This is a genomic window from Pseudoduganella sp. jia 12 (genome assembly GCF_055502675.1).
The window spans coordinates 343,562-401,232 of sequence record NZ_JBUXKP010000002.1 but is presented as its reverse complement, the minus strand read 5'-3'; the positions used below and the strand labels follow the sequence as shown (position 1 = coordinate 401,232).

The following is a 57,671-nucleotide window of genomic DNA, read 5'->3' as shown; positions in this document are numbered from 1 at the left end:
GGAAGACCGGCGCAAGAAGATGAACGCGCTGCGCCGCGTGCTGCGCGATGCCTTCAGGCGGCACGGGCAGGAAGCAGCGGCCGCGCCGGTACAGCGGGGGCAGGGCGGCCCGCTGTGGGACAAGCCCACGCGCGTCACGCTGGCGCGCTATGCGTATCCGGGCCTGATCGGCGTGGCGATCAGGTTCAACCGCCGCATGCTGTGGCTCGTGCTCTTCCTCCTGTGTTCGTTATCGCTCACCTGCGCGCTGTCGTGGCATGTGGCGGCGGGCAACGTGATCCTCGAGCACCTCGACGCGGTGCGCACGCGCACGACCGAGCTGCGTGCCGAGATTTCCACCGCCGAGCTGAAATACGCGGCCGACGAGCGCGCGCGGCTGATGGCGGCCGAGGCCAAGGGCAGGCTGGCACGCGATCCGGAACCGGTGCGCTTCTGCGCGCTGGCGGGGCCGGACGGCAAGCCGCGCTACCGCACTACCGAGGAATACCAGTTCTGCGACCGGGCCGAAGCCCTGCGCGAGGAGCGCCGCGCCGTGCGGCTGAACCTGCGCGAATGGCTCGCGCCGTGGCGAAAATTCTACGGGGTGTTCTATCTCCCCGAGCCGGCGCAGGTTACCGATCCGGAAGAGTTGAACGTGCGCCGGCGCGGCACCGAGGAGATGGCGCGCATCGTCACGCTCGTGGTGGGCACGTCGTTCCTGCCGCTGGCCTATGGCATGCTGGGCGCGGGCGCCGCGGTGGTGCGGCGCCTGTGGGAACGCATGCGCGAAAGCCTGCTGTCGCCGCGCGATTCCACGCTGGCGCTGCTGCAGCTGGCGCTGGGCGGCACGATCGGGGCGTGCATCGGGCTGTTCATCAACCCTTCCGGCGCGGCGCCCGGCGAATCGAAGGGGCTGCTCGATGCGTGGGCGCTGTCCGGTTCCGCACTGTCCTTCATCGCCGGCTTCGGTGTCGAGGGCGTATTCCAGGCGCTGGAAAATTTCGTCCAGCGCCTGTTCCGTACCGACGAGCCGAAGCGGCGGCGCGACTGAGACGCTAGATCGCCGCCAGCGCGTCGGCCAGGTCGCGGCGCAGATCGTCCACGTGCTCGATGCCCACCGACAGGCGCACCAGGCCGTCGCCGATGCCCAGTTGTGCGCGCTGGGCGGCCGGGATCGTGGCATGCGTCATCAGCGCCGGGTGTTCGATCAGGCTTTCCACACCGCCCAGGCTTTCCGCCAGCGCAAACACTTCGCAGCGTTCCAGGAAGCGGCGCGCGCCCGCCAGGTCGGTGGCCAGGTCGACCGAAATGATGCCGCCGAAGCCCTGCATCTGGCGCCGCGCCAGCGCATGCTGCGGGTGCGCCGGCAGGCCCGGATAGAACACCTTGCGCACCTTCGGCTGCTGTTCCAGCCACTGCGCCAGCGCCAGCGCGCTGGCGCAGTGGCGCTCCAGGCGGATCGCCAGCGTTTTCACGCCGCGCAGCGCAAGGAAGCTGTCGAACGGCCCGAGAATCGCGCCCACCGAATTCTGCAGGAAGCCCAGCTGCTCGCGCCACGCGGCCTGGCGCGCCTCGCCGGCGACGACGGCGATGCCGCCGATGATGTCGGAATGGCCATTCAGGTATTTGGTGGCCGAGTGCACCACGATGTCGAAGCCGTGCTCCAGCGGGCGCTGCACGATCGGGCTGGCGAACGTGTTGTCGGCCACCGCGATGATGTTGCGCTCGCGGCAGATCCTGGCGATGGCGGCCAGGTCGGCCAGTTTCAGCATCGGGTTCGTCGGCGTTTCCACCCACACCATCCTGGTGTCCGGGCGCAGCACCGCCAGCAGGTTCTCCGGGTTCGTCAGGTCGGCATACGTGAACGCATGGCCGGCGCTGCGCCGGCGCACCCGTTCGAACAGGCGGAAGCTGCCGCCATACATATCGTCGCCGGCCACGATGTGCGAACCGGCGTCGAGCAGTTCGAGCACCGTGGCGATGGCCGCCAGGCCCGATGCGAACGCGTAGCCTTGCGCGCCGCCTTCCAGGTCGGCCACGCAGCGTTCGAAGGCCCAGCGCGTGGGGTTGTGCGAACGGCCGTAATCCAGGCCCTTGTGCACGCCGGGGCTCTGCTGCACGAACGTGGACGTGGCATAGATCGGCGGCATGATCGCGCCGGTGGAAGGGTCGGGTGCCTGGCCCGCGTGGATCACCCGGGTGGCCAGCCGCTGGCGGTGCTCGTCTTGAACGTCATGGGCGTTGTCGGATGGGCTCATAGCTTCCTGCGAAGGTGGTTGAGGAGGTCGTAGCGGGTGATCAGGCCGTAGAACTGGCGGTTGTCCGCCACCACGGCCGTCAGGCCGCGATCGAGTGTGCTGCGCAGCGCCTGCAGGCTGTCGCCTGGCTGCAGCGTTTCCAGCCGGGCCGTCATCGTATCGCCCACCAGGCCGGCGAAGGCCGGCGCCTGGTTGCCCACGTGGAGCAGCAGGTCCGATTCGTCGATGATGCCCGCCAGCTTGCCGTTCTCGAGCACCGGCAGCTGCGCCAGGTCGGCCGCGCGCATGCGGTTGAAGGCCACCAGCAGCGTGTCCGACGGCGCCACGCTGACCACCTCGCCCGCATCGTGGCGGCGGCCGATGAGGTCGCGCAGGTCGCCCGTGGGCGGGCGTTCGATCAGGCCCTGGTCGAACATCCAGCCATCGTTGTACATCTTCGACAGGTAGCGCGTGCCCGTGTCGCAGACAAACGTGGCCACGCGTTTCGGCGCCGTCTGTTCGCGGCAGAACTTCAGCGCCGCGGCCAGCAGCGTGCCCGTCGACGAGCCGCCGATGATGCCTTCGGCGCGCACCAGCGCGCGGGCGCTGTCGAAGCTTTCCCTGTCGGTGATCGTGTAGGCATGCTTCACGCGTGAAAAATCGGCGATCGACGGCACGAAGTCCTCGCCGATGCCTTCCACCGCCCACGAGCCGCTGGTTGCCGGCACGCGGGCCGTGCGCAGGTATTCGGTGAGGATCGAACCTTTCGGATCGGCCAGCACGAATTCGAGGTCGGGATTGGCCCTGGCGAAATAGCGCGACAGGCCGGTGAGCGTGCCGGACGACCCCACGCCGACGACGATCGCATCGAGCTGCTGGCCGGCCTGCTGCCACAGTTCGGGGCCCGTGGTGGTTTCATGCGCCAGCGGATTGGCGGGGTTGTTGAACTGGTCCGCGTAGAAGGCGCCGGGAATGTCGGCGGCGATGCGTGCGGCGCGGTCCTGGTAGTAGTCGGCATGGCCCTTGCCCACGTCCGAGCGGGTGATGTGGATCTCCGCGCCCAGCGCCTTCAGGTGCAGCACCTTTTCGGTGGCCATCTTGTCCGGTACCACGAGCACCACGCGGTAGCCCTTGATGCGGCCGACGAGGGCCAGGCCGAGGCCCGTGTTGCCGGCGGTGGCCTCGATGATCGTGCCCCCCGGCTGCAGGCGCCCATCGCGCTCGGCCGCTTCGATCATCGACAGGGCGATACGGTCCTTGATCGAGCCGCCGGGGTTCTGGTTTTCGAGTTTCAGGAACAGCTGGCACGGGCCGGTGTCGATGCGGGTCACTTCGACCAGCGGCGTGTTCCCGATCAAGCCATACAGCGCCGGCAGCGCGGCAGGGGTGGGATGATGGGAAGAACGATCGGAAGAGTGATCGGAAGAATGATTGGAAAAAGCAGTGCTCGCCATGGTCTTTCCTCGTGGGATCGAAAAATCGCGAAAAGGCCCGTTTCGCGCGTGGTGAGGCGAAACGGACAGTGTCGTGGCAGTATGCGCCGAATCCCCGGCAGGTGCCAGTAAAGGCGGGCCGGTGCCGCCCGATGGCGCCCAGTGCCACGCGAGGCTGTCTTATAATCGCGCATTCCATTTTTTTACAGCAGGTCAGCAGTGGCAAAACTCTACTTCCGTTGCTCTGCGATTGTTCACCCGACACCTGCATATATGTTGCATGTAATACAACAATTTGGCTTACTCAGCTGAAAAATGGTGACAAAAAAGGAGAATTTCAACGTCAAGTACACGGGTGCGTGAACTAGTGCTATTTAATAGACACCCCAATACCTGCAACCACTTCATATACTTTGATTTGTTATATTAATAGTAATTTATATTGAAAGAAAGCGATGGCAAGTCTGCATTTCAGGTTCTCGGCTATGAACGCCGGAAAGAGCACATACCTCTTGCAGGTTGCTCATAACTACCGGGAAAACGGCATGGACGTTCTTCTCCTGACGTCTTCGCTTGATGGCCGCGACGGATTTGGCGTAATCGCCTCGAGAATCGGGCTCCGGTGCGAGGCTGTTACGTACAGCCCGGATACCGACTTTGCCGTGATGCTAAAGGATGTGAATGTCGCGTGCGTACTCGTCGACGAGGCGCAATTCCTTACTATCGAACAGGTTCACCAACTCCACCGCTGGGTACATGCCGCTAACACTCCCGTGATGTGCTTTGGACTTCGTTCGGATTTCAGAGGCAATCCGTTCCCTGGCTCCGCCACGCTGCTCGCTCTGGCGGAATCGCTCGAAGAGATAAAGACGGTCTGTAAATGTGGCAAGAAGGCCACAATGAACATCCGCACGGATACAAACGGCGAGCGGGTACGTGAAGGAGACCAGGTTCTCATTGGCGGGAACAGCCTGTATCGACAGGTTTGTGCCAAGTGCTTCTACACTTGAATCAAACGACCCAGCTTGCGCTGGGTTTTTTTTGGGGGATTTGCATTGGTCCAGCCCGGGACGTGGATGGGAATAAACCCCCTGACATTGTTGGGAGAGCCTCGACTCAACTTCAAGACTCCATTGAGGATATGTTGCGGATATTGGGCTGGCGTTTGACCTTGCCACGTAGCGCAAACGACACTTCAAGCTAATTGACGGGCTGAATCCAGCGCGCCGCTTACGGAAAAACGCGTCATCAAGCTTATAGATGCAGGTGCATGGCCTTATCGCGCATTGAATACGCCATACATGGTAAGTCCAAAACCAGGACCCCGAGAGCCAACGCAATGCTCGTCAATCTTTCGAGAATAATTACGTTCTGGTCGGGTTGTTACGGTGAGAGCTGCGAGTCCGTCTGGCGCGATCTCTCGAAGTAGTAGTCATGATGAGCCTTCATCAAGCTTTATCTAGCGGTTTGCAACCGGCTCTCATCAATCCCCGGTTTCAGGCAGGGCGAGTTCGCAGGTAAATTGCCATCGATCGGGCGTATCCATCGAGGCCTGGGAAAAGCGTGGCCGAGTTTATATTCATGCGGTCGAGATCTTTCGCCGCGTCGCCGTGAATCCGGTGAGGGAGGATTATTTTAAGTACAGAATAGTTGTGGAGATTGGCTGCACATGCGTCCCAGCTCAACACATCTTTGCTTTTCAGTATCGTTTCAGGGGAGTCGAACGATGCCTCCAGATTCGCGACGAGAGTCGACATCAGGTCGAGAGGGCAAAGAAAAAATCCTTGCTGCCTGATCAGCCATTCATGCAGAATCTCCGGCTCAAATGGTACTGCCACCTTGACCGGCGATGCTGGCGGACTACTCAGGCCGATAAACGGATTGGCAAAATCTGAATGGGCAATGTTGCGTTCTTCATCGTCGGAGGCTTCGGCAACATTTTGGAGATGAGCGATTCTTCCAGACAGTGCGCTCAATGATATCGCCCACACTGCAGCATCACCGGTGGCACGTTCGACCGCGAAGAAAGCAGCAACGTAAAAGGGGTGGGAGAAGTCCAGCAGGCGCGTTGCACCACCGTAATGCTGCATCACCGCAAGCCAATCGAGCTTGCTACTTGGTGTCGGTATGGTGCTTGCGTACGCCGAAAACCTTCTCTGAAATTCGCGCAGCATCCAATACTCTCGGTTATTCACTCTACACTGCTGTCACTGGCTGTCTCCAACCCCATGTTACATCGTTGCGCCGTCAAACTTGCCAGAGCGGCCTGGATCGGATCCAGGCTGTAGTGTGAGAGAAACATGTTTCCATTCAACATGCTGTCGTTGAACGAAGGTCACGGTATGCAGTTGCATGAAGTGCTGCCTTGTGCACAGTCTTTCCAAACATTTAAGCGCAAAGGTCGTTGAACGAAAGTTTGGGGATAAACTTATCGTCGCTGACCTCTTTTATTTTTAACTGAAGTGTTGACTGAAGAAAATTCATGTATCTCTCAATTAAGTGATTCCGGCCATGCGCATTCCATTCCTGGTCCGTTCGGCTGCGATCGCGCCGCTTGGCGAAGTACGCCCGCATCACATATCGCAGCATGGCCATTCGCGCGTGGACGAATACGCCTGGCTACGCGCAAGGAATTGGAAACAGGTGCTGCGCGACCCGGCGGCGCTGTGCAGTGAAATCAGCGACCACTTGCAACGGGAGAACGCCTACTGTCGCGCGGGCCTGGCTCACCTGGAGCCGTTGCAGCGGGCTCTCATCCGTGAACTGCGTAGCCGCCTGCTCGTCAACAACATGTCCGTGTGGACGCGAGATGGTCCGTTCGAGTATGGCAGGCAGCAGGCACGAGACGCCGACCATCCGCAGCTCGTGCGCCGGCCATTCGGCGGCGGTGTGCACCACGTCATACTCGATCCGGCAATCGAAGCAAAGGGGCTCCCATATTTTCGCCTGGGGTCCAGCGTGCATTCGCCGACGCATCGGGTACTCGCCTGGTTCCTGGACGATGTGGGATCGGAACGCTTTACGCTTCTGTTCCGGGATTTGGAAAGTGACAGCGACCTTGCCGAACGCATCCGCGGTGTCGCCGCTGGCGGTGCCTTCAGCAACGATGGCCGGTTCTTCCTGTACATCGGTCTGGACGACAGCAACCGAAAGAGCCGTCTGTACGCACATCGCGTTGGAGAAGCAGCGACAGACGACATCCTCCTGCTGGAAGTACGAGACCCTCGGTTTTCATTGAATATACGCCTTACCCAATCGAGGACTTGGTTCGTCGCCACGTCGCAGAGCCATGAGGAAACCGAGGTCCATCTTATCCGGGCCGACAACCCGTTGACGCCAGCCATACTCTTGGTGTCTGGACATGCAGGCAGCAAGTTCCACATCGATGAAGGTAACGGCGTCCTTTATGCAATGACGAACGCGAATGGAGCCCGTGATTACAAGATTGCGACCGCCCGGTTCGAAGGCCCGCAGGTATCTGGCTGGTGCGATCTGGTTGCAGCCCGTTCCGGCACGGTTGTTATTGGGCATCGTGTCTTCCAGCGCCATCTGGTCTGGCTTGAACGTCGTTGTGGCCTGTTGCGCGCCATGGTCCGGCGTCATGCGGACGGACATACGCATGCGATATCGCTTGGCGAAGCAGCATGCGCGCTCGATCTTGGCACCAGCCATGAATTCGATACCGATGTGGTGCGGCTGGTCTATTCCTCGATGTGTACACCGCCGACTGTCTTCGACGCTGACATGAATACCGGTGCGCTAACGCGCGTCCACACGCAGCCCGTCGGTGGTGGGTTCGACGAGCACGCTTATGTGACCATGCGCATCGATGCGAAATCGGATCAAGGTGTGCGGGTGCCTGTTTCGATCGTCGCCCGGCGCGACACCCCCCTGGATGGAACCGCACCATGCCTGCTTTACGGATACGGCGCATACGGCGTGAGCCTTCCCGCTCATTTTGATGTCGATCGCCTGAGTCTGCTGGATCGTGGATTCGTCTGGGCGATCGCACACGTGCGCGGCGGTGGTGAACTGGGCGCGGAATGGCACGCCGCGGGCAGGGGGGAGCACAAACCGAACGGCATTCGCGATTTCATCGCGGCGGCGAATATGCTGGTTAGCGAAGGCTATGCTGCACCGGGACGCATCGTGGCGCACGGCGTTAGCGCCGGTGGTGCCCTCGTGGGTGCATCCGTCAATGCCAGTCCCGACACCTTCGCGGCAGTCATTGTCGAGGCTCCATTCGTGGATGTGTTAAACACGATGCTGGATGCGACGCTTCCACTGACACCGCTCGAATGGCCGGAGTGGGGGAATCCCGTGGCCTCGGCACGAGCTTTCGAGCACATCGCCCAATGGTCGCCCTACGAAAATGTGAAGTCGCAGGCTTATCCACCCGTGCTGGCTATTCAAGCCTTGACCGATCCAAGGGTTACCTATTGGGAAGCGGCGAAATGGACGGCGCGGCTTCGTGCACACCAGCTTGCCAATGCGCCGATTTTCCTGAGGACGAACTTCCACGCCGGACACAGCGGCGCTTCGGGCCAGCGCGACCGGATTGCGGAAACTGCCCTGCGCCATGCCTTCGCGCTCCAGGCGGTCGGCCCGGCATTGGTGCCTATGGATCCGTCGGCGCCATGACGGCAACGCGGTGCATGACTCGTCGCTGCCCAGGGTAATCGTTCATTGCCCTGTGCATCGTGCTGCGGTTATCCCACACGACAATATCGCCAACGGCCCAGCGATGGCGATATTGCAGATGTTCCTGTGTTGCATGGGCTATCAGATGAGCCAGCAACTCGGCGGCGTCATCCACTTCGTGACCGTCCGCGAGCAGACGGATGATCGATGCTGGATTCACGTAGAGATAACGCCGCCGGGTCTGCGGATGCACTGGCGCGAGGGGATGGATCGTGGAAACGGCATCATGCGCGATCCCGCCGAATGCCATGCGCGAAGTGTGCTCAGCGGAGAGAACGTCGACTCGTTCGCGCAAATGCGCAGGCAGCCCCTCGTAGGCAAGATATTGATTGCTCCACAGCGTATCGCCGCCACTCATCGGTAGTTCCCTGGCTTGCAGCACTGTGGCCGCCGGAGGAGAACTTAGAAAACTCAGGTCGGTGTGCCATACACCTCCATAGTTGTGTTGATGCTCCGGCTCTTTGCGGATCTCGGTGATGCGGTCATGGCCCACCAGACCCGCGATGATGCCATGTAGCGCAGGGACTCCAAAGCTGCCGGCAAAATCCACCAGCTGCGAGGGAGTTGCCAACACTCCTCGAAACAGCAGGAGCAAGTGTGTGTCGAGCGTTGTCCGCAGGGCGCGCGCTATCGCGGGTGTGGGCCTGATCGCCTGGTCGATACCGTGTACGACAGCACCAAGCGGAGCGGGGAGAGCAGTGATACGCAAGTCGGCCATACGGTCGCCTCAACGTTAGTTCGCAATAATCCCCAACAACAGCATGCGGGGTTGTCGTCACCATTGGCAAGCCCTGCTTGGCAGCGCACGCAACAAATTATCATGCTGGCCATCAGGTCTGGCAGGAAGCAGCCATAGCGCGCCACCGTGATCGCAACGGTTTGGCGGAATACCGTCCGGCAAAATTATGCCGTCAAGCTGTCGAAGGCCCTTTGGCTTTGTCAGCAATGATACGCCTGCGAATTCGGTCAGACTATCTTGTTGACACGGCCGTTCCGCCAGCGTAGGGTGATTTCACAACATTTTTCAAATTGAAAGGACTGACATGTCTCAACTTTTTGACAAGCTTGTAAATGCAGAGGCGGACTTCCACAGTGTGATGAGTGGCCGCCATGTAACCGATCTCGCACTTGAAGCGGCCGCCGGTACGGGCAGCCTCGCCGATGGGCGATCGACACCTGGCGACGGTACCAGCAACCAGGGCGTGAACTGCACCTGTTGCTGTAACTGACAGCCAAGCGCCCCCAACGTTGCCCTGCTTGGATGCAGGGCAACCGTTTTCTCATTCATGAATGACTCGTCCATGCCACCATCGAAGGCTCCCTGCTAAATTGGGAATGTCCCGTTGATACGGGTGCCAACATTGCGGACCCGCCTCGATTCGAACACGCAGCGGACAATTGTAGTGCAATAACTTTCAATTCGATCGACATGGCGCGGGCGTTTCAGCTCAGCAGGGTTCGTCGTTAGCTGCGCATCCGCGTGCCGCGGCAGTGCCGTCTGCTGGCAAGCATGCGTGCTGTGAATTGTGCAACTCACGTATCAGCAACACGGGTTGACCTTTGGCCGGCTCAGCAAGAAGTGTCTCCGTTTGCGCTGCGTCCGCCTCTTTTCGATTGGTTATAGCACCTATCATTGGTCCCTGTTCCATGCCTCCGTCACCTCTCGATATCGAGTCCGTAGCGCTGACCATCGACGAACTTTTTTCTCCTGCCTACGAGGTGCTACCGGAGCATGAGCGAAATGTGCAGCTCGCGCAGCAAAGGTTGGCGCAATGGGTAGCTATCGGTGCGGACGGAAACGAAGCTAGTTTTGCCAAACGACTGGCGCGGGAAAACCGATCGAAGGAATGGGTGCTCGGGCGTCTGGGCGGTGTGCGGCGACGCGCCGGATTCTCCGAGCCGAACTGGGTCGCCAAGACTCGCCGCGTGTTCGATCTTCTAACCCAGGAGGCGGCCCCCCTTACCCAGGACGACGTTGCTTTTGCGCCGCTGCTGGCTCCGCTTGTGGATCAGGCGGCGAATAGGCTCCGGGCAGCCTTGCCGGAGGCAGTTGTTCCATTCCTGACACCGGCTGTTCACGATGACGCGGTCGATCATCTGCGCCGTCGGCTGTCCAATCTCTGCGAGCTACCTTTCTATGAGGTCTTGCTCGTCTGGCGGCGCGGCCTCGTCATCGCTGCGCGTGGCGGGGATGAGGCCGCCAACCGCCAACTGCTTGCGGGCACGCTCGAAGCATTTACAGCCCATATGCGCGGCGGTGGGTATGCCGATTTGTTGCGCGAAAAGCCAATTCTTTTTCGCCTGTTGGCGATGCTGATGGACCAGTGGCACGACAGCTATCTTACTTTCTTCAGGCGATTCGCGGCTGACCGACAGCGCATCGCGCAGCTGTTGGCGCAACCGAGCACAGACGCATGCGTGCGGCGTATCAACTGGGGCATGTCCGATCCCCACAATGGTGGCCATTCAGTGTTTCTCGTCGAGTTTGAGGACGGGCATCGTGTGCTCTACAAGCCCAAGGATCTGCGGCCGGACCGCTTTGTTGAATCGATCGTGACCGCCCTGCAGGATGTTGGCCTGCCCGAAACGCTCGTTCTGCCTGAAGCCCTGCTAAGCGACGGATATGGCTGGACGCGCTTTATCGAAAGTGGTCCTTGCACCGACGAACACGAGGTCGTGTCCTACTATCGGCGCTTCGGGGCTTGGCTCGCGATCTTCCACGTTCTGTCGACCTCTGACATGCATATGGAGAACTTCATCGGGCAGCGAGACCACCCCGTCCCCGTTGACTTCGAGATGGTCTTGCAAGGTCTTCGCCAGATGCCCAAGTCCATCGACGAGGATACGCAGGCACAATGGCTGGCCACGCACTTCATCGAGGATTCTGTTCGAAGTGTCGGCATGCTTCCCTCGTACGTCCAGAGCCAGGATGGCTCGCTGATCAGCATGGGCGCGCTCGAACCATCCATCTACCCGGTGCAGATCCTCCAGTGGGCCGAAGTGAATACGCCGCGGATGCTGCTGCGCTCGGCGACCGAACACATCAAAATTGCGACCAACCTCCCTGTACTGGACGGTCAGCCGGTTTCGGTCGGGTCGTTCAGGGATGCGTTCTTGAACGGCTTCGGCGCGACGATGCACTTCTTGTCGAGTCGCCGCGATGCAGTCTCGGCGGCTGTAGGTGCCGCCATGCCGCACTCGCTAACGATCCGCAAGGTGGTGCGACCCACGCGCTTTTATTACATGTTGCTGAAGCGGCTCTACGATCACCGCAATATGAAGGATTCGGTAAGCTGGAGTATGGAGGCGGATTTCATCGCCCGCTTCTTCGATTGGGAGAGCGAGAACGACGAGCCTTGGAAACTGGTGAGTAGCGAGCGCCGGCAATTGTACGAGCTCGGTATTCCGTATTTCGCCATGCAGACGGAGTCGAACATTATCAGCGATCGGCACGGGCCTGTGACGCGCCTGCATATCGACCTGGGATTGGAGGTCGCCCGTACGAGGCTCGCCGGGTTGTCGCCGGCGACGATCGACCGCCAAGCCGATATCGTACGCGCCAGCCTGCAAATGGCGCAGCGCGTCCGGCCACGCGCTGACGATCCTGGGGCGCGCGCGGCATCATTCGCGAAGATATTGCGAGACGAAGTTCTGCGACATGCATTTCGCGCACCTCATTCGATTGCGTGGATCGGCCTTCACCGCGTAGATCATGAGGTCGCTGCGCAATTAGGGCCATTGGGTCACGACCTTTATTATGGCTCGACGGGGATTGCCTTGTTTCTGGCATCGCTTGCAAAGAGTGCAGATGCATGTGCCGCAGAGCAGTGCCGCCAGGCGTTGCGCGCGACGATCAATCTGGTGAATTCGCCCAGGCTTGGCCAGCTAGGCCGGGCACTGGGCGTGGGCGGAGCAGTCGGCTTGGGATCGATCGTGTATGCACTGGCCTTCGTTTCCGACATTCTAGCCGACGGGGCAATGTTGGAAGCCGCCAGCACTTGCGCGCGCGGCATCTCGTCCGAGTTGATTTGCACTGACGACAAGTTCGATCTGGTTGCGGGATCGGCAGGGGCCTGTCTGGCTTTGCTGGCCTTGCACCGGCGAACCGGTGCCACGTGGCTGGTGGAGCGTGCCACCCTCTGTGGCGACCATCTCCTCCAGCATAGATCTGCAGTGAATGGGATGTGGATCTCTTCAGCCTTTGTGGAGCCGCTGACAGGCATTGCACATGGTGCTGCCGGCATGGCGCTCGCCTTTTCGCGGCTGTATGCGGCCACTGGCGAGGTCCGCTTTCGCCAGGCGGCCCAGGACTGTGTCGATTTCGAGAACAGACATTTCGATGCAGCCCTGGGCAACTGGACCGATCCGCGCGCGATCCCCCATAAAGACAAGGCGCGCACGCCCAATCAATGGTGCTACGGTGCGCCGGGCATTGGCTTGGCCCGGCTGGCCATGCGCGGTGACGGAGCGGTGATGACGCACTTGCTCGATCAGGACGTGGAACGTGCGCTCACTGCCACTTTGCGGGATCCGGGCGGACGGAGTGCCGGCCTCTGCTGTGGAGATGCAGGGCACATAGAGTTCCTGAGCGTAGCTGCCGCCATACTGGACCGCCCACCTTTGCGGCTTGCCGCTGGAGAACGTTTGTCACGGCTGCGTGCCACCTGGAACCGGCTTGGCGACTTGAACTGGATCGGTGGTACCTCCGCTGTCTACAACCCAGGCCTCTTCCAGGGACTTGCCGGCGTCGGATTCAGTGCGCTGCGAGTTGAAGGGGTTCAGCTCCCGTCGGCGCTCACTTGGGAGTAGACGTGCAGCCGTAGCCAGCATTGAACCAGACAGTTCCTTTTTTGTGGTGTCGGTGCCGTCTGCATGAATCGGCGGATGCAGAACGTGGCAGGCGCCGCGATGATTGCTCTGACTGGCCACGCCGATACGAACGTGCCAGAAAATGACGGCCACTGCTGGCTTCGTTACTTCGCCAAGCCTGGTGACGTAGCGGTAATTCTCAACCTGCTCAGTCGCACCGCAAATTGACTCAAGAAATCTGGCATACGTACCGCCACGGCACGGTGTCGTCGACGATGCCGTCACCGTTGACCAGAACATGGCCAGCCAGCCTGATGCGGATCGTTTCGCGGAAGCGCCGTTCGCTGTCGCGGATCCGCTGCTCGCCCCCACGCGTTCCGAGATGTCATGGAAGAAGACCGACAAGCTCTCCTCGTGTGCGTAGATCCGCTCGCTAACCCAGGCCCCCGCCGGTTCGCAGGAGGCCTCGAAGCTGATACTTCTGCAAAGTGCGATGGCGACGCGCAAGTGTTCCCAGACCGCTGATTTGCTCAAGCCGCCGGGCATGCCTCACACCACCTTGCCAATTGCCGCATTGCGGTCGATAGCGGCTAGTTGACGTCTACCTGCTGACGCTGGCCGATACGATCGAGGAACTGAAGAATATCTGTACCTGCGGCAAGAAGGCGACGATGAACATCCGTGTGGACGAGCATGGCAATCGCATCCGCGAAGGCGCGCAGATGGCCATCGGCGGCAATGAGCGCTACCGGCAGGCATGCGGGCGCTGCTTTTATAGCGGCAGTCACTGAACCGGGCCTGTCGTTCAGCTTTATTAATGTTTTGCAGTGCCGGATTTACAATTCTTTGCAATCCCGTCATTCAATTCGTCATTCGGCGATCAACTTTAATGCGTACTTAAGCGTGGGTACCGAATCATCGCTTTCTCTCCTGTAGAATAAACCGCACGCGGACTTGAATAAGCTGTGCCTGTCCGCAAATCGTCATTTTAGAATCCGGAGTGTGCCGATGAAGAAGCAAACGCTGCTGGCCGCGATATCGCTGGCTTTCCTGTCCGCCCATGGTCACGCTGCTCCCGCCGACAAGGCTGCCGTCGAGCAGATCAAGCCTGCCGCCCAGCAGACCCAGGCCGCCCTGTGGGCGTCCCGCGTACTGTCCCGCTACCACTACAAGGCCACGCCACTCGACGATGCGATGTCGGAGAAGATCTACGACCGCTATTTCAAGTCGCTGGATGCGGAAAAGCTGTTCTTCGTGCAAGCCGACCTGGATAAATATGCCGGGGCCAAGGCCAAGCTCGACGATGCGATCGTCGGCGAAAACCTGCAAATGCCGTTCGACATCTACAATCTTTACCAGCAGCGTTTCAACGACCGCATTGCCCATGCGCGCGAACTGCTGAAGACCAAACCCGATTTCACGCTGGACGAAAGCTATCAGTACGACCGCGAAAAGGCCGAGTGGCCGAAGAGCGAAGCGGACGTGAAAGACCTGTGGCGCAAGCGCGTCAAGAACGACTGGCTGCGCCTGAAACTGGCGGGCAAGGACGACAAGGCCATCCGCGAAACGCTGGACAAGCGCTATGAAAACTACCTGTCGCGCTCGCGCAAGCTCAATGGCGAGGATGTGTTCCAGATCTTCATGAACGCGTATGCGATGTCGATCGAGCCGCACACCAATTACCTGGGCCCGCGTGCGTCGGACAACTTCGACATCCAGATGCGCCTGTCGCTGGAAGGCATCGGCGCCGTGCTGCAAACGCGTGACGAATACACGGTGATCCGCGAAATCGTCACGGGCAGTCCGGCCGGCATGTCGGGCAAGCTGAAGGTGGGCGACAAGATCGTCGGCGTTGCGCAGGGCGACAATGCGCCTGTGACGGACGTGCTGGGCTGGCGCATCGACGATGTGGTGCAGCAGATCCGCGGTCCGAAGGATTCCAAGGTGCGCCTGCAGGTGCTGCCGGGGGATGCCGGCCCCGATGCCAAGCCGGTCATGATCTCGCTGGTCCGCAAGAAGATCAGCATGGAAGAGCAGTCGGCCAAGAAAACGATCATGGAAGTGAAGGATGGCTCGGTGAAGCGCCGCATCGGCGTGATCTCGCTGCCCACGTTCTACCAGGACTTCGAAGCGCGCCGCCGCGGCGACAAGGATTACAAGAGCGCCACGCGCGACGTGGCCCGCCTGTTGGCCGAGCTGAAGAAGGACAAGGTCGACAACGTGCTGATCGACCTGCGCAACAACGGCGGCGGTTCGCTGACCGAAGCGGTCGAGCTGACGGGCCTCTTTATCGACAAGGGGCCGGTGGTGCAGCAGCGCAGTGCCGAAGGCCGCGTCGAAGTGGAAAACGACACGATCGCCGGCCTGGCCTGGGACGGTCCGATCGGCGTGCTGATCAACCGTGGTTCGGCATCGGCTTCCGAGATCTTCGCGGCCGCCGTGCAGGATTACGGCCGCGGCATCGTCATCGGCGAACCGAGCTTCGGCAAGGGCACCGTGCAAACATTGATCAGCCTGGATCGCTTCGCGCAGGACAAGCAGCGCCTGGGCGAGCTGAAGATGACGGTGGCGCAGTTCTTCCGCATCAACGGCGGCACCACGCAATTGCGCGGCGTGACCCCGGACATCAAGCTGCCGCAGCTTTCCGATGCCGAGAATTTCGGCGAGTCGAGCTACGACAACGCGCTGCCGTACACGGTGATCAAGCCGGCCGTCTACATCCCGGCCGGCGAAGTGAAGGACATCGTTCCGCTGCTCACGAAGAAACACGAGGCGCGCGTGGCCAAGGACAAGGATTTCCAGTTCCTGGTCGACGACGTGAACTATGTGAAAAAGCAACGCAAGGACAACCTGATTTCGCTGAACGAGAAGGAGCGCCGCAAGGAGCGCGACGAGCAGGAGGCACGCGCCAAGCTGCGTGAAGCCCGCCTGGCGGCTGCGCCGTCCCCGGACGATCCGATCCTCGTTCCCGATCCGACCGTGAAGAATGCCGTGACGCCGAAACCGGCGGGCGCCAAGCAGGCAAAGCAGGCTGCCGCCGCCGCCGTGAAGGGCGTCAGCCGTACCGACGACGGCCTGCAGGGCGACGAACGCTCGCTGGCCGCCGAACTGGAAGCCGAGAAGGCCGCCAAGAATGCCAAGGACGTGCTGCTGCTCGAAGCGGTGCACATCATGGCGGACGAAGTGAGCCTGCTGAAAACCGATACCCGTCTTGCCTCGCGCGTGCTGCCGTACGCGCCGGACCGCTGATCATTCCCAGCAGGGATGACGTCTGGGGAGCCTTCGGGCTCCCCTTTTTTATGGCGCTCCGTCCACCGCTCAGATCCGTGACTATTTGCAGTTATAGAGCTCAGCAATATCTAGTATCACTACAAGAGTGTTGCGGAATATGGCGCGGCGCAGCATAATTGAACCGTCTCCTCTATTCCCCTCCAAGGAAATAGACTTCAGCCCGCCCACATGGCGGGCTTTTTTTTGCCTGCAACATTGCCCCCAAACAGGGGTCAGACCCCTGTTTCCAGGAAACTTTGCCTCAAAACCAGGGTCTGACCCCTGTTTTGAGGAAATGTTGCGATGATTGCAATCGTGCGCCGTGTGATCGGTTTTTTGCGTGTAGTTGAGTTTCAGCAGCCTGGCTCGCCGGGCGGAAAGGACTCGCATGCAACCCATCAAGCCGGCGGCGCCGATCGGGCCCGCCATCACCGTCAACGGCGTCGAGCACACGATGCGCGTGGATGTGCGCACGACCTTGCTCGACTACCTGCGCGACCACCTGCACCTCACGGGCACCAAGAAAGGCTGCGACCATGGGCAGTGCGGCGCCTGCACGGTGCATGTGAATGGTCGCCGCATCAATGCATGCCTGGCGCTGGCCATGGCGCACGAGGGCGACGAGGTTACCACCATCGAGGGGCTGGGCTCGCCGGAGCGCCTGCATCCCATGCAGGCGGCTTTCGTGCAGCACGACGGCTACCAGTGCGGCTACTGCACGGCCGGCCAGATCATGTCGGCCGTGGCGTTGCTGGACGAACCCTGCGGCCAGGACGATAGCGCCGTGCGCGAATGCATGAGCGGCAACCTGTGCCGCTGCGGCGCGTACACGAACATCGTCGCGGCGATCCAGCAGGTGCGCGGGGAGGCCGGCAAATGAGGCCCTTTGAACTGCGCCGCGCGGCCAGCGTGGAGGATGCCGTGCTGCTGGGTGCCGCGTCGCCGACCGCACAGCAGGGCGCCACCGTGCGCTACCTGGCGGGTGGCACGACGCTGCTCGACCTGATGAAGCTCGATGTCGAGCGGCCCGCCCATGTGGTACGCATCGTCCACCTCGGGCTGGACCGCATCGACGGCACGCCCGACGACGGCCTGTCGATCGGCGCCACCGTGCGCAACAGCGACCTCGCGCATGACGAGCGAGTCAGGCGCGGCTATGCGGTGTTGTCGCAGGCGCTGCTGTCGGGAGCGTCCGGCCAGTTGCGCAATATGGCGACGACCGCCGGCAACCTGCTGCAGCGCACCCGCTGCGTGTATTTCCGCGATCCGAACATGGTCTGCAACAAGCGCGCGCCCGGCAGCGGCTGCGATGCGATGGACGGCTACCACCGCAACCTCGCACTGCTCGGCACCAGCGAGCACTGCATCGCCACCAACCCGTCGGACATGAACGTGGCACTCATCGTGCTCGATGCGCGCGTCCACGTCACGGGCCTGCATGGCAAGCGGGAGATCCCGATCGCCAATTTCCACCTGCTGCCGCGCGACACGCCGCACATCGAAACGGCGCTGGTGGCCGGCGACCTGGTCACGCACGTGACGCTGCCGCCGCTGCCCGAAGGCACGCGCTCCGGCTACCTGAAGCTGCGCGACCGCGCCTCGTACGAGTTCGCGCTGGCGTCGTGCGCCGTCGTGCTGCGCGTGGCCGAGGGCAAGGTGGAGCAGATCAGGATCGGGCTGGGCGGCGTGGCCACGCGGCCCTGGCGCGCGGTGGCGGCCGAGCACCTGCTGACGGGCCAGCCGCTGACGCTGGCCAATGTCGAGGCGGCAGCCGCCGCCGCGCTGGCCGGCGCGCAGCCGCGGCCCGGCAACGCCTTCAAGGTGGAGCTGGCGCGGCGCTGCATCGTGCAGGCGATCAGGAACGTGGCCGGGGAGGACCTGCAATGAGCAAGGAGATCATCGACGCGGCGCCGCCGCAGGAAATCCTGGGCGCGGCGTTACCGCGCGTGGAAGGCCCGCAGAAAGTGGCCGGCCACGCACGCTACACGGCCGACCACCATTTCCCCGGCATGCTGGTGGCGGTGCCCGTCTACGCGACCATCGCCGTGGGCGCCGTAAAGCACATCGAATGCGGCGCGGCGCGGGGGATGCCCGGCGTGCGCGCGATCCACACGCACGAAACCATCGGCCACATCGCGCGCCTGCCGGAAAAGAGCCGGCTGCAGATGGACGAGAAGGTGCCGCCCCTGCAGGACGACGAAGTGCGCTACTACGGCCAGTTCGTGGCGCTGGTGCTGGCCGACACCTTCGAGCAGGCGCGCGACGGCGCCCGCGCGGTCGTCGTCGAGTATGCGGCGGCCACGCCGGACGTGCGCATGGCATTGAGCCCGGACGACGAGCCGGAAGTGGTCACCGAACGGGGCGACCCGGAGCATGCGTATGCGGCAGCGGCCGTCCAGGTCGACGAAACCTACTGCACGCCGGTCGAGACCCACAATCCGATGGAACTGCACGCTACCGTGGCCCGCTGGGAAGGGGACCGCCTCACGGTGTACGAGACCACGCAAGCGGTCGTCAACCACCGCGGCGTGCTGGCCGCGATGCTGCAAGTGCCGGAGGAACACGTGCGCGTCGTGACCACCTACCTGGGCGGCGGTTTCGGCGGCAAGCTGTGGCCATGGACGCATTCGCTGCTGGCCGCCCAGGCGGCGCGGCTGGCCGGCCAGCCGGTCAAGCTGGTGGTGACGCGGCAGATGATGTTCCGCAATGTCGGGCACCGGACCAATACGCAGCAGCACATGCGGCTGGCCGCGAGCGCGGATGGCCGGCTGGTCTCGCTGCGGCAGGATTTCCTGTACCACGACTCGCGCGCCGGCGTTTCCGAGGAGTCGTGCGGCGAGGCGACCGGCTATATCTACGGCACGCCGAACCTGCGCGTGACGGGGGCCGCCTGCCGGCGCGACCTCGGCGTCAACACGGCCATGCGCGGCCCCGGCGTGGTGCCGGGCATGTACGCGGTGGAGTCGGCGATGAACGAACTCGCCGAGCGCCTGGGCATGGACCCGGTGGCGCTGCGGCTGCTGAACGACACGGCGCGCGACGAATCGAAGGATGTGCCGTTCTCGTCGCGCCATCTGCGGGAATGCCTGGAACGCGGGGCGGAGCGGTTCGGCTGGTCGCGCCGCGATCCGCGCACCGGCGCGATGCGCGAGGGCGACACGATCCTCGGCTGGGGCATGGCCAGCGCCACATGGCCCGGCATGCGCACGAAGGCGCAGGTGGCCGTGAGCCTGCACGACGACGGCACGGTGCGCGTGCGCTCGGCCACGCAGGATATCGGCACCGGCACGTACACGGTGCTGGCGCAGATGGCCGCGCACGAAACGGGTGTCGACGTGGCGCGGGTCCGGGTGGAGATCGGCGATACCGATTTGCCGCCCGGGCCCACGTCCGGCGGTTCGATGGCGACGGCGTCGCTCGTGCCGGCCGTGATCATGGCGGCGCAGCACGCGGTGCGCCAGTTGCTGGACGTTGCCGGCCGCGTGCACGAGGGCGGCGAACTGGCGTTCGAAGACGGGCGGGTCATGCCCGGCGGATTCGCGTTCGGCGACGTGCTGCGGCGCGCGGGCGTGGAGCATGTCGAGGGGCAGGGCATTTCAAAAGGCAGCTCGTCCGACCCGGGGGCGAAGGAGGTGTCGATCCGCTCGTTCGGCGCGCATTTCGTCGAGGTCGCGTGGCAGCCGGCGATCGCCCGTCTCGCCGTGCGGCGCGTGGTCTCCGTGATCGACGGCGGCCGCATCGTCAACGCCCGCACGGCGCGCAACCAGATCGAGGGCGCCGTGCACATGGGCGTGGGCATGGCGCTGTTCGAGGAAACGCACTACGACCACCGCTACGGCGCACCGGTCAATGCCAACCTGGCGGACTACCTGGTGGTCACGCACGCGGATGCGCCGGCCGTCGACGTGACGTTCCTCGACTATCCGGACAAGGCGCTGAACGCCTATGGCGCTCGCGGCGTGGGCGAGATCGGGCTGGTCGGCGTCGCGCCGGCCATCACCGCCGCGGTGTACCACGCGACCGGCAGGCGGGTCCGGTCGCTGCCGGTGAAGATCGAGGACTTGCTGGGGTGACTGCGCGGAAAACCGGTGACAGACACCAATTGATTTGAACAGTCGTTGCAGAATAATCGGTGACAGACACCGGTTTTCTTGCAACGGGTGTTTTAGAAAAACCGGTGTCTGTCACCGGTTTTGATCGGAAGAAAGCCAGCAAGATCCGGCGGCACACCGGTGTCGGACACCCAGGAGCCGGTGTCCGACACCGGACCGCTACTACTTCGCCGGTGCGGGTTCCTGCGGCGCGCGTTCCTCCGCGGCGCCGTCCGTATAGGTCGGCACCTCGCGGTGCGCATTCGGCGCGGGCTTGCCCGGCAGCGGCGCGAGGGCGCGGGCCTTGTCGACGTCGATGCCGGCCGCCTCGGCGACGCGGCGGCCGTAGTCCTCGTCGCAGTGCCAGAAGTGCCACACCATGCGCAGCGCGATCTGTTCCGGGCACTGGCGCAGGTCGTCGCCCAGGTTCTTCACCAGTTCGTCGCGCTCCCAGTCCTCGAAGGTGCGCCAGCGGTCGCCGGCCTGGCGGTAGTCGTCCAGCGTGCGCGACGTCTGGTAGCGGCCCAGGTGGCCCTCCACCCACTGGCGGTACTCCTTCGCCGGCTTCGGCGCTTCCTGCAGGCCGCCCAGGCTGCTCGGTTCGTAATTGATGTGCTTGTTGGCGCCGGCATCGTCGACGTAGTACGCCATCTGCCCGTCGCGCTGGTTGGTGCGGGCACGCGCGCCGTCCTGCGGGGCGTTGATCGGCAGTTGCAGGTAGTTCGCGCCCACCCGGTAGCGCTGCGTGTCGGAGTAGGACAGGGTACGGCCCTGCAGCATCTTGTCGTCCGAAAAATCGATGCCATCGACCAGCACGCCGGTGCCGAAGGCCGACTGTTCGGTGTCGGCAAACACGTTGTCGGGGTTACGGTCCAGCACCATGCGGCCCACGGGGAGCAGCGGGAACTGGTCTTCCGGCCAGCGCTTGGTGTCGTCCAGCGGGTCGAAGTCGAGTTCCGGGTGGTCGTCATCGCTCAGGATCTGCACGCAGAATTCCCATTCCGGAAAGTCGCCGCGCTCGATCGCCTCGTACAGGTCCTTCGTGGCATGGCCCGTGTCGTGCGCCTGGATCTCGGCCGCCTGCGCACCCGTCAGGTTGCGCACGCCCTGTTTCGGCACCCAGTGGAATTTCACCAGGTGCGCAGTGCCTTCATCGTTGACGAGCTTGTAGGTGTTGACGCCCGAACCTTCCATCTCGCGATAGTTGGCCGGAATGCCCCACGGGCTTTTCACCCACGTCACCATGTGCAGGGCTTCCGGCGAATTGCTGACGAAGTCATAGAAGCGCCACGGTTCCTGCCGGTTGGTGACCGGATCGGGCTTGAACGCGTGGATCATGTCCGGAAACTTGATGGCGTCGCGGATGAAGAAGATCTTCAGGTTGTTGCCCACCAGGTCCCAGTTGCCTTCGACGGTTTTCAGCTTGACGGCGAACCCGCGCGGGTCGCGTGCCGTTTCCGGCGAATCCTTGCCGCCGATGACCGTGGAGAAGCGCACGAACACGGGCGTACGCACGCCCGTCTCGTTCAGCACGCGGGCGCGGGTGTACTTGCTGGCCGGCTCGTTGCCGATCTTGCCATAGGCTTCGAAGTACCCATGTGCGCCGGTGCCGCGCGCATGCACCACGCGCTCGGGAATGCGCTCCCGGTCGAAGTGCGTGATCTTTTCGATGAACTGGTAATTCTCCAGCGTGGCGGGGCCGCGTTCGCCGACCGAGCGCAGCGCCTGGTTGTCGCGCACGGGGTGGCCCTGGCGGGTCGTGAGCACGGGGCGCTCGCTGCCGGTTTCCTCTGAAGTAGGCTTGTTGCTCATGGCGTTCCTTTCAGTGTGAATGATTCCTTTGGGGCGGACACATTTTAGTTGGCGTTCCCCGGCATCGGCGCGCGGCATGGCCCGACGTCCCCGACCAGCACCGGGCGTTCTCAGGCACATCGAGCATTTCACCCCTGTTCGGGGGCGACCGGGCCCACCGCTGTGGTGCGTCCGCGGGCGTTCCTGCTAAGCTTGCGCTTCCTGCAATGACGAGCATCTCCGTGAATCGAAAACTCATCGTCGGCGCGCTGTCCGGCGCCATCCTGCTGGCCGGTGCCGGCGCGCTGTATTACGCGGTCGCGCCCGTGCCGGGCGACCGGCCGGCCGCGGCCCTGGCCGTGCTGGCACCGGCCCAGGCCCGCACCGCACGTTTCTGGACCGCGCGTGTCAGCACGCTGGGCGGCAGCGGGGCAGCCGGCTTCGCCGACGGTGCCGCGGCGCAAAGCGCGTTCGGCGATCCGTTCGGCGTGGCCGTCGGCCCGCGCGGCACGGTCTATGTCGGCGATGGCGGCGACAGCAACCGCATCCGCACGATCGCGCCGGACGGCACGGTGGCCACGCTGGCCGGTGGCCGGGAAGGCTACGCGGACGGCAGGGCAGGCGCGGCGATGTTCCACACGCCGTCGGCACTGGCCCTCGACCATGCGGGCAACCTGTACGTGGCCGACACCGGCAACCATGCGGTGCGCAAGATCGCGCCGGACGGCACCGTGACCACGCTGGCCGGCGATGGCCGGCCCGGCTTTGCGGATGGCCGAGGCAGTGCCGCGCGCTTCAACGGCCCGGTGGGCATCGCGGTGGACGATGCCGGCAACGTGTTCGTGGCCGACACCTACAACGACCGGCTCCGCCGCATCGCGCCCGATGGCACCGTGACCACGGTGGCAGGTGGCGGCCTGCCGGGCAATGTCGATGGCCCGGCCCTCTCTGCACGGTTCGATACGCCGAGCGGGGTCGCGGTGGCCACGGACGGCACGCTGTTCGTGGCCGACACGGGCAACCATGCCGTGCGACGCATCGATGCGGCCGGCAATGTGTCGACCGTGGCGGTGCCGGCGCCGGGCGAACGGCGCTCGCCGCTGCGCCGGCCGGTCGGCATCGCCGTCACGCGCGACGGCTTCCTGTATGTGAGCTCGGGCACCGGCCGCGTGCTGCAGGTGACGCCCGAGGGCGAATACCGGCCGCTGGCCGACTTCGACCGGCCGGCCGAACCGGGCTACGGCAGCGACGGCACCGTGAACCTGTCCGGGCCGCGCGGCGTTGCCGTGGCGCGCGACGGCAATGTGATCGTCGCCGAGGGGCTCGGCTTCACGGTGGTGCGCCTGGCCCCGGCCGTGGAAGGCCAGCCGGCGCCGGTGCGCCGTGTCCGGGCGCAAACGCCGCGCCGCGACCAGCCGATGCCATGGCCCGTGCTGCCGCAGGATGCGCCGCATGAAGTGGTGGGCGTGATGGGCGAAGTGCGCGGCAATTACGAAGGCGACAGCCGCGATCACTTCCACATGGGCCTCGACGTGCGGGCCGACGTGGGCGCGTCCGTGGTGGCAATCCTGCCCGCCAAGATCGCCGACCCTTACCCGAACTGGGGCTACGCCACGCTGAGCGAAGGCATGAGCGTGGGCACGCTGTCGTACATCCACATGAAGGTGGGCCGCGACCGCCGCGACAAGCCGCTGGACGACCGCTTCCAGTTGCTGGCCGGCGGCAATGGCAAGCCCGAACGCGTGCGCGTGCGGCGCGGCGCGCGCTTCGCCGTGGGCGACCAGCTCGGCACCATCAACGCCATGGCGCACGTGCACCTCGATTACTTCCCGACCGGCGGCGTGGAAAATCCGTTGACGCTGCCGTTCGTCGGCCTGCGCGACACGGTGCCGCCGCGCATTCAGGGCATCGTGCTGCTGGCCGATGGCGGCAGGCAGCTCGGGGCGCCACCACCACCGCGCGGCGGGAAAGGCAGGAAGGCCAAGGCCCCGCCTCCACCGAAGCGCGTGCCGGTGCCGCGCGCCGTGGGCGAGGTCGACATCGTCGTCGATGCGTGGGACCAGATGGACGGCAACCTGGCGCGCAGGCGCCTCGGGCTGTACAAGCTCGGTTACCAGTTGCTGGACGACGCCGGCATGCCGGTGGCGGGCTACGAACAGCCGAAGATCACGCAGGTGTACGACCGGCTGCCGCGCAACCAGGATGCGGTGAAGCTCGTCTACTCGGCCAGCAGCGGGATCACGGTCTACGGCAGCAAGGCCACGCAATTCGCCTATGCGCTGAACAACACGCTGGCCGACGGACAGGTCAGCCCCGGCACATGGGACGTTTCCGGCCTCGCGCCGGGCAACTACACGTTGCGCATCTACGCTGCCGATTATGCGGGCAACGTGGCGACCGAAGGCCGCGACCTGCCGATCACGGTCGAATAAATAGAAGCCAGGGAAATTTGAGGCGGTGCGGCGTTCCGGCGGACCCTGTTTTCAGAGAAATATTTCCTGAAAAATGGGGTACGTCCCCATTTTTACGGCAATGTTTCCAGCGGCGAATTCGGTGGTACCAGCAGCCGCAACCTGCCGTCCAGCGCCTCGAAATGCAGGGGCATGGAAAGCGTGAGCACTTCGCCGTCGACGGCCGCCTTGATGCGCCTGCGGCCGTAGAACGGCGTGCGCACGGTCATGCGGCTAAAGCCGAAGGTGACCACGTCGCCCGTGTTGCCCAGCCGGCCCAGCACGCCGTTGAGCAGGATGCCCAGCATGCCGAGCTTGCCCGCGGGCTTGGGCGCCACCGCGGCCAGTTCGCCATCGGCCACGTCCGGCGCCTGCTCCGTCAGGCCCACCTGTTCCATCTGCAGGCGGTTGTTCCCCACGAACAGCGTGTGCGTGCGCAGCTGCAGCGTGCGGTCTTCCGCCTCCAGCGTGAGGCGCAGGCGCCGGTGCGGCTGGAAGATCGTCTTCAGTGCGGAAAAAAAGGCCACCACGCGGCTGCGGCCATATTGCTTCTTGTCCGATTCGCGCTCTTCCAGCAGTTTCGGATAAAGGCCGATGCTGGCATTGACGAGGAAGATGCGGCCGTTGACGGAGCCGATCTGCACGTGCCGCACCTGCGCCGCCAGCAATCCGCGCACGGCTTCGGACAGGTCCTCGGAAATGCCGTGCGTGCGGCCGAAATAATTGAACGTGCCCTGCGGCAGGGCGGCAAACGGGCAGCCGTGCTTGACGGCCTGGCAGGCGACGGCATTGATCGTGCCGTCGCCGCCCGCCGCCACGAGGATGCCCCCGTTGGCGCAAGCCTTGCCGGCATGCGCGATGGCGGCATCGTCGAGCTCGCCGCCATCTTCCACCAGATGCAGGTGGAAGCGGCGGCCCGCCGCCGTCAGCACTTCCTCGATGGCGGCGCGGCGCTCTTCCTTTTCGGAGGCGCCGGAACCGGCATTGAGCACGATGTACAGCGGGGCGTCGGGAGAGATCGTGGTTTCGGTCATGGTGACCAACTGTATCATCGAGAAGGCCGCCACGCGCGCACGAACGGCTGAGCGTGGCGGCCCCGCATCAGGCAGGGGGCCTGGCGCGCTTACTCGGCAACCTGCACCGGCGTTTGCGCCGGCGGCGTGGCGCCTTCGCCGATGTAGAAGCTGGTGTGCGGCGGCTGGTTGTAACCGGCATTCTGGCCTGCCACCTGCACGCGGTACTGGGCGTCGTGCATCAACGTCGGGATGCGGTGCGCCGTCGGGATCGTGGTCGAGAACACCAGCAGCTCGGTGTTGTCCGCCGTGCGCAGCACGACTTCCTCGCGCCAGTCGCCCACGATGTCGGCCGACAGCACCGGCGTGGCCTTGGTGCCGTTGTTCGACGCCGCGTTCCAGGTCGCGCCGTTCAGCAGGGGCTCGAAGGCGAAGGCGGAAGGGTTCCACTTGGCGATCGTCACATTGTCCAGCGATTCGCGCAGCAGGTCGCCGTCCCACCAGCTGGCGAAGTTCATGCTGCCGGGGCGGTTGGTCGAGATCTGCTGGCCGCTCACGTTGAACAGGCCGCCGCGCGAGGCCCAGCACTCGGCGCCCGGATAGGCGGGATCGATGTCGTAGCACACGCCGCGGCCCACGTCGACGGTGGCCGGCGCGCCCCACAGCAGCGCGCCCGTCGCGGCGTCATGGAAGCTGGCGCCATTGCCCTTGTAGCACGACGGGGTTTCATGGACCATATAGATCTGCTGGCCCGGGCGTGCCGGGTCGAGCTTGCCGACGTGCAGTGCGTCGCCGTGGCACAGGCCCGTGCTGTACATCAGGTGGCCGTCGCTGCCGATCGTGGCGGCGCCGTAGATGATGTCGTCCTTGCCGTCCTCGTTCACGTCGGCGACGGAGAACGAGTGCGCGCCCTGGCCGCGCGCTTCGGCGCCTTCGTTGTTGGTATCGAACACCCAGCGGCTCGTCAGCTGGCCGTCGCGGTAATCCCATGCGGCGATGACGGCGCGCGTGTAGTAGCCGCGCGAGAAGATCGCGCTGGGGCGCTTGCCATCGAGGTAGGCCACGCCACCCAGGAAGCGGTCGACGCGGTTGCCGTAGTTGTCGCCCCACGAACTCACCGTGCCGCGGGCCGGCAGGTAATCCGTGGTGGCCAGCGCCTTGCCGGTGCGGCCGTCGAACACGGTGAGGAATTCCGGGCCGGTCAGTACGTAGCCGGCGCTGTTGCGGTAGTCGGCGCTGGCGTCGCCGATCACGGTGCCGCGGCCGTCGATGGTGCCGTCGGCCGTCTTCAGCATCACTTCGGCCTTGCCATTGCCGTCCAGGTCGTAGGCGACCAGTGTCGTGTAGTGCGCACCCGCGCGGATATTGCGACCCAGGTCGATGCGCCACAATTTCTTGCCGTCGAGGCGGTAGGCATCGATGTAGGTGTTGCCCGTGTAGCCGCTCTGCGAATTGTCCTTGGCGTTGGTCGGCTGCCACTTCACCACGAGCTCGTACTTGCCGTCGCCGTCGAGGTCGGCCGGCGTGCCATCGTTCATTTCATAGCTGTACACCTGGCCGGTGGGCGTCACGCCGTCGGCGGGCTTGTCCAGCGGGATGCGCAGCGGCGATTCGGCCCAGGTGGACAGCGCGTATTCTTCCTGGCCCTTCTTTTCCTTGCCCTTCACGACCGGGCGGATCAGGTAGCGTGCGCCTGCAGTGCCTGCCGTGTCGGTGAAATTGCTGACGTCCAGCGGTTCCGCGTTCAGCTTGACGTCGTCGCGATAGAGGTTGAACCGGGTGTCGGGGTCGTCGGTGCCGAGCACGCGCCAGCTGACGAAGACATTCGCGCCGGCCGCGATGGCGACGGCGCCGCGGTCGAGTTTCTCGAGCTTCCTGCCCTGGTCGGCGAATGCCGACTGCATCAGTGTCAGCGTCAGCAATGCGAGCGGTACAAAGGTACGTTTCATTGATTCCCCATTTTGTGGTCTACAACAGACGATGGACGCGCTGGCCGGACGGGTGCCCGATCCGCACCGCGCGGGTGCTTTTGCTATGCCGGCGCGACTGCCCGCGCCGAGGCCGTAATGGAACCGGGGCCGGCCTTCACGCCGCATGCGCCTGGTGGACGCATGTTTGCCGGTGGCACGCGGCACGGTGCGCCGTGGTGCCGCCTTTGCAACTTGGGTGGGAATCGAGTATCGGGAGGGGGCGGATGAGTGTCAATCAGGTGGATTGAAGCACTCACGAAGTTGAGCGAGCAAATGGCGCAGCTGAATGGGCTCGTTCATCGCTGCAGTCGGCAAGTTGAAGGAAGTGAACGCAGCGCCGTTTGATGCGTGGCCCTGCGCAGCCGGTCAATTTTTCATCCCGCCATACCGGGCATGAAACGATAACCTGGCGACGCGCCGTACCCAGTATGCGAGGAGGCGGGGATCCTGGGGGAACGACGGCTCGTCGATAATGTCGGCGATTGGGAGCCTGGGCGGTATGCCTGTGGTGCTGGCGCCCTGGGATGTCGGCCATCATCCGCGGCAGTTTGCGGCGCAGCCCAGGCCCGTTTTTACGTACCTCAGAAGAACACGGCCGTGCGCGTGACGATCGTGCCGTTGTTCGTGTAGGGCCCCGTTGCCCGCACGGCACCCGTGTCGGGCTTGCCGTCGTCGAGCTTGGCGTCGAGCTGTTCGGCGAAGCTGTCGGGCAAGTTGTCGAAGCGGATGCCGTTGCCGCCGCGGCCGGCCACCACGTCGTTGTACACATAGACGGCGCCGCCGTGCGCGCTCGTCATGAAATCGGTGGTGCCATTGAACGAACCGGTGATGAAACCGCCGAGCGCCAGGTGCTGCGGGGCGAGCTGGTATTCGGCGATCTGGCCGTCGCCATTGCCGTTGCCGCTGGTGCCCGGTACATGCGCGGTGGCCTGCGCATCGTCGCCGGGCAGCGCGCGGAACTTGTCCTGGTAGGCATTGACGGCCGCCTGCAGCGATGTCGACTGCTGGATCACGTTCTTTACCTTGGCATTGTCGATGAGGCTCTGGCCTTTGAGCACGCCACCCAGCAGCAGGCCGATGATGACGAGCACGATCGCGATCTCGACCAGCGTGAAGCCGTGCGCGCGGCGCTGGCGCCGCAGTGTGGAAATGGGTTGCAAGATTGATACTCCTTGATGCTTGGCACTGTCAGCATCTTACAGCGCCGGTGCCGTTAACGCATCTGCCCGCTGCTGCGGTGCGCCTCGCCTTGCGCTTTCTCGAGTTCCCGCAGCCGGCTCTCGAGAAAGCGCACTTCGGCGGGATCGGTGATCGTGCCGCCGGCCAGCAGGGCGCCGGCAACGGCACGTGCACTGTCGAGCTCATTCATGTCCTGCAGGATGAACAGTTCGAGCTGGCGCGCCCAGGCCGGCGCCGCCGGCGCGCGCTGCCGGATCGCCTGCGCATAACGCCGCGCCAGTACCATGTCATGCAGCCGGTGGCGGGCAACCAGGGTGGCCTGCGCCATCTCCGGCCAGCGGCGCGCCGGATCGGCGGCGAAGGCCCGCTCGACGAAGCCGAGCATGGTGCGCACGCGGCCGGGATCGGCCACGGCGGCATACACCTGCGCCGCCACGAGCGGCTGGCGGCTGTGCGGGTCGAGCGCCAGCGCCGCCTCGAGCCAGCCCGCCACGCGATCGTAGTCGAGTTCGCGCAAGGGCATGCCGGCATCGAACGCATGCAGGTACAGCAGCACGAGCCGGGCCGCTGCCGGGCCGTCGCCCAGGCTGGCCAGGCGCAGCGCCGCGGCGGGCGGGGCGGGCGGCAACGCGGTCGTCGACGCCACCGGCGGCGGCGCAACGGCATGCAGCGCACACTGCGCGGCGAGCGCCGCGAGCAACAGGGCAACGATGCCGGCGTGGGCACGGCGGGCCATCAGAATTCCTTGCGGTACAGGTCGAACAGCGCGCAGGCGCCCAACAACACGATGTAAATGGCGCTCTGCCCGGCCACGAAGCCGGCATCGGCCATGGTGCCGCTGCCGTACAGCAGCCATTCGCTGCGGGCGAACGCGTCGAGCCGTGGCAGCACGAACGCGAGCGCTTCGGTGCCGGCCGCGATGGCGCGCTGGCCCGCGTCGCCGGGCGTGCCGTGGCCGGCCACCTGCAAGGCAGTCACGCTGCGCGCCAGCAGGTAGAAGCCGGCCGTGGCGCACAGCGACGGCAGCGCGTGCTGCAGCGAGAGCGTGCAGAACACGGCGAAGGCGGCCACGATCCACAACTCGCAGAGCAGCGAGGCGGCCCACAGTGCCGCCTGCGCGGGCGGGCTCGCGCTGGCGACCAGGAGGCCGGCCACGGCGGCCGGCAGCAGCGCCAGCAGGCCGCAGCCGGCGAGCCGGCCGAGCAGCCATGTCGCGCGTGGGTACGGCAGCGCGATCATCAGCTCCACCTGCTTGTCGCCGTATTCGCGCACGATGGCGGTCACCGCGAAGATCGCCACCATGCCGGCGCCGGCGAGGCGCAGCAGTGCGGCGAGCAACGCCGTGTTCGTGGCGCGGCTCCCTGCCGGCAGCACCGCCTGGAGGAAGCCGGCCAGGCCGACGGCACCGAGCGCCAGCGCGGCCAGCAGCCAGAGCAGCCGGCTGCGCAGCGCTTCCTTCAATGTGCCGGTGGCGATCGCCAGGATGGCTGCGCCCATATCAGCTCCGCTCAACCGTCATGGCAGGCGGCCGGCGGCGACCATCCGGTTGAACAAAATGTTCGGCGACAGCCACACCACGAGATCGTCGTAAGCGCCGCCCGGCCCTGCCGGGTTGTCGCTGGCGCCGCGCGCGATATAGGCCGTACCGGCCGGGTTCAGGTTGGCTTTCTCATCGACATTGCCGGTCCCGGCATCGAGCGCGCGCACGCCCAGGTCCGAGAAGCCGCCATGGCCATTCTTGCCGGTCGAGACGATCACGGCGGGAATATCGTTCAGCGCCGTGGCCGCCACCAGGTTGCCCGCCGCATCGCGCGTGGCCACCGTGATGTCGCGCGGCGTCGCCAGCCGGAACCGCAATGCGCTGTCGGCGAAGCCGGGACTCACGCTGTACAGGTACACGCGGTGCCAGCTGTCGAGCTTGGGCATGCCCAGTGTGGCCCATGGCAGGAAGCCGGCGCGGCGCTCATTCCTGCAGCGCCCGCCGTCACGGTCTTCCAGGCCGTCCGCCGCGGAGATGGCGGGGCAGGGCAGGTGGCCGTTGCGTACCGCGAAGCCGACGAGCGCGTCGCGCGCCTCTTCCATCGCGCGCTGGGTATCGGCCACGCGGCGCTGGTCCAGCTGGGTGGACAGCGGCGTGATCAGCCCGCCGATCAGCAGGCCGACGACGACGAGCACGATCGAGATCTCGACCAGGGTGAATCCTCGGGTATTGAAAGTGGTTTTCGGGGCGGTTTTCATTGGCGGTGTTGTCGGGGTCAGGGCAGCGTGCGCGCCGCGGCCATCCTGTCGTACAGCGTCTGAAGGGGAATCGCTACGAGCAGGTCGTCGAACGGGCCGCCCGCCACCGCCGGATCAGCGGAAGCGGCCCGCTGGACGAAGCCGGTGGTGGCGCGGTCGTTGGCGATTTCGTCGAGGTTGTTCGGTGCGCCATTGGCCTGGGACAGCCCGGCAATGCTGGTGCCGAGGTTGTTGCGGCCATGCGAGTACACCACGGCCGGCGCGCATTGCGCGTAGATCAGGCATTCCTCCTGGCCAAGCTCGTAGCGCAGGGCGCCGTTGCCGTCGCGCGTTTGCACCCGCTTCGTCGCGACGGCCGACAGGCGGCGGATCGGGGCGATGGTGTATTCCGGCGTGACGCTGTAGCGCAGCCGCTTGCCCCAGCTGTCGGCGCCGTCGACGCCCAGCGCGACCCAGGGCAGGAAACCACTGCAATCGGCCTCGCTGTCGCAGGATTCGCCGCGCTCGCGCCCGTCGACGGCGGATACCGCCGGCCGCGGCAGGCGCCCATGCGTGCTGGCGAAGCCGACCAGCGCATCGCTGGCCTGGGCAAGCACGGCCAGCGTGCGCCGTTCCCGCACGCGTTCCACGTCGCTGCGACCGAACGCGGAGATGAGCAGTGCGGCAAAGCCCACGCTGCTCACGGCCAGCAGCATCAGCAGGGCGGCGCCTTGCTGGCGGCGGGGGTGGCGCAATGGGCGCAATGGGCGCAATGGGCGCAAATCAGCGCGGATTCCGGACGGCGCCATTGTTCGGGTCGTAGCTCTGGCCGGGCTTGACGAGCACCGTTCCGGCCGGCGTGTCGATGGAGACCGGGTTGCCGGGGCGATAGCGGCGCAGCGTGGTCTGATGCGGTTCATCGTCGATCCATATGGTGGCGCGGCCGTCGCTGCGGCGTACCACGCCGGTCAGGCGCACGGGTGCGGGCGGGGCGATTGGCGGGGCCAGTGCCGCAGGATCGGTCAGCGGCGGCGCGCTGGTTTCCGTGGACACGGCCGGGGTGGTGTCGCGGTTGCGTTCCCGGCTCATCCGCTCTTCCGGCGTCGTGAACAGGCGCCCGAGGGCCGGTTCCCTGTACTGGGCGGCGGCGTGCGGCAGGGCGGCCGCGGCGACGACGGCCAGCAGCACGGCAAGGGGGCGCGGAATTCCGGGGCGTGACATCATCGGGCCGCTCCGCCGGCCCGCGGGCCCGGGGTCAGCGTCAGCCAGTTCAGCGTGCAGTCGGACGACAGGGTAGCCGGCCTGGCGCCGGCCTCCGCGCTGGCCGTGCGCCGCAGCGTGCACTGCTCCACGGTGAACACGCCATGCTGGCGCAGGTCGCCCAGGAAGTGGAACAGGTCCAGCTCGTGCAGCATGTCCATGTGCAGGGTCATCCGGCTGCCGCGCAACTGGTAGTCGCCGGTAGCCAGCTTGCCTTCGAGCTTGTAGGGCTGCTGCGGATCGATCTCGTAGGTCAGCGGCAAGAGCCGGCGGTTCTCGTTGATCCTGCGGATCGCGTCGACCCAGTCGAGGCGGTTTTCCATTCCCACGAAGTGGCGGCGGCGCAGGTCGACGAACAGCGGCTGGTAGGCGCGGATCTCCTGTTTTTCCGACTCCGCATAGAGGAAGCGGCTGCGCGCGGCGTCGCGCTGGGCATGTGCCGTCTGCTCATCCCGGCGTGCCTGGCCGAGCTGGAGGTGGCTCGCCAGCACGCAGGTGAAGCTGATGCCCGCCGTGATGACGAACGTGGTGACGGCCGGCCGGATCAGCGCGAAGTCGCGTACCCAGAAGGGCAGCGGCAGGAGTGCCCGGCCCGACTGCCCGGGGGAGCGGGAACTCATGGATTCCATGTCATGTCCAGTGTGAACTTGTTTTGCCCCTGGCCGGGGACGGGGGCGCCGACCGCGCCGGAGAGCTTGACGGTGGGGCGGATGTCGAACGGCAGCTGCACGATCTCCACCGACATGTTCGGCATTTCCGCCAGCCGCTGCGCGAAGGCGTTCATCGCGCCCAGCACCTTGCGGTAGTCATCCGGCGCCGACAGCACCTCGGCCTGCACGCGCAGCGTTTGCGGTGGCGCCTTGGGAATGCCCAGCGCGAGCGACGAGGTGGGCGCGGCGAGGGCCGGCGTGCCGGGTCCGGCGTCCGCAGCCGGGCCGCTCGCCGCGCCCGGCACGACGGCTTTCCAGTCGAGCTGCAGGATGCGGATCTGCGGCGACCCTTCGAGCGCCGTGCTGACCATGCTCATCATCGCCATCGGCCACGGCCCCTGCTTCACGACCGTGCGTTCGATCGACACGGCGGCGCGCATGTTCGCCGTCTTGTCGGCCGCGGGCGGCATGCTCGACATGCTGCGGGCGTAATTGGCCCGGTAATGTGCCGTTTCGGATCGGAACGCCGCGGCGCTGTCGTGCGCCAGCGCGTAGCTGGCCAGGTTCAGGACCGACCAGATCACGCCGGCCGTCGCCAGCACCGCGCTGGACGCATAGAGCGACAGCCTGGCCTGCAGCAGGCGGTAATAATTTCCCGCGTCCCCGGTCGGGAAGTGGCTGGCCGGCGCATGCCGGCCGAGCAGCGACAGCAGCATCGGTTCGGCCACGTGGGCCGGTACGCCCGGCGCCGACGGGGACACGCCGAGCGCCGTCGCCGCCGTTTCGAGCGGCACGATGTGGTAGATCGTTTCCGCGCCGTTCTCGCAGGTGGCGACCAGGCCATCCACCTGGTCCGCGGCCGCCAGCACCACCACGTGCAGCACGTCGCCCCGGTCGAGCAGCCGTACGCTGTGCAGGAATTGCTGCGTCCTGCCTGTATGCGCCGCGAATGCGTCCACGGCCTGATCTTCGGGCTTGGCCTGCACGAGGCGTGAAAACTTCACGATGCCGCTGCGGAAATAGGTCTGGCGCAAGCCGCCCGTATGCCAGCTGACCAGCAGCACGTGGCCGTGCCGTATCGACAGCCGCTGCAGCACTTCGCGGCCCAGCATGGCGCACGAGTAGATGCCTGCAAGGGGTGTCTGCATCAGCTCCATGGCGTCCACCCACGGCGTCAGCAGCAGCGGGTTGGTCAGTGCGGTGAACAGCACTTCGTCGTCGCGCCGGCCCTCGGTGCTGCGCCCCTGCACGATGGCGGAACGGTAAGGCGTGTCGCGGTAATGCTGCGTGAGGCGCCGCTCGCGCAGCGTGCGCCCCGCGCGGCCGCGCACGTGGGGCAGCAGCAGGCGCGTGTAGTCCTCCTCGATCAGGTCGGTCAACAGGTAGCAGGGCCGGCTGCCATGCGCGTCGAGGTAGGCCAGAAAATCGTTCAGCCCGGCCCGCGTGGCAGGGAAGATGCGAGGGCCGATCAGCGTGTTGCGCTGCAATTGCCAGGCATGCAGCTGGTCGCTGGTGAGGTAGAAAAGCTGTTTCGCCAACATGTCAGATCCTGATCGCGGAGATCGTGTCGTAGATCGGGCCGAGCACGGACAGCATGATCCAGCCCAGCAGCAGGCCGAGCACCACCGTCATGGTCGGTTCGATCATGGCCTGTACCCGTTCGATCTGTTCGCGCACTTCGCGGTTGTAGAAGTACGCCACGTTGCGCAGGGCGCCATCGAGCGCCCCGGTGGCCTCACCCACCTTCAGCATGCGCACCACCAGCGGCGGAAACAGGCCGGTGTGGCCGAAGGCGCCGCTGACGCTGTGGCCTTCGGAAATGAGCTGGGCAACGCGGCGCAGCGCCGCCGCCACCGCGCGGTTGCCGGCGATGCCCTCGGAGAGCCGGATGCATTCCAGAATGGTGATGCCCGAGCCATACATCATCGCGAAGAACGTGGCAAAGCGGGCCAGGATGATCTTGTGCAGCACCGGGCCCACCGGCCAGGCGCGCAACTTGACGCGGTCGAACGCGAACGCGGCGCGCTCGTTGCGCCGCAGCCACCAGCGGCCGCCGAACCACAGTGCGAGCGGCGCGGCCAGCAGCAGGAGCCAGTAGTCGATGAACACGTTCGACACGGCGATCAGCACGCGCGTGTGCAGCGGCAGTTCCTGGCCCATGTTGCGGATGAAGCTCGTCAGCTGCGGCACCAGGTAGATCATCAGGAAAAACGTGACGGCCGTGACCACCACGAAGACGATGGCGGGATACGTGACGATCTTCTTCGCCTGCGCGGCCAGCTCGTCCTGCCATTTCAGGCTGTCGGCCAGGTTGCGGAACACTTCGTTGACCTTGCCGCTTTCCTCGCCGGCCCGCACCAGGCTCGTGAACGTCCTGTCGAACGCTTCGGGGTAGTTGTCCAGCGCATCCGACAGCGGCACGCCGCCCTCGATGTTCTCGATCAGGTCGGTGATGATCTCGCGGAAGCGCGGATGGTCCATCGATTCGCGCAGGTCGTTCAGGGCGTCGAGGATCGGCACGCCGGCGCTGGCCATCTGCTCCATGTGGAAGCAGAAGTTGATCAGGTCGCGGCGGTCGATGCTGCGTCGGCCGAACGCGATCACTTTCTGGCGCGACTGCCGGTAGTCGATCAGGTCCAGCTCCATGCGGTGCAGGCGCAGTTCCAGGTCGGGCACGTTCAGCGCGTCCATGTTGCCCGGCACGATCTGCCCGGCCGCATCCATCGCGCGGTAGATATACTGCGGCATGTCAGGCCAGCCTGTCGGTCAGGTCCACCACGCGCGAGATCTCCTCGATGGTGGTCACGCCCTGCAGCACGCGGCGCATGCCGTCGTCGACCAGCGAGCGGAAGCCGGCCGCGCGGGCGGCGGCGCGCAGCTCGCGCACCGCGGCGCGGCGCGCCACGAGTTCATCGAGTTCGGCGTTCATCTTCAGCAGCTCCAGGATCGCCACGCGGCCCTTGTAGCCCTGGTGGGCGCAGCGCTGGCAGCCCACTGCCCGGTAGATGGTCGCAGGCGCATCCTCCTCGTCCAGGCCCAATAGCCGGCGTTCCAGCTCATCCGCCTCGCTCCCTTCCCTGCAGTGCATGCACAGGCGGCGCACGAGGCGCTGGGCGATGATGCCGATGATGTTCCCCGCCAGCACATCGGCGATGACGCCGATGTCCAGCAGCCGGGGAATCGCGCCCACGGCCGAATTGGTGTGCAGCGTCGAGTACACCTGGTGGCCCGTCATGGCGGCGGCCAGCGCCATGTCGGCCGTTTCCTTGTCGCGGATCTCGCCGACCAGGATCACGTCCGGGTCCTGGCGCAGGATCGAGCGGATGCCGTCCGCGAAGCCCAGCTTGGCCGACTCGTTGACCGACGTCTGCCGGATCATGTTCATCGGGTATTCGACCGGGTCTTCGAGCGTCATGATGTTGACGCCCTCCGTGTTGATATGGTTCAGGATCGAATACAGCGTGGTGGTCTTGCCGCTGCCGGTGGGACCGGTCACGAGGATCAGGCCGTCCGGCCGCGCGATCATCAGTCTCAGCAGGTCGAGCTCGTGCTCGGCCAGTCCCAGTCCATCGAGCGGCACGATGCCCTTCTGGCGGTCGAGCACGCGCAGCACGAAGTTTTCGCCGTGCGTGGTGGGCTGCGCGCTGGCGCGAAAGTCGATCTGCCGCCCGGAGAACTTGATGGCGATGCGGCCATCCTGCGGCGCCCGCGTCTCGGCGATGTTCATGTTGGAGATGACCTTGAGCCGCACGGCCATCGCCGGCCAGTACGACTTGTGCAGGCTGCGGATCTGGCGCAGGATGCCGTCGATGCGGTAGCGGATGCGCAGGAAGCTCTGCTCCGGTTCGAAGTGCACGTCGGAAGCGCCGTTCTGCACCGCATCGGCCAGCAGCGCATCGATCAGCCGCACCATCGGGTGGCTGTATTCGTCGGACGTGCCCTGGTACGATACGTCGCCCGTTTCGATCTCGTGCAGGATGCCGTCGATCGACAGTTCGAATCCGTAGTACTGGTCGATCGCGCGCGCGATATCGGAATCGTTGACGAGCAGCGGCGTGATCGTGATGCCCTTGACCAGCATCGCGTGGATCTGGTCCAGCGCCACGATATTGCTGGTATTGGACATGGCCAGCACGAGGTTGTCCTTGTCGCGCTCGTACACGATCGGAAACACGCTGTAGCGCTTGGCGACATCCTTGGGAATGAGTTTCAACGCGATCGCGTCGACCACCAGGCTGTTCAGATCCGCCGACTGCGTGTTGAGGTTTTCCGACAGCGCTTCGCGGATCGTGGCTTCGGTCACGAAGCCCATGCCCACCAGCAGCTTGCCGAGCGGTTCGCGCTCGCGCTTCTGTTCGATAAGCGCGATGCGCAGCTGGTCTTCGCTGATGACGCCCTTGTCGATCAGCAGCTTGCCGATCGGCTGTTTGACCCGTTCCGCCATCGTGCTCAGTTCCCCGCGGCGGGCGGCGTGGCCTGCGGCGCAGGTGCCGGCGCAGGTGCCGGCCCGGCGGCTGGCGTGGCCGGCGCCGTGCCGCCGAGTTCCTGCAGCCGCCGCTGCGCGGCCGTGCGGTCGAAAGCGGCGCCGCCACCGGCGGACAGGGCAAGCGCACGCGCGTAGTAATCGCGCGCCAGGCGTCCCTGGTTCAGCCGGTCGAGTCCCACGGCCAGGTTGAATGCATAGTCGGCATTGGCGGGCGCCGCGGTCCAGGCGCGGAAGTAGGCACCCTGCGCTTCCTGCCAGCGCCCCTGGCGCGCATACAGGTTGCCCAGCGCGAAGTGCACGGGCGCCGCGTCGGGATTGCCGCGCAGGGCGCCCTTGAGTTGTATCTCCGCACGCTCGCCACCGCCTCCCGGCCGCAGTGCGGTCAGCCCGGCGATCGCGTCGGCGTCGTTCGGGTCGAGCGCCTGCAGGCGGTTGTAGTGGCTGGCGGCATCTTCGTTGCGCCGTTCGCGCAGGGCGACGGCCGCACTGCCGAGCAGCGCGTCGCGGTTGTTGGGGTCGTCGCGCAGCGCGGCGGTATAGCGCTGGCGCGCGGTCGCCAGGTCGCCGGCGCCGAAGGCCGCATAGGCGGCCTGCACGGCGGGACTGATGCCGGGCACGGAGGCGCTGCGCGTCACCTGCACGTCGCCGCCGGGAGCGGATGGCGAGGACGATGCGGACAGCGCAGAAGGCGCGGCGGCGAACCCGGGATCGGCGGCGGGCATGCCGGCGCCCGGGGATTGCTGGCGCAGCGCGCGATCGGCCTGTTCGGCCGCGATCCGCATGGCTTCGGCGCGCACCTCGGGGTCTTCGATGGCGGCCAGCTCGGCCGGTGTCGGCCCGGCGGGGGGCTGGTTGCGCTGGCCGCGCGCCGCCGGTGCGGCAGCAGCAGCGCGCGCCGGCGCCGCCGGGGTGGCAGCCGGCGGCTCGCGCATGGCCGGCTGCGCAGGTGCGGCGGCCGACTGCGGCAATGCGGTGGTGTCGGCTGCTTCGAGCGCGCCGAGCGGCCCGAACGGTGGGCCGGCAGGGGGCACGACGATGCCGCCGTCGCCGCCCTGGAGGGCACCCGTCGCGCCGGTGGCGCTCGGCGGCGGCATCGGCACCATCGGCAGGCTCGCACCCGGCCCGGGGCCGCTGATGCCCTGCCAGTACAGGTAGCTGAACGTGCCGGCAACGATCACGAGGAGGGCACCCAGGCCGGCCACGCGCAGCCGGCCCAAGTCGATGCCGGTCACCTTGTCGGCCTGCGCGCCTGCGGTGCGCGGCATGGCCCGGCGTTCAGGGGCGCCAGGGCCGCGGCGCTCGCCCATGCCCGCGCTGGCCGGGCGGGGCGCCGCGCGCGCATCGGTGACGGGAATGTCCGCGGGATCGGCAGCGGGACGCGTGCCCTCGTGGCGCGCTTGCGGCGGCACCGGATTATGCGATGCTTCGACGGCCGGCTGGATGGGCGGCGGCGGCTCGCTGCGCACGGGCGGCTCGCTGCGAGCCGGTGGCTCGGTGCGCACGGGCGGCTCGTTGCGTGCCGGTGGCTCGGTGTGTGCCGGCGCCGGGCGCTCGTCGAGCGGCTCCAGGCTCAGTTCCAGCGGCCCGCCCGCCGGCGATGCCGGCACGTAGGGCTCAGGCATGGCAGGCCCGTGCGGGCCGGGAACGCCGTCGTCCGTGAGCTCGCCGGGCTGCTTGCTGTCGCGCTCTCCCGGCCGTGCTTCGGTCTCGTACGCGCCGTCCGGCACGTCCTCTTCCTGGAGGCCGCCTTGCCGTGCGCGCTCGGCTTTCTTCAATGCTTGCATCAGAAGGCTCATCGCGACTGTCCCGGCGAAGTGGATCCATAAGGTTGCCGGTTCAGCGGTTCCTTGCCCGGCAGCAGATAACGCAAATCCTTGTAGTCGCCTTCCATGCTGGCATCGCGCACCACGACGGCGCGCAGGAAGATCACCAGCTCGGTCTTCGACACGTTCTCGTTGCGGTAGGACAGCAGGTTGCCGAGCAGCGGGACGCGCGTCAGCAGGGGCAGGCCATCCTTGGCATTGTCGACGGAATCCTGCATCAGGCCGCCCATCACGGCCGTCTGCCCGCTGTGCAGTTTCATCACCGACTCCAGTTCGCGCGCCTGGATCACCGGCACCTTGCTGACCACGCCGGCACGCTTGAGTTCGGGATTCGGGTCTTCCACCTCGTCGACGATGCGCGTGATGGTGGGCCGCACGTTCAGCGTCACTTCGCCCTCGTCGGAGATCTGCGGCGTCACGCTCATCACGAAGCCGACCGGCACGGTTTCCACCCGCGATTCATACGTGGCCGGCGACGCCACCCCGCCGGAGGAGTTGGTGACGGCCGGGGTGACCTTCACCGTGAAGAAAATGCTGTTGTCGACGACCTTCAGCAGCGCCGTCTGGTTGTTCAACACGGAAAGCTTCGGGCTCGACAGCACCTGCACCTTGCCATACGATTCCAGCAGCTGGATCGCCGTGCTGATGTTGCCGATGGCGCTCATCGGATTGAAGTAGGTGAGGCTGAACATGCCGCCGTCGATGGCACTCGTGCCGGTCAGCGGCCTCACCGCGAGGTCGGGATTGCCCTGCCCGAAGATCGCGCCGCCGCTGGCCATGCGCTGCCAGTTGATGCCCTGCTGGTACTGGTCGGACAGCCGCACTTCCAGGATCGTGGCCTCGATCATCACCTGCCGCTTGGCCGACGCCTGCAATGTATCGAGGAATTCGCGCACCTTGTCGTGCTGGCGGCTGCTGGCCCGCACGGTGACGATGCCGCCTTCCGGATTGACGATCACGGATGGCGCGACGCGCTGTGCCGCCGCGCGCCCCTGCGCCGCCGAAGCCTGCGCGCCAGGATAGGGATAGTTCGGATCGGCCGGCTGCGTGGCACCGCCGGCAGGCGTGAACGCCGGCTGGTAGGCGCCCTGCGGCATGCCGGGCATGCCGGCCTGCCCGGGCTGCTGGCCGCCGCCCTGGCCAATGCCCGGCGCCATGGCCTGGCCGGGCTGCTGGCCCTGGGCCTGCTGGCTCATCGCGGTCGTCTGTTCGCGCAATTGCGCGAGCGGGTCGGCCAGCGGGTCGTTCAGGTTCGTCGGCCGCAGCATGTCGCGGATGTTCTTCTCGAGGTTGTACCAGAAGTTGTTGTCGGCCCGGTTGGCCACCGACGTCGTCGAATTGTTGCTGCCCGAAGCGAGCGCGTTGCCGGCGGAGGAAATCGTGCCCGTGCCGGTATTCGATCCCGTGGTGCCGGTTGCCCCGCCCGGCGTGCCCGTCGTCGAGATCTGGGTGGCGATGCTGACGTTGCTGTTCGTGGCACGCGCGATGTTCACGTAATCGATGCGGTAATTGCGCCAGTGCGGCTCGTCCGGCAACACCAGCAGCGTGCCGCCATCGATCTCGTAGCGCATGTCCACCTGCCTGGCGATCCGGTCCAGCAGTTGCTGCAAGGTCTGGTCGAGCGCGTTCAACGTGACCGTGCCGGCGATGGCCGGATGCACGTCGACATTCATGCCGGCATCGCGTGCCAGCGCGAACAGCACCGACTCGACCGGCGCGCGGTGCACGGTGACGCTGAATGTCTCGGCCCGCTTGGCCGGCTGCGGGGGCGGCAGTGCGACGCTCTGCTGCACCGGGTCGGGAATCGCCCCGGCCGCGCGCGGCGCCTCGGTAACGTGGGCCGGCGACACGGGCAGCTTGGGCGCGGCGCATGCGCCGAGCAGGGAACAAATCATGGTTGCCGCGACTTTCTTCATCGATCTGTTTGCCGGTAGTGAGTTTGCAGGGGCGATAATAATCTTACAAATTGGACGGATGTGCAAATACGCGCCTCGCCTCAGGGCATGGATGGCAATGCCAGCCACGCCCCGATCGCCAGCGCCGCCAGGCCCAGGGCCGCTGCCGCTGCGGTTATGGCTGTGGCAAGGAGGCGCGCCGGACGTGGCTTCGGGGAGGTGCGCGCGAATCCGCATTCGCGTTCGGCCTGGCGCACATGGCGTTCCTGCACGGCCGATGCGTCGTCCGCATAGGCCGCCAGCAGCGCCTTGTCCGCGAGGATGTTGATGCGACGAATGATACCGCGTGAGGCGCTTGCGATGCGCCGCGTTGCCGCGGCAGTAAACAGCGACCCTTCGTCATGGCCCGCGGCGCGCAGCCGGAACGCCAGGAACGCGCCCACCTGGTCGGGAGGCAGGGCGGGCACGAAGAAGCTGTGCGTGATGCGCTCTGCCAGCTGGCGCATGCGCGGCAGGGCCAGGTGGGCGTCCAGCTCGGGCTGGCCGAACAGCACGATCTGCAGCAGCTTGTGGCGCGCGGTTTCCAGGTTCGTCAACAGGCGCACCGCTTCCAGCGAATCGAGCGGCATCGCCTGCGCTTCTTCCACGAGCACCACCACCTGCCGCCCCGCCGCGTGCCGGGCGATCAGTTCGTCGTTCAGCTGGCGCAGGACCTGGTCGCCGCGCCAGCCCGACGCATCGAGCCCCAGTTCGGCGGCGATCGCAAAGGGTACTTCGCCCGGCGCCAGCGTGGGGTTGACCAGCCAGAGCACGTCCACATGCGGCGGCAGGCGGCGCTCGAGCATCCGGCACAGCATCGTCTTGCCGCTGCCGACCTCGCCGGTGACCTTGACGATGCCTTCGCCCTGGGCGACCGCGTACAGCAGGGCCGCCAGCATGTCGCCACGGGTATTGCCGCCGTAAAAGAAGGCGGGGTCGGGCGTGATCGAGAACGGCGCCCGGCGCAGGCCGAAGTGGGTAAAGTACATGTCAGGCGACCGCGCTCAGGAAGGCGCGCTCGAGGTCGCCGGCACTGCCCATGCCAGGGGCGTCGGCGGAATCGGCGCTACCCGTGGACCCCGCCGCGAACCGCGCGATGCACTCCGCCGGCGTGCCGGCGAAACGGATGCGCCCGGCGTGCAGGATGGCGATGCGGTCGCACAGCTCGCCGATGTCGGCCAGCGCATGCGAAGTGAGCAGTACGGCCGCACCGGCCGTGCGCCTTGCCAGGACGGCCTGCTTGAACAGCGCGCGCGCCTTCGGGTCCAGGCCGCTGGCCGGCTCGTCGAGCACGTACAGGCGCTTGTCGAGCAGCAGCGTGGCGGCCAGGCCCAGTTTCTGGGTCATGCCTTTGGAGTAGTGGCGGGCGGTCAGGCGCAACGCGGCGGCATCGAGTTCCAGCGCGTCGAGCATCGCATGCGTGGCGGCCGGGTCCGGCCGCTGGCCGTGCAGGGCCAGCACATGGGCGAGGAATTCGGCGCCGGTCAGGTGCGCGGGCGGATTGAACCGTTCCGGAAGGTAGGCCAGCGGCCGGCGGGCGGCCGGCCGCGCATGGGGCACGCCGAAGATGGCGATCTCGCCACTGTCGGGCGCGCAGAAGTCGAGCAGGCAGCGCAGCAGCGTGGTCTTGCCGGCACCGTTCACGCCGGCCAGGCCCAGGATCTCGCCGGACGCCAGCGCCAGGTCGACGCCGTCGAGCACGGCGCGGCTACCCTGGCGTCTGGCAACAAGGCGGAAGCACAAGGCGGGTTCGGGCATTCGATGATGGTTTTGCATTGACGATCCGTCACTGTAGCAAAGAACCGACGCCGCACGCCAGTGCGGGACGGGTATTTTCTAGCCTATGGGCAATATTTCGATCTACAATCGGCGGTTGGGTTGCTTGGGGTGAAATCGGTGACGTATCGCAGAATGGGAGAAGCGCGCTTATGGCAAGGCCGGAAAAAGTAAGGCTCGGGGAAATCCTGGTGCAGCAGAAGCTGCTGTCCGAGGAGCAGCTCGGCCTGGCGCTGGCGGAACAGAAGCGCAGCGGGCGCAAGCTGGGCCGCGTCTTCATCGACAGCGGCTACGTGACGGAAGAGCAGATCGCCGGCGCGCTGGCGCGCCAGCTGAACATTCCGTACATCAACCTCAAGTTCTACAATATAAATCCGGACCTGGTGCGCCTGCTGCCCGAAACGCAGGCGCGAAGGTTCCGCGCGCTCGTGCTGGAACAGCGCGACACGGGCATGCTGGTCGGTATTTCCGATCCCACCGACCTGTTCGCGTACGACGAGATCGCCCGGATCGTCCGGCAGAACGTCGAGCTGGCCGTCGTCAACGAGACCGAGGTGCTGGCCGCGATCGACCGCATCTACCGCCGCACCGAAGACATCACGGACCTGGCCCGCGAGCTGGAACAGGAGATGGGCGACGTTTCCGTCGACTTCGGCGCGCTGGCGGCGAACCCGGGGCTGGAAGAAGCGCCGGTCGTGAAACTGCTGCAATCGGTGTTCGACGATGCCGCGCAGGTGCGCGCGTCGGACATCCACATCGAACCGCAGGAAGCCCGACTGCATATCCGTTTCCGCATCGACGGCGTGCTGCACCTGCAGACCCAGGCCGACATCAAGATCGCCGCCGCGCTGGCGCTGCGCCTGAAGCTGATGTCCGAGCTCGACATTTCGGAAAAGCGCCTGCCGCAGGACGGCCGCTTCGCCGTGCGCGTGAAGAACACGCGGATCGACGTGCGTATCTCGACCATGCCCACGCAGTACGGCGAATCGATCGTCATGCGGCTGCTGTCGCAGGGCAGCACGAACCTGCGGCTGGACGCGATCGGCATGCCGCGCCCGCTGATGGAAAAGTTCCGCGCCATCGTGCAGCGGCCGAACGGCCTGGTGCTGGTCACGGGCCCCACGGGTTCGGGCAAGACGACCACGCTGTACAGTGCGCTGGCCGAACTGAACTCGGTGGAAAAAAAGCTCATCACCGTCGAGGATCCCGTCGAATACCGGCTGCCCGGCATCAACCAGGTGCAGGTCAACGAAAAGATCGAGCTGAGCTTTGCACGCGTGCTGCGCTCCGCGCTGCGCCAGGATCCCGACGTGGTGCTGGTCGGCGAGATGCGCGACCAGGAAACGGCGCAGATCGGCCTGCGCGCCGCCATGACGGGCCACCTGGTACTGTCGACCCTGCACACGAACGATGCGGCCAGCACGCCGCTGCGGCTGATGGACATGGGCGTGCCGCGCTACATGGTGGCCAGCTCGCTGCAGGCCGTGCTGGCGCAGCGCCTGGTGCGGGTGATCTGCGAAAGCTGCACGGAACCGTACACGCCTACGCCGACGGAGCGCGAATGGCTGAGCCTGGAACTGAACGACAAGGTCGACATGGCCAAGTATTTCCACGGCAAGGGGTGTTCGCACTGCAACGGCATGGGCTACCGGGGCCGGACCGGCGTGTATGAATTGCTGGAAATGACGAACGCCGTCGTCGATGCCGCCAACGACCCCGACCCGGCGCATTTCCTGAAGGCGGCGGCGAAGGAAATGGCGGGGCACACGCTGCGCCGCCATGGCGTGCAGCTCGTGGTGCAGGGCCGCACCACGATCGCCGAGGCGATGCGGATCAGTAACCAGCAAGAGGATTGATGCCTTATTTCGCATACAAGGCGCGCGACCTGAAGGGGCAACTGATGCAGGGCGTGCTCGAAGCGGTCGATCCGGCCGCCGTGGCCGACCAGCTGATGGGTTCCGGCTCCACGCCGGTGGAGATCACGCCCACGCGCGCCCCCGCCAAGGGCGGCGGCCAGGGCACGTGGGCGCGGCTGACCGAGAAGAAGGTCACGCCGCTGGACGTGCAGCTGTTTTCGCGCCAGATGTACACGCTGCTCAAGTCCGGCGTGCCGATCATGCGCGGCCTGGCGGGTTTGCAGGAATCGGCGATCTCGCCGGCTTTCGGCAAAGTGATCGGCGACCTGCGCGAATCGCTCGACGCGGGGCGCGAACTGTCGGTGGCGATGCGGCGCCATCCCGCCGTGTTCAATAATTTCTATTTGTCCATGGTGCGCGTCGGCGAAATGACGGGCCGGCTCGATGAAGTCATGCTGCGCCTGTTCGAACACCTGGAATTCGACCGCGACATGCGCGGCCGCGTGAAGAGCGCGCTGCGCTATCCCATGTTCGTCGTGATCGCGATGGTGATCGCGATGTTCATCGTCAACATGTTCGTCATTCCCCAGTTCGTCGACGTGTTCAAGGGGTTCAATGCCGAGCTGCCGCTGATGACGCGGATCCTGATCGCCACGTCCAATTTCACCAAGGAGTACTGGTGGGTCCTCATCGGCGGCAGCGCGGCGGCGGCCATGGCGCTGCGCAGCTGGGTGCGCACGCCGGAAGGGCAATTGCGCTGGGATCGCTGGAAACTGAAGCTGCCGATCGCCGGCAAGATCGTCCACAAGGCCACCATGTCGCGTTTCGCGCGCAGCTTCGCGCTGTCGTCGAAGAGCGGGGTACCGATCGTGCAGGCGCTGACCGTGGTGTCGCAGACCGTCGACAACGCCTACCTGAGCCAGCGCGTGGACCAGATGCGCGACAGCGTGGAGCGGGGCGAGAGTATCCTGCGCACCTCGGTCGCCGCGGGTATCTTCACGCCCGTGGTGCTGCAGATGATCGCCGTGGGCGAGGAATCGGGCTCGCTGGACGACCTGATGGACGAAATCGCCCAGATGTACGAGCGTGAAGTCGACTATGAACTGAAGACGCTGGCGGCGCAGATCGAACCGATCCTCATCACGTTCCTCGGCGTGATGGTGCTGATCCTGGCGCTGGGCATCTTCCTGCCGATCTGGAACCTGGGTCGCGCGGCCCTCCATTGACGCCATGGGAGGTGCCATGCGCCGCCAGCGCGGGATCACCCGCTTCGAGTTCGCCGTGTGCGCCATCGTGTTCGGCGTGCTGGCCGCGACGTTGCTGTATCACGTGCGCCGCTACCATGCCGAGGCCGAGCTGGCCGGCGTGCGCTACCAGGTAGCCAGCATGCGTACCGCGCTCGCCGGCAAGACGATGGAAGCGGCCGTGAAGGGCGATCTGTCGTCGCTGCAGACCCTGGTCGGCAGCAATCCAATCGCGCTCCTCGAACATGCTCCACCGGGGTATCGTGGCGAAATAGATCAAGCTGATGTAACAAACGTCCCGCCGGGCAGCTGGTTTTTCGACAGAAAACAACGGAATCTTGTGTATTTGTTCAGCGGCAACAAAACTTTTTCAGGGAGGATCCATTCAAGGTGGAGTTTCCGTGTAGAATCACTTTGCTTGCCCACGAACAACGCCAAGCCGCCAGGAACGCCAGCAGATTCATCAGCAAAATCGCCAAAGCTGAGCGTTGCCCTCCACCAGGTAGACGGTTGAACAGAATGTAATACGCACACTGTGTCGCTTCCGTCACACACACATTCTTTTTTGTTACGTTGGAGTTTTTCATGCAATTCAATCAAGCATCCACTCGCGGCCAAGGCGGCTTCACCCTCATCGAACTGATCGTCGTGATCGTCATCCTGGGCATCCTGGCCGCCACGGCGCTGCCGAAATTCGCGGACATGGGCAGCGACGCCCGCCGCGCCAAGATGAACGCGGCACGCGGTGCCGTCTCGAGCGGCGTGGCACTGGCCCGCGCGCAATGGATGGTGACTGGCAGCACTGCCGCCACTGTGACGCTGGAAGGAACCCCGTATGCCGTGGACGCGGCGAAGGGCTACCCGACCGCTGCCAGCATCGCGAACATCGCTGGGCTGGATTCGACGGTTGACTACGAAGTCACCGGCACCGCCCCTGTCAAGATCGCCGACAAGAAGAAAACCACGTGTTCGTTCACGTACGATCCATCGACCGGCGCAGTCAGCGCCGTGGCAGCCGACGCCGTCTGCTGATCTGCATACGTGGCGGCCAACTGGCCGCCTCATCCGGCAACCGCGGGGCGACCTACCGGTTGCCGGATTGCATTTGACCCTCTCCTGAAGCCATGATGCGACCCCGACAAGCGCCTGTCCAGGGCGGTTTCACGCTGATCGAACTGATCGCCGTGATCGTCATCCTCGGTATTCTCGCCGCGACCGCGCTGCCCCGGTTTGCCGACATGGGCGCCGAGGCGCGCCATGCCAAGATGGTCACCGCGCGCGGCGCCGTGGCCAGCGCCGTGGCAATGGTGCGCGGCAAATTGCTGGTGAACGGCGATACTGCTTCCCGTACCGTCACGATCGATGGCACGACCGTCAAGGTCCATGCGGGAGGCTATTTGGAGGGGAACATGATTGCCACGGCGGCCGGCCTCGACCCGGCGGATTTCACGGTTGCTGCCAGCACGCTGACGACGGTTGCCGATCCGGACAAGGCAACGTGCGTCTTCACCTACACCCCCGCCACCGGCAAACTGGGCGCGGCGCCCGCGGTGACCGCCTGCTGATGCCGGTGCCGGCCCACACCATCATGCCTGCCTGCCCCTTGTCGGGCTTTCCCTTGCGTTGCCGCCTGCCTGGACTGCGTTCCAGGCAGCGCGGGTTTACGCTGGTGGAACTGATCATCGTGCTGGTGCTCATCGGCATCCTTGGCGCCCTCGCCGCACCCCGTTTCTTCGACCGGCAGACATTCGACGCGGCCGGCTTTTCCCAGCAGGTCACGGCCCTGGTGCGCTATGCGCAAAAGCAGGCCATCGCGCAGAACCGCAACGTGTTCGTGCGCCTCGATGGCGCCAGCGTGGCGGTGTGCTACGACGCAAATTGCACCGGCAAGATGGTGCCGGCATCGCGCAGCAACAGCGCACGGGCCACCACGCTGGCGCGCTGCGGCAACCTGGCCGACTGGGCATGCGAAGGCGTGCCGAACGGCTTGACGATCAGCGCGGTGCCGCCGTTTTTCTTCGACCCCGCCGGCAAGCCGTTCAACGCGAACGACGGCGCCGTCACCAGCACGTTCGTCGCCAGGCTGGCGATCACGGTCAGTGGCGGCGGGGCCAGCGCGACGACGCTCGTGGAACCGGAAACGGGGTTCACAAGATGACTGCGGAGATGACTGCGGAGACGACTGCGGAGACGACGGCGCCGATGACTGCGGAGACGACCGCGAAGTTGACCGCGCCGATGAAGGCTGCGATGCCGCACCGGCGCCAGCACGGCCTGACGATGGTCGAACTGGTGATGTTCATCGTCATCGTCGGCGTGGCTGTCGTCGGGGTGCTCGGCGTGATCAGCCTGACGACCCGCTCCAGCGCCGACCCGATCCGGCAGAAACAGGCGATGGCCATCGCCGAAAGCCTCGTCGACGAGATCCGCGCGGCGCACATCACATGGTGCGACCTCAACGACCCCGCCTACCTGACCGCCACGTCGGCCGCCGGGTGCGCGGTGGCGGAAGGCCCCAACCAGGAAGCTGGCGGGGGGCTGCGGCCGTTCGACAACGTCAACGACTACATCGTTACATACGGCGTGGAACAGGCGTACACCACGGACGTTATCGGCACGCCATTCCCCGCAGGCTATGCCGCGACCGTGAAGATCACGCCGGTTGCCTTCGGCCCGGCCGGCGCCGCGATCCCCGCCGGCGCGGCGCTGCGCATCGAGGTGACGGTGACCTATGGCACGGATGCCGTGACGCTGGAAAGCTGGCGCACCCGCTACGCGCCGAACGGATGACGATGAAGAACCGACTACCACAAGCCAGGGCGCGCGGCTTCACGCTCGTGGAAGCGATCGTGGTGATCGTCATCACCGGCATCATTGCCGGTACGGTGGCGATCTTCATCCGCTTGCCCGTCAAGAACAGTATCGACCTGCAGGCGCGCGCCGAAATGGCCGATTCGGCCGACCTGGCGTTGCGCCGCATGACCCGCGAACTGCGCCTAGCGGTGCCTCACACGGTCGCGGACTACAACGGCGGGCTGGCGATCCAGTTCCTGCTGACGAAAACCGGGGGGCGCTACATCGACATTTCGAATAATCCCCCGGCCACGTTGAAACCGCTCGATTTCGTCGGGGGCACCACCGTGTTCGACATGGTCGGCACCGCGCCGGCCGGCCGGCAGGCGATCGTGCCGGGCGACTATATCGTGATCGGCAACACCCAGTTCATGCCCTCCAATGCCTATGCGTTCGGCGCGGGTGCCGACAATATCTCGCGGGTGGCCGCCGTGAACGGCAGCCGCATCACGCTGCAGGCCAACTACTTCGCGAAGCAGTCGCCCGTCTTTGCATTCCAGGTCGCCACCGGCAAGGTCACCTATGTCTGCACGCCCGGCGCCAACGGCGGCGGCACGCTGCAGCGCTTCTTCAACGCCACCAACCTGTCGGCCGGCATGGGCGCGCTGGGGGCCGGCGCCGTGTTGACCGACAAGATCGCTGGCTGCATCTTCAGCAACACCGTATTGCGAGGACAGAATGCCGGCTCGCTGATGACGATGGTGCTGTCGCTGCAACATGCCAACGGCGAGCGGGCGCAGCTGGTGCGCCAGACCCAACTGGACAATCCCACATGACATTCGTCCGTCGCTTCAGCCGCAGCCGCGGCGTCAGCATCGTTACCGCCATCTTCCTGCTGGTGGTGCTGTCCGGGATCGGCGCGGCGGTCGTCACCGTCGCCACCACGCAGCGGCAGGCCGCGGCAGTCGACCTGCTGGGCACGCGCGCCTATGAAGCGGCGCGCACGGGTATCGAATACGGGTTGTACCAGTTCCTGCAAAACAGCGAAACGTGCGCCGACGTGACCTTCACGGCACCCGGCGCGCTGGGTGCGATGACCGTTTCCGTAACGTGCGTACGGGCGAGCAACGTGATGCAGGACGGTACGACGACGCTGTGGCAAACGCGCATCACCGCCACGGCCTGCAACCAGCCGGCCGGTGGCACATGCCCGAACAACGCGCCGGGTACCGATTACGTGCAGCGCGTAATGCAGGTGGTGATCTGACATGAAGACGATGCAAAGACCGATGACGTTCCTGCGCCGCGCCGCGCGCGCGGCGGGCCTGCTGCTGCCGCTGGTACTGGCCCCCATGCCCGCGCTGGCCGATACGCCGATCGTGCTGTTCAAGAGCTTTGCCGGCAACATCAACATGACCGGCACGCAAAAGACCCTGCGCACCAGGTCGAACGGCTTCGATGCCTGCGCCACCGCTTCGTCGGTGACCATGAACCTGTCCGGCATCCCGACGACCGGCACGGTGCTGGCGGCCTACCTGTACTGGGCCGGCTCCGGCAGCAATCCGGACTACACGGTCACCTTCGACGGCAAGTCGATCACGGCGCCACCGAATCGCCAGTTCGAGTCCGGCACCGTGGGCTATGACTACTTCGGCGGGGCGGCCGACGTGACCGACCAGGTGAAGGCAAAGGGCAACGGCAACTATACGGCCAGCGGCCTGACGATCTCAAAGGACCTGTTCTGCGCCGTGCAGGGGGTGCTGGGCGGGTTCCAGCTGCTGGTCATCTACAGCAACAACAACACCGCGGAAACTTTCCGGGTGCTCAATGTCTACGAGGGCTTCCAGTACATCCGCAATTCGTCCGTGGAGCTGACGCTGGCCAATTTCCAGACCCCGAATCCGATCGGCAACCTGACCGGCCGGGTGGGCCATATCACGTGGGAAGGCGATACCACGCTGTCCGGCGGCGGCGAAACGCTGCGCTTCAACGGCGTGGAACAGACCGATACGCTGAACCCGACGGGCAACCAGTTCAATTCCGTCTCCAGCGTCAACGGCGACCAGTATTCCTACGGCCTCGATTTCGATGTCTACACCGTGCGCTCGCCCGTGATCGCCAGCGGCCAGAAATCGGCCAAGACGTCGTACACGTCCGGCTCGGACCTCGTGCTGCTCAATGCCGAGGTGATCGCCGCGCCGAACGTGCCGGCCACCGACCGCGGCGTGACGATGACGCTGGACGGCTCCCTGGTGCCGTCCGTCGCCACCACGTACACGATCAGCGTCGTCAACAACGGGCCGATGGACGAGGGCGGGCCGCTGACCGTCATCGGTACCTTGCCGGGGGCACTGATCTTCGACCCCAACGAACCGGTCGGCACCAACTGGCGCTGCGCGGCTGCGGGCCAGCTGCTCACCTGTACGTACACCGGCCTCGTCAAGACCAACACGACGCTGCCGCCGCTCAAGCTGACCGTCACGCCGGCCGCCTCGGCCAGCGGCCTCGTCTCGTTCGGCGTGACCGTGGCGGGCAAGCTGTTCGACTACTACGACGGCAACGACACGTCCACCGTCAGCGCCCGCATCGGGGCCCAGGCGTTCACCCCGGTGTTCATCTTCACCGAAGGGGAATGCGAGCACAACAAGCCGTTCGGCCATCCGAACCAGCCGTGCAAGCCCCTTCAGCTGGAACACATGCCGGCCAACACGGACCTGAGCACGCACATCACCTACGTGGTGAAGAACGTGCCCACCGCGCTGGCAAGCACCGATCTAACGCTGCCGATGCGCTTTGCGATGAGCTGCCACGATCCCAGCACCAATGCCGGCGTGCGCGGCACGTATGCGCTGCGCAGCAGCACGGTCACGCTGCCGCTGTGCGCGGCGGGCGGCGTGATCCCGGCCCAGAATTCCACCGCCTGGAGCTCGGCCAGCAATATCCTGTTCCCCGGCGGATCGCCGTCCAGCAAGGCCACCACGGCGCAGACCGAGCGCGACCCCACGGATTTCCTGCTGCGCTACCAGGATGTCGGCCGCATCGAACTGTTCGTCACGGACAACCAGGCGCGCCTGGGTTCCACGGGCGCCTTCGTGTCGCGCCCGGAAAAACTGCTGCTGCAGACGCCGGCCATTTCCCTGGCGGGATCGACGAGGACCAACCAGGCCGGCGATCCCGCCAGCGCGACCGATCCGCGCTTCGTGCCCGCCGGCACGCCGTTTACGATGACCGTGCGCGCGCTGATGCAGGGCTTGAACACGCCGGCGCCGAATTTCGGCCGCGAGTCCGAGCCCGAGAAACTCAGGTTACGCGTTTTTCCCGCGTCGACGGCGGACGGCTCGCCGATCGATGCGATGGTTCCCGACAGCAGTCCTGACGATGACCGCAAGGAGGTGGGCCTCGATGGCGATTTCGGCGCCTTCGTGGGCGGCGTCGCCACCGGCAATGCTTTCGTGTTCGACGACCTGGGCGTCATCAAGGTCGAATCGATGCTGGCAATGACCGCGACGGATATCGCCGAGGGCAAGAAGACCGGTTCCTACCTGGGCACCGGCGACGTGACCGGCACCACGATCAACGTGGGCCGCTTCTACCCGGACCATTTCAGGACGTTCGTCACCGGGCCGATGACGTGCGCGCCCGCTGCGCAATGCCCGGCCGATCCCACAAGCACCACGGTGCCGTCCGTGGAGATCTCGACGATGGCCTATGCCGGCCAGCCGTTCAAGGTGGAAGTGAAGGCCTATAACAGCAAGGGGGCAGTCGTGCAGAACTACCGCCGCGACCTGGCGCAAAACGTGCTGTTGAGCGCGTGGAAGGCACCGAATGGCGGCACGGCACAGGATGCGCCATTGGCGGGCACGGTCAAATCGCTCCTGTCCGGCACGGTGGTGTCCGCCAGCGCGTTCGATGCGGGCGTCGCCAATGTGACTGCCACGTACACGTTCCCGGCCGCGCTGGCGTTCACGCGCGCAGCGCCGACTGCCAACAACTGGCCACAGCCGGTCTCGGTTTACCTGCGCGCCGCCGAAAGCAGCGGAACCGACCAGACGACATCGCGGCGCGCCGCGGCCGTCGAAGGCGGCATCCGCGTGGCGGCGGGGCGCCTGTGGGTGCCGGACGTATCGGCCTCGGCGGCGCAGGCGGTGGACGTGGAGATCAGTCCGCAGTTCTTCGGCACGCTGAACGGCGTGGCTGGCTGGTACGACTCGGTCACGGACTCTTCGTCGTCATTCAGGCCAACGGCCGACGTGAAATTCTCGGGCTGCACGAACCTGAGAGGGGCCACCGCCTGCAAGCTGGCGCCGGTGGTCGATCGGGCGACGGTGGGCACGATCACGAACGGCAAGGGAACCGTGAAACTGGTGGCGCCCGGAACCGGCAGCAGCGGCTCCGTGTACATGTGGCTGGAAAGCCTGGGCTGGCTGCCGAGCGCCCAGGGCGTGCTCACCTATGGCACGGTGTCGAAGAGACCCTATACGTATCTGCGCGAAATCTACTGAAAATCGCCATAAAAAAACAGGCAAAAATAGCTTTTTGCTACCGGAACAGGCAGGTACCTTGAATATAATCAAGATACTGGATGGTTCACCGCGAGTCTCGCGGCACGTAGTACCCGATATCGGAACAGGCGCATGGCTTTCTGGCACAAGGAAAAGAAAAAGAACGGCTGGCTGGCGGTGAGCGCGGGCGCGGCCGGCGTGACGGCGGCGGTCGTGCACCGGCGCACCGATGCGAAGCCGGCCGTGCTGGCGGCCGCGTTCCACCCCGGCGGCCGCGCCGAGGCGGCGGGGCTCATTGCCCGCGTCGGCAGGGAGCTGGGGGCGGGCGAGCACCTGTGTTCGAGCGTGCTGGCGCCGGGCGAATACCAGTTGATGGCCATCGAGGCGCCGAACGTGCCGGCCGAGGAACTGAAGACGGCGGTCGGCTGGAAGCTGAAGGACATGATCGATTTTCCCGTCCCCGATGCCACCATCGACGTGCTCGACATTCCCGTCGCGCCGAACGGCCCCACGCACAACCACCAGGTGTTCGCGGTGGCTGCCCGCAACGGCATCATCGAGGCGCTGCAGAACCTGTACGTCGAGGCGAAGATCGGCCTGGGCGCCATCGACATCCCGGAGATCGCCCAGCGCAACGTGTCGGCCCTGCTCGAGCCGGAAGGCCGCGGCCTGGCGATGCTGGCGTTCGACGAGCATGGCGGCTTGCTGACGGTGACGTTCCGCGGCGAACTGTACCTGGCGCGCCGCATGGATATCGCGCTCGGCCAGGTCGAAGGCCCGCAGGAGCAGCGGCAAAACCTGTACGACCGCATCGTCCTGGAACTGCAGCGCTCGCTGGACAATTTCGAACGCCAGTTCCAGTATGTGGCGGTGTCGAAGCTGGTGCTGGCGCCGACCGGCAGCGCCGGCCTGCACGATTACCTGTCCGCCAACCTGTACCTGCCGGTCGACCTGCTCGACCTCGATGCCGTGTTCGATCTCGACAAGGTGCCGGACTTGCGCGACGCGGCGCAGCAGGCGCGCTTCTTCACCGTGCTGGGCGGCGGCTTGCGCGACGAGGGTGCGGTGGCATGAGCCAGCAGATCAACCTGTTCAATCCGCGCTTTCGCAAGGAAAAGCGCTACCTGACGGCGCCTGCGCTGGCGATCGTCGTCGGCGTGGCGCTGGCCGGTTCCGTCGCGCTGTCCGTGGCGGCCCATGGCCGCGTGGCCGCGCTCGAGGCGGAGTCGGCCCGGCTCACGGCCGAACTGCAGGAGGCGGAAGCGCGCAAGGCCAGCACGCTGGCCGGGCTGGTGCCGCGGCCCAGGGATGCCTCGGTGGAAGGCGAAGTGGGCCGCGCGGAAGCGGAGCAGCGCGCGCTGCGCGGCGTGACCGACATCCTCGAGCAGAACCGCGTCGGCGATCCGCGCGGCTACTCGGCCTATTTCCAGGCACTGGCGCGCACGCGGGTCAGCGGCCTGTGGCTGACCGGCGTCGACATCGGCGGTGCCCGTGCGGAGATCGGCCTGCGCGGCCGGGCGTTGCGGGCCGAGCTGCTGCCGGGCTACCTGAACGGGCTGGCGCGCGAACCCGCGTTGCAGGGCAAGGCGTTCGAGCGGGTCGAGATCGCACGGCCGGGGCTGGCTGAAGCGCGCCGGCCCGGCGAGGTCGCGCCCCCGGCCGTGCCCGCTGCTGGCGCGGCAGCCGAGGGCGGCACGGCGGCGCCGTTGCCGCCACCGTACGTGGAGTTCTCGCTGCAGGCGCGTGCGGAGGCGGGGCAATGAAGGCGCTGTGGCTGAAATGGGCCGCCCGCATCGATGCGCTGAGCTTGCGCGAGCGGGCCATGGCATGCGGCGCCGCCGTGGCGGCGGTCATCTTCATCGCGTACATGGGCTTCATCGAACCGGCGGGCGCGCGCGAACGCACGCTGCGCACGGCGATGCTGCAACAGCGCGCGCAACTGGCCGGCATCGACGTGGAAATCGCGCAGAAGCGCGCCGCCGCGCAAGCCGACCCCGATGCCGAACTTCGCAAGCGCCTGGCCGCCGTGCGGGCGGAGAATGGACAACTGCGCGCCAGCCTGCGCACCACGCAGCAGGCGCTCGTGGCGCCGGAACGCATGACCGTGCTGTTGCAGCAGATGGTGCAGCAGAACGGCAAGCTCAAGCTGGTGTCGCTGCGCACGCTGCCGCCGGCGGGCACGACGGATGGCAATTTCGGCGGCGGTGCGGACAACCCGGCCGTGGGTGCGTCCGCGCCGGCGCTGCCGCGTACCGCCTTGTCGACGACACCGCCGGGCGCGGCGGCCGGCGGCACGGACGAGCCGCAGGAGCCGCTGCTGTACCGCCATGGCGTGCGCATCGTGCTGCAGGGCGCCTATGCCGACATGGTGGCCTACATGGCGGCGCTGGAGCGGCTGCCGGCGCGGCTGTACTGGGGCCAGGCCACGCTGGACGCGACCGAACACGACAAGGCCACGCTGACCTTGACCTTATATACGCTGAGCCTGGACCAACAATGGATCGCCCTGTGACCCGGTTGCCGACGAGATTGCCGACGAACTTACCCGTGATGCTGCTGCTGGCGCTGACGTTTGCCGCCGGGGCGCGGGCGCAGTCGGGCGACCCGACCTTGCCCCCGCCCGGCCTGGATGCGCTGGCGGCTGGTGCCGAAGCGCCGCCTGCCGTGCCGGCGGGTCCGGAACTGCAGTCCGTGCTCGTGTCGCGCGAGCCAGGCGGGCGCCGGATCGCCGTGATCAGTGGCGAAATGGTGCGGCAGGGCGGCCGTTTCCAGGGCGCATTCGTGGAATCGGTGCGCGAGGACCGCGTGGTGCTGCGTCGCGGCAAGGCGCGCGAAACGCTGCGGCTGTATCAGCCAGCGGCTGCGTTGCCGGAGGGCGGCCCCTCCCCGAAGCCGCCGGCCGCACGGGAACAACAATGAAGACGAGACAAACCATGCAAACGATGCGAACCATCGCCAATGTCGCCACGCTCGCCGGTGCGGCGCTGCTGGCCGCTGGCTGCGACACTGCCGGCCGCCGGGATACCTACGACGCGATCAGCGGCGAGATGCGCAACGCCACGGCGACAGCTGCCGCGAACCGGCACAAGGCGCCGGACGCGGTGGAAGCGGCACTGCTGCCGCCCGCACCGGCGCTCGCGGCCACGCTGCCGAAGGCGCGCGCGGTGCTCGACGAGCGTTTCAACGTGGCGCTGAACAACGTGCCGGCGCAGCAGTTCTTCACGTCGATCGCCACCGGCACGCGCTACAACATGCTGGTGTCGCCGGAAGTGACCGGCACGCTGTCTGCCAACCTGAAGGATGTGACGATCTTCGAGGCGCTGGACGCCGTGCGCGAACTGTACGGCTACGACTACAAGGTCGAGGCCAACCGCATCTACATCCGGCCGCTGACGATGCAGACGCGCATGTTCAAGGTGAACTACCTGACGGGCAGCCGGCGCGGCAGTTCGAACGTGCGCGTCTCGTCGACGTCGATCAACACGGTGGCCACCAACAGTGGCGGGCAGAACGGGCAGTCGGGCCAGCAGGGCACGCCGCAGGGCCAGTCGCAGACGCAGAACGGCCTGCCCAGCGGCACGCAGGCCGTGCAGGACGATGCCAGCAACGTCAAGATGACGACCGATGCGGATTTCTGGGGCGAGCTCAAGAGCGCGCTCGAAGCGATCATCGGCACGGGCGACGACGGGCGCAACGTCATCATCACGCCGCAGTCGGGCGTGGTGCTGGTACGGGCGTTGCCGGCCCAGCTGCGCGCCGTGGACGAATACCTGAAGGCGACGCGGCTGGCCGTGGAGCGCCAGGTGATCCTGGAAGCAAAGATCCTCGAAGTACAGCTGAACAGCGGCTTCCAGACAGGCGTGAACTGGGCCGCGTTCCGCCAGGGCGGCAACAGCGCGGGCGGCATCGGTGTGATCTCGCCCGGCACGAACCTGGTGCGCCGCGCAGCCAATGGCGCCGTCAGCCAGACCAGCGGCGGCGACACCGGCTTCACGTCGATTCCCGGCGCCACGCTCGGCAGCGCGGCCGACGCGCTGGGCACGATGTTCGGCCTGGCGATCCAGACAAGCAATTTCTCGGCGATGCTGTCGTTCCTGGAATCGCAGGGCACGGTGCACGTACTGTCGAGCCCGCGCATCGCCACGCTGAACAACCAGAAGGCCGTGCTGAAGATCGGCACCGACGAGTTCTACGTGACCGGCATCAG

Annotated in this window: 45 protein-coding genes and 1 pseudogene (2 of these 46 running past the window's edge); 25 read left to right on the top strand and 21 right to left on the bottom strand. The window is 65.8% G+C overall.

Annotated features, from left to right (window positions below):
* Positions 1 to 1,030 carry the 3' portion of a hypothetical protein gene (locus ACY65G_RS04810; RefSeq protein ID WP_464996217.1) on the top strand. It extends 338 nt beyond the left edge of the window, so the window shows 1,030 of its 1,368 coding nt (coding positions 339-1,368); the start codon falls outside the window, past its left edge; the stop codon is at positions 1,028 to 1,030.
* A 4-nt stretch (positions 1,031 to 1,034) separates the two neighbouring features.
* Here ACY65G_RS04810 and ACY65G_RS04805 read toward each other — a convergent pair whose 3' ends face one another.
* Positions 1,035 to 2,237 (bottom strand): trans-sulfuration enzyme family protein, encoded by a 1,203-nt coding sequence (locus ACY65G_RS04805; RefSeq protein ID WP_464996216.1) that lies wholly within the window; start codon positions 2,235 to 2,237, stop codon positions 1,035 to 1,037.
* Positions 2,234 to 3,670 carry a pyridoxal-phosphate dependent enzyme gene (locus ACY65G_RS04800; RefSeq protein ID WP_464996215.1) on the bottom strand — a complete coding sequence of 479 codons (1,437 nt, stop codon included), beginning with the start codon at positions 3,668 to 3,670 and terminating at the stop codon, positions 2,234 to 2,236. The genes ACY65G_RS04805 and ACY65G_RS04800 overlap by 4 nt, the downstream gene beginning before the upstream one ends.
* 434 nt (positions 3,671 to 4,104) lie before the next feature.
* On the opposite strand from ACY65G_RS04800, the gene ACY65G_RS04795 reads away from it, so the two are divergent.
* A complete protein-coding gene (locus tag ACY65G_RS04795; protein WP_464996214.1) occupies positions 4,105 to 4,659 on the top strand; it encodes a thymidine kinase in 555 nt (184 codons plus the stop codon).
* 486 nt (positions 4,660 to 5,145) lie between these two features.
* Here the strand turns inward: ACY65G_RS04795 and ACY65G_RS04790 are convergent, their stop codons facing one another.
* Positions 5,146 to 5,844, bottom strand: coding sequence for an FRG domain-containing protein (locus ACY65G_RS04790; protein WP_464996213.1), 699 nt, complete (start codon positions 5,842 to 5,844; stop codon positions 5,146 to 5,148).
* 316 nt (positions 5,845 to 6,160) lie between these two features.
* Between ACY65G_RS04790 and ACY65G_RS04785 the strand changes: the two genes are divergently transcribed.
* On the top strand, positions 6,161 to 8,290 hold the full coding sequence (locus ACY65G_RS04785; RefSeq protein WP_464996212.1) for a S9 family peptidase: 2,130 nt from the start codon (positions 6,161 to 6,163) through the stop codon (positions 8,288 to 8,290).
* Here the strand turns inward: ACY65G_RS04785 and ACY65G_RS04780 are convergent.
* A complete protein-coding gene (locus ACY65G_RS04780; protein WP_464996211.1) occupies positions 8,268 to 9,068 on the bottom strand; it encodes a TauD/TfdA dioxygenase family protein in 801 nt (266 codons plus the stop codon). The two genes, ACY65G_RS04785 and ACY65G_RS04780, sit on opposite strands and share 23 nt — an antisense overlap.
* A 929-nt stretch (positions 9,069 to 9,997) precedes the next feature.
* Between ACY65G_RS04780 and ACY65G_RS04775 the strand changes: the two genes are divergently transcribed.
* The 6 genes and pseudogenes from ACY65G_RS04775 to ACY65G_RS04750 all read left to right on the top strand — a co-directional run bounded on the left by ACY65G_RS04775 (position 9,998) and on the right by ACY65G_RS04750 (position 20,502).
* Positions 9,998 to 13,159 (top strand): type 2 lanthipeptide synthetase LanM family protein, encoded by a 3,162-nt coding sequence (locus tag ACY65G_RS04775; RefSeq protein ID WP_464996210.1) that lies wholly within the window; start codon positions 9,998 to 10,000, stop codon positions 13,157 to 13,159.
* 602 nt (positions 13,160 to 13,761) lie between these two features.
* A pseudogene (locus ACY65G_RS04770) lies at positions 13,762 to 13,950 on the top strand (thymidine kinase); the annotation flags it as partial.
* Positions 13,951 to 14,167: 217 nt separating this feature from the next.
* Positions 14,168 to 16,408 (top strand): carboxy terminal-processing peptidase, encoded by a 2,241-nt coding sequence (locus ACY65G_RS04765; protein ID WP_464996209.1) that lies wholly within the window; start codon positions 14,168 to 14,170, stop codon positions 16,406 to 16,408.
* A 409-nt stretch (positions 16,409 to 16,817) separates the two neighbouring features.
* Positions 16,818 to 17,309: a (2Fe-2S)-binding protein gene (locus ACY65G_RS04760; protein WP_464996208.1), complete on the top strand. Its 492-nt coding sequence runs from the start codon at positions 16,818 to 16,820 to the stop codon at positions 17,307 to 17,309.
* Positions 17,306 to 18,316 carry an FAD binding domain-containing protein gene (locus ACY65G_RS04755; RefSeq protein WP_464996207.1) on the top strand — a complete coding sequence of 337 codons (1,011 nt, stop codon included), beginning with the start codon at positions 17,306 to 17,308 and terminating at the stop codon, positions 18,314 to 18,316. Before ACY65G_RS04760 ends, ACY65G_RS04755 begins: the two co-directional genes overlap by 4 nt.
* A complete protein-coding gene (locus tag ACY65G_RS04750; protein WP_464996206.1) occupies positions 18,313 to 20,502 on the top strand; it encodes a xanthine dehydrogenase family protein molybdopterin-binding subunit in 2,190 nt (729 codons plus the stop codon). Before ACY65G_RS04755 ends, ACY65G_RS04750 begins: the two co-directional genes overlap by 4 nt.
* A 201-nt stretch (positions 20,503 to 20,703) precedes the next feature.
* On the opposite strand, the gene ACY65G_RS04745 is transcribed toward ACY65G_RS04750, so the two are convergent.
* Entirely contained in the window at positions 20,704 to 22,332 is a 1,629-nt protein-coding gene (locus tag ACY65G_RS04745; protein WP_464996205.1) for a catalase, read from the bottom strand.
* Between the two features lie 221 nt (positions 22,333 to 22,553).
* On the opposite strand from ACY65G_RS04745, the gene ACY65G_RS04740 reads away from it, so the two are divergent.
* Positions 22,554 to 24,743, top strand: a complete 2,190-nt coding sequence (locus tag ACY65G_RS04740; protein WP_464996204.1) for an NHL repeat-containing protein — start codon at positions 22,554 to 22,556, stop codon at positions 24,741 to 24,743.
* 92 nt (positions 24,744 to 24,835) lie between these two features.
* Here ACY65G_RS04740 and ACY65G_RS04735 read toward each other — a convergent pair whose 3' ends face one another.
* The 16 genes from ACY65G_RS04735 to ACY65G_RS04660 form a co-directional block, all read right to left on the bottom strand.
* Positions 24,836 to 25,795: a diacylglycerol/lipid kinase family protein gene (locus tag ACY65G_RS04735; protein WP_464996203.1), complete on the bottom strand. Its 960-nt coding sequence runs from the start codon at positions 25,793 to 25,795 to the stop codon at positions 24,836 to 24,838.
* 89 nt (positions 25,796 to 25,884) lie between these two features.
* Positions 25,885 to 27,723 carry a rhamnogalacturonan lyase gene (locus ACY65G_RS04730; RefSeq protein ID WP_464996202.1) on the bottom strand — a complete coding sequence of 613 codons (1,839 nt, stop codon included), beginning with the start codon at positions 27,721 to 27,723 and terminating at the stop codon, positions 25,885 to 25,887.
* Positions 27,724 to 28,325: 602 nt separating this feature from the next.
* The gene (locus tag ACY65G_RS04725) at positions 28,326 to 28,904 is read right to left on the bottom strand and encodes a prepilin-type N-terminal cleavage/methylation domain-containing protein (protein ID WP_464996201.1); all 579 of its coding nucleotides are present in this window, start codon (positions 28,902 to 28,904) and stop codon (positions 28,326 to 28,328) included.
* A gap of 53 nt (positions 28,905 to 28,957) precedes the next feature.
* Complete coding sequence (locus ACY65G_RS04720; protein ID WP_464996200.1) at positions 28,958 to 29,659, bottom strand: hypothetical protein; 702 nt, start codon at positions 29,657 to 29,659, stop codon at positions 28,958 to 28,960.
* Positions 29,659 to 30,420: an ABC transporter permease gene (locus tag ACY65G_RS04715; protein WP_464996199.1), complete on the bottom strand. Its 762-nt coding sequence runs from the start codon at positions 30,418 to 30,420 to the stop codon at positions 29,659 to 29,661. The genes ACY65G_RS04720 and ACY65G_RS04715 overlap by 1 nt, the downstream gene beginning before the upstream one ends.
* Before the next feature lie 18 nt (positions 30,421 to 30,438).
* Positions 30,439 to 31,161 (bottom strand): prepilin-type N-terminal cleavage/methylation domain-containing protein, encoded by a 723-nt coding sequence (locus ACY65G_RS04710; RefSeq protein ID WP_464996198.1) that lies wholly within the window; start codon positions 31,159 to 31,161, stop codon positions 30,439 to 30,441.
* A 17-nt stretch (positions 31,162 to 31,178) separates the two neighbouring features.
* Positions 31,179 to 31,895 carry a hypothetical protein gene (locus tag ACY65G_RS04705; protein ID WP_464996197.1) on the bottom strand — a complete coding sequence of 239 codons (717 nt, stop codon included), beginning with the start codon at positions 31,893 to 31,895 and terminating at the stop codon, positions 31,179 to 31,181.
* Positions 31,896 to 31,923: 28 nt separating this feature from the next.
* Positions 31,924 to 32,364, bottom strand: coding sequence for a hypothetical protein (locus tag ACY65G_RS04700; RefSeq protein ID WP_464996196.1), 441 nt, complete (start codon positions 32,362 to 32,364; stop codon positions 31,924 to 31,926).
* Positions 32,361 to 33,020, bottom strand: a complete 660-nt coding sequence (locus ACY65G_RS04695) for a hypothetical protein (RefSeq protein WP_464996195.1) — start codon at positions 33,018 to 33,020, stop codon at positions 32,361 to 32,363. The genes ACY65G_RS04700 and ACY65G_RS04695 overlap by 4 nt, the downstream gene beginning before the upstream one ends.
* A complete protein-coding gene (locus tag ACY65G_RS04690; RefSeq protein WP_464996194.1) occupies positions 33,017 to 34,591 on the bottom strand; it encodes a hypothetical protein in 1,575 nt (524 codons plus the stop codon). Before ACY65G_RS04690 ends, ACY65G_RS04695 begins: the two co-directional genes overlap by 4 nt.
* Before the next feature lies 1 nt (position 34,592).
* Positions 34,593 to 35,798 carry a type II secretion system F family protein gene (locus tag ACY65G_RS04685; protein ID WP_464996193.1) on the bottom strand — a complete coding sequence of 402 codons (1,206 nt, stop codon included), beginning with the start codon at positions 35,796 to 35,798 and terminating at the stop codon, positions 34,593 to 34,595.
* A gap of 1 nt (position 35,799) precedes the next feature.
* Complete coding sequence (locus ACY65G_RS04680; RefSeq protein WP_464996192.1) at positions 35,800 to 37,494, bottom strand: GspE/PulE family protein; 1,695 nt, start codon at positions 37,492 to 37,494, stop codon at positions 35,800 to 35,802.
* A gap of 5 nt (positions 37,495 to 37,499) precedes the next feature.
* Complete coding sequence (locus ACY65G_RS04675; RefSeq protein ID WP_464996191.1) at positions 37,500 to 39,332, bottom strand: tetratricopeptide repeat protein; 1,833 nt, start codon at positions 39,330 to 39,332, stop codon at positions 37,500 to 37,502.
* Positions 39,329 to 41,254, bottom strand: a complete 1,926-nt coding sequence (gene mshL, locus ACY65G_RS04670; RefSeq protein WP_464996190.1) for a pilus (MSHA type) biogenesis protein MshL — start codon at positions 41,252 to 41,254, stop codon at positions 39,329 to 39,331. The genes ACY65G_RS04675 and mshL (ACY65G_RS04670) overlap by 4 nt, the downstream gene beginning before the upstream one ends.
* A 101-nt stretch (positions 41,255 to 41,355) precedes the next feature.
* Positions 41,356 to 42,282 (bottom strand): ExeA family protein, encoded by a 927-nt coding sequence (locus ACY65G_RS04665; RefSeq protein WP_464996189.1) that lies wholly within the window; start codon positions 42,280 to 42,282, stop codon positions 41,356 to 41,358.
* A 1-nt stretch (position 42,283) separates the two neighbouring features.
* Complete coding sequence (locus tag ACY65G_RS04660; RefSeq protein WP_464996188.1) at positions 42,284 to 43,051, bottom strand: ABC transporter ATP-binding protein; 768 nt, start codon at positions 43,049 to 43,051, stop codon at positions 42,284 to 42,286.
* Between the two features lie 170 nt (positions 43,052 to 43,221).
* On the opposite strand from ACY65G_RS04660, the gene ACY65G_RS04655 reads away from it, so the two are divergent.
* The 15 genes from ACY65G_RS04655 to mshL (ACY65G_RS04585) form a co-directional block, all read left to right on the top strand.
* The gene (locus tag ACY65G_RS04655; RefSeq protein ID WP_464996187.1) at positions 43,222 to 44,925 is read left to right on the top strand and encodes a GspE/PulE family protein; all 1,704 of its coding nucleotides are present in this window, start codon (positions 43,222 to 43,224) and stop codon (positions 44,923 to 44,925) included.
* Entirely contained in the window at positions 44,925 to 46,151 is a 1,227-nt protein-coding gene (locus tag ACY65G_RS04650; RefSeq protein ID WP_464996186.1) for a type II secretion system F family protein, read from the top strand. Before ACY65G_RS04655 ends, ACY65G_RS04650 begins: the two co-directional genes overlap by 1 nt.
* A gap of 16 nt (positions 46,152 to 46,167) precedes the next feature.
* Positions 46,168 to 46,683, top strand: a complete 516-nt coding sequence (locus tag ACY65G_RS04645) for a type II secretion system protein (protein WP_464996185.1) — start codon at positions 46,168 to 46,170, stop codon at positions 46,681 to 46,683.
* A gap of 71 nt (positions 46,684 to 46,754) precedes the next feature.
* Positions 46,755 to 47,201 carry a pilus assembly FimT family protein gene (locus tag ACY65G_RS04640; RefSeq protein WP_464996184.1) on the top strand — a complete coding sequence of 149 codons (447 nt, stop codon included), beginning with the start codon at positions 46,755 to 46,757 and terminating at the stop codon, positions 47,199 to 47,201.
* Between the two features lie 92 nt (positions 47,202 to 47,293).
* Positions 47,294 to 47,734 carry a prepilin-type N-terminal cleavage/methylation domain-containing protein gene (locus tag ACY65G_RS04635; protein WP_464996183.1) on the top strand — a complete coding sequence of 147 codons (441 nt, stop codon included), beginning with the start codon at positions 47,294 to 47,296 and terminating at the stop codon, positions 47,732 to 47,734.
* 23 nt (positions 47,735 to 47,757) lie between these two features.
* Positions 47,758 to 48,327, top strand: coding sequence for a prepilin-type N-terminal cleavage/methylation domain-containing protein (locus tag ACY65G_RS04630; RefSeq protein ID WP_464996182.1), 570 nt, complete (start codon positions 47,758 to 47,760; stop codon positions 48,325 to 48,327).
* A gap of 44 nt (positions 48,328 to 48,371) precedes the next feature.
* The gene (locus tag ACY65G_RS04625; protein WP_464996181.1) at positions 48,372 to 48,959 is read left to right on the top strand and encodes a prepilin-type N-terminal cleavage/methylation domain-containing protein; all 588 of its coding nucleotides are present in this window, start codon (positions 48,372 to 48,374) and stop codon (positions 48,957 to 48,959) included.
* A gap of 2 nt (positions 48,960 to 48,961) precedes the next feature.
* Positions 48,962 to 49,798 (top strand): prepilin-type N-terminal cleavage/methylation domain-containing protein, encoded by an 837-nt coding sequence (locus ACY65G_RS04620; RefSeq protein WP_464996180.1) that lies wholly within the window; start codon positions 48,962 to 48,964, stop codon positions 49,796 to 49,798.
* Positions 49,795 to 50,229, top strand: a complete 435-nt coding sequence (locus tag ACY65G_RS04615) for an agglutinin biogenesis protein MshP (RefSeq protein WP_464996179.1) — start codon at positions 49,795 to 49,797, stop codon at positions 50,227 to 50,229. The genes ACY65G_RS04620 and ACY65G_RS04615 overlap by 4 nt, the downstream gene beginning before the upstream one ends.
* A 1-nt stretch (position 50,230) precedes the next feature.
* A complete protein-coding gene (locus tag ACY65G_RS04610) occupies positions 50,231 to 53,464 on the top strand; it encodes a DUF6701 domain-containing protein (RefSeq protein WP_464996178.1) in 3,234 nt (1,077 codons plus the stop codon).
* Between the two features lie 132 nt (positions 53,465 to 53,596).
* The gene (gene pilM, locus ACY65G_RS04605) at positions 53,597 to 54,538 is read left to right on the top strand and encodes a type IV pilus biogenesis protein PilM (protein WP_464996177.1); all 942 of its coding nucleotides are present in this window, start codon (positions 53,597 to 53,599) and stop codon (positions 54,536 to 54,538) included.
* Positions 54,535 to 55,227 (top strand): PilN domain-containing protein, encoded by a 693-nt coding sequence (locus ACY65G_RS04600; protein WP_464996176.1) that lies wholly within the window; start codon positions 54,535 to 54,537, stop codon positions 55,225 to 55,227. Before pilM ends, ACY65G_RS04600 begins: the two co-directional genes overlap by 4 nt.
* Positions 55,224 to 55,976: a type II secretion system protein GspM gene (gspM, locus tag ACY65G_RS04595; protein ID WP_464996175.1), complete on the top strand. Its 753-nt coding sequence runs from the start codon at positions 55,224 to 55,226 to the stop codon at positions 55,974 to 55,976. The genes ACY65G_RS04600 and gspM overlap by 4 nt, the downstream gene beginning before the upstream one ends.
* Before the next feature lie 38 nt (positions 55,977 to 56,014).
* Complete coding sequence (locus ACY65G_RS04590) at positions 56,015 to 56,383, top strand: MSHA biogenesis protein MshK (protein ID WP_464996468.1); 369 nt, start codon at positions 56,015 to 56,017, stop codon at positions 56,381 to 56,383.
* A gap of 14 nt (positions 56,384 to 56,397) precedes the next feature.
* A protein-coding gene (mshL, locus tag ACY65G_RS04585) for a pilus (MSHA type) biogenesis protein MshL (RefSeq protein ID WP_464996174.1) crosses the window boundary here: on the top strand, positions 56,398 to 57,671 show its 5' portion. The gene runs 502 nt beyond the window's last position; the window shows 1,274 of its 1,776 coding nt (coding positions 1-1,274); the start codon lies at positions 56,398 to 56,400; the stop codon falls past the right edge of the window.

Bases quoted from the DNA above. Each gene is read 5' to 3' on its own strand.
- pilM (WP_464996177.1), top strand. From the start codon at position 53,597: ATGGCTTTCTGGCACAAGGAAAAGAAAAAGAACGGCTGGCTGGCGGTG.
- ACY65G_RS04775 (WP_464996210.1), top strand. From the start codon at position 9,998: ATGCCTCCGTCACCTCTCGATATCGAGTCCGTAGCGCTGACCATCGAC.
- ACY65G_RS04615 (WP_464996179.1), top strand. From the start codon at position 49,795: ATGACATTCGTCCGTCGCTTCAGCCGCAGCCGCGGCGTCAGCATCGTT.
- ACY65G_RS04780 (WP_464996211.1), bottom strand. From the start codon at position 9,068: ATGGCCGACTTGCGTATCACTGCTCTCCCCGCTCCGCTTGGTGCTGTC.
- ACY65G_RS04665 (WP_464996189.1), bottom strand. From the start codon at position 42,282: ATGTACTTTACCCACTTCGGCCTGCGCCGGGCGCCGTTCTCGATCACG.
- ACY65G_RS04785 (WP_464996212.1), top strand. From the start codon at position 6,161: ATGCGCATTCCATTCCTGGTCCGTTCGGCTGCGATCGCGCCGCTTGGC.
- ACY65G_RS04710 (WP_464996198.1), bottom strand. From the start codon at position 31,161: ATGAAAACCGCCCCGAAAACCACTTTCAATACCCGAGGATTCACCCTG.
- ACY65G_RS04635 (WP_464996183.1), top strand. From the start codon at position 47,294: ATGATGCGACCCCGACAAGCGCCTGTCCAGGGCGGTTTCACGCTGATC.
- ACY65G_RS04660 (WP_464996188.1), bottom strand. From the start codon at position 43,051: ATGCCCGAACCCGCCTTGTGCTTCCGCCTTGTTGCCAGACGCCAGGGT.
- ACY65G_RS04645 (WP_464996185.1), top strand. From the start codon at position 46,168: ATGCGCCGCCAGCGCGGGATCACCCGCTTCGAGTTCGCCGTGTGCGCC.
- ACY65G_RS04600 (WP_464996176.1), top strand. From the start codon at position 54,535: ATGAGCCAGCAGATCAACCTGTTCAATCCGCGCTTTCGCAAGGAAAAG.
- ACY65G_RS04620 (WP_464996180.1), top strand. From the start codon at position 48,962: ATGAAGAACCGACTACCACAAGCCAGGGCGCGCGGCTTCACGCTCGTG.
- ACY65G_RS04720 (WP_464996200.1), bottom strand. From the start codon at position 29,659: ATGGCCCGCCGTGCCCACGCCGGCATCGTTGCCCTGTTGCTCGCGGCG.
- ACY65G_RS04755 (WP_464996207.1), top strand. From the start codon at position 17,306: ATGAGGCCCTTTGAACTGCGCCGCGCGGCCAGCGTGGAGGATGCCGTG.
- ACY65G_RS04795 (WP_464996214.1), top strand. From the start codon at position 4,105: ATGGCAAGTCTGCATTTCAGGTTCTCGGCTATGAACGCCGGAAAGAGC.
- ACY65G_RS04715 (WP_464996199.1), bottom strand. From the start codon at position 30,420: ATGGGCGCAGCCATCCTGGCGATCGCCACCGGCACATTGAAGGAAGCG.
- ACY65G_RS04805 (WP_464996216.1), bottom strand. From the start codon at position 2,237: ATGAGCCCATCCGACAACGCCCATGACGTTCAAGACGAGCACCGCCAG.
- ACY65G_RS04800 (WP_464996215.1), bottom strand. From the start codon at position 3,670: ATGGCGAGCACTGCTTTTTCCAATCATTCTTCCGATCACTCTTCCGAT.
- ACY65G_RS04625 (WP_464996181.1), top strand. From the start codon at position 48,372: ATGACTGCGGAGACGACCGCGAAGTTGACCGCGCCGATGAAGGCTGCG.
- ACY65G_RS04750 (WP_464996206.1), top strand. From the start codon at position 18,313: ATGAGCAAGGAGATCATCGACGCGGCGCCGCCGCAGGAAATCCTGGGC.
- ACY65G_RS04765 (WP_464996209.1), top strand. From the start codon at position 14,168: ATGAAGAAGCAAACGCTGCTGGCCGCGATATCGCTGGCTTTCCTGTCC.
- ACY65G_RS04685 (WP_464996193.1), bottom strand. From the start codon at position 35,798: ATGCCGCAGTATATCTACCGCGCGATGGATGCGGCCGGGCAGATCGTG.
- ACY65G_RS04650 (WP_464996186.1), top strand. From the start codon at position 44,925: ATGCCTTATTTCGCATACAAGGCGCGCGACCTGAAGGGGCAACTGATG.
- ACY65G_RS04760 (WP_464996208.1), top strand. From the start codon at position 16,818: ATGCAACCCATCAAGCCGGCGGCGCCGATCGGGCCCGCCATCACCGTC.
- ACY65G_RS04675 (WP_464996191.1), bottom strand. From the start codon at position 39,332: ATGAGCCTTCTGATGCAAGCATTGAAGAAAGCCGAGCGCGCACGGCAA.
- ACY65G_RS04640 (WP_464996184.1), top strand. From the start codon at position 46,755: ATGCAATTCAATCAAGCATCCACTCGCGGCCAAGGCGGCTTCACCCTC.
- ACY65G_RS04730 (WP_464996202.1), bottom strand. From the start codon at position 27,723: ATGAAACGTACCTTTGTACCGCTCGCATTGCTGACGCTGACACTGATG.
- ACY65G_RS04690 (WP_464996194.1), bottom strand. From the start codon at position 34,591: ATGTTGGCGAAACAGCTTTTCTACCTCACCAGCGACCAGCTGCATGCC.
- ACY65G_RS04735 (WP_464996203.1), bottom strand. From the start codon at position 25,795: ATGACCGAAACCACGATCTCTCCCGACGCCCCGCTGTACATCGTGCTC.
- ACY65G_RS04695 (WP_464996195.1), bottom strand. From the start codon at position 33,020: ATGAGTTCCCGCTCCCCCGGGCAGTCGGGCCGGGCACTCCTGCCGCTG.
- ACY65G_RS04630 (WP_464996182.1), top strand. From the start codon at position 47,758: ATGCCTGCCTGCCCCTTGTCGGGCTTTCCCTTGCGTTGCCGCCTGCCT.
- ACY65G_RS04655 (WP_464996187.1), top strand. From the start codon at position 43,222: ATGGCAAGGCCGGAAAAAGTAAGGCTCGGGGAAATCCTGGTGCAGCAG.
- mshL (WP_464996190.1), bottom strand. From the start codon at position 41,254: ATGATTTGTTCCCTGCTCGGCGCATGCGCCGCGCCCAAGCTGCCCGTG.
- gspM (WP_464996175.1), top strand. From the start codon at position 55,224: ATGAAGGCGCTGTGGCTGAAATGGGCCGCCCGCATCGATGCGCTGAGC.
- ACY65G_RS04610 (WP_464996178.1), top strand. From the start codon at position 50,231: ATGAAGACGATGCAAAGACCGATGACGTTCCTGCGCCGCGCCGCGCGC.
- ACY65G_RS04590 (WP_464996468.1), top strand. From the start codon at position 56,015: ATGCTGCTGCTGGCGCTGACGTTTGCCGCCGGGGCGCGGGCGCAGTCG.
- ACY65G_RS04700 (WP_464996196.1), bottom strand. From the start codon at position 32,364: ATGATGTCACGCCCCGGAATTCCGCGCCCCCTTGCCGTGCTGCTGGCC.
- ACY65G_RS04745 (WP_464996205.1), bottom strand. From the start codon at position 22,332: ATGAGCAACAAGCCTACTTCAGAGGAAACCGGCAGCGAGCGCCCCGTG.
- ACY65G_RS04680 (WP_464996192.1), bottom strand. From the start codon at position 37,494: ATGGCGGAACGGGTCAAACAGCCGATCGGCAAGCTGCTGATCGACAAG.